Consider the following 55993-nt stretch of genomic DNA (forward strand, 5'->3'; position numbering starts at 1 on the left):
GTCCGGAGGTATGCTGGAGGTTGGGTGAGGGTCGGCGCCTGCGGGCGGGGGTTACGCCCTGCTCCCGGGAGGCTTCGGGGCACCGCCCTGGGGACATTACGATCCCTGTGCGAGGAGCTCGCTGGGAACGGCCGGCGGTTGACGACGGGTGCGGCCACGACGCGACAACCCGATGAGGGGAACTGGCGTCGAAACCCGCCATCCTGAACCGTCCAAGCCCGATAAGCGCGGCCCGGAGTCCGAAATCGCCGAAGGCGGAGCGCCACGGGGCGTGCGACGGGTGGCTCAATCCCGCCGCGCCGCAGCCTGGCTCAACGGTTGCGGATTCCCTTGCGCCTCGCGGCGCTCCGCCAGCCCTGCCTAGCCACCCTTGCGACCCCGCCGCGCATCCGCGCGGGCGGACGATCCCGCCTGCCTCACCCGACCGGAGCCCCGCCATGCCGAAACGCCGGAACACCCCAGCCGCCATCCCGCCGATCACCGATTTCGAGAGCTGCCAGAGGGCGCGGCACGCCCTGTTTCGCCGGCTGACCGACCAGCTCGAAATCTTTCGCGTCTGCCCGAACAGAAACTGCAAGCGGATGCGCGCCTGCCAGGATGCGCGCGGCGCCTGCTTCCACGCCGTCTTGCAGGCCATGCCGGACGATACCCGCAGGTCGTTCGCCTATGCGATGCAGAACCGCGCCAATGGGCTCGACCCCGACGAGGCGATCGCGCAGGCCGAGGCCCGTATCGCGGCGGAGCGCAGGCGCTAAGGCGGGTAGACGCTCGCCGCATGTTCTTGGAAACGCGGGTCGTCCCGGACGGAGCCTTCGGATCCAATCCTCGATCGGCCCAAGGATTTGAAAACTCCGCGGAGATCCGCGATCCGGGCCTGAGCCTTGCTCTGATGGGTTCCGGCATGGATCCCGGGTCAAGCCCGGGATGACCGCGGGGTTCCCGGGCACGCCGTCGATCCGGGGCGCCGCAGCCTCGTCGTTGCGGGATCCTCCGGGCCCGCGCATGACGGCGGCGGCGGGAGGCTTGACCGCCGGGACCGGGCGGTCGGCGTCATGAGCGGGGAATGACGGGCTCTTAACGAGCCTCTGTCATAGGATGGCGCGTGGAGGCCCTTGCGGGCCGCAGGGCACACGGACCGCCGCGACGCCATGAGCCAGACAGGGAGCATCACGCAGGCCGCCGCAGGCCCGGCCGGGAGCGCATCCGGGCGCGCTCAGGAGGCCCTGCGCCTGCGCCGGCTGGCGACCTTCCTCTCCGGTCTCGCGCTGTTCATCCTGATCCTGACGCTGCAGCCCTTCGCGCCGCCGCCGGACCCGTCGCAGATCGGCGCGCCCAGCAGCGGCAATATCGTCAACCAGATCGGCTATCTCGTGCTGGGCGGGCTCTATCTCGCGGCCATGCTCCGGCTGAAGCCACGGCCGGTGCTGGCGCGGCTCGGGCTCGGGACCTGGCTCACGGTCTTCGCCATCGCGGCGCTCTCGACCGTCCAGGCGCTCGACCAGGCGGCGGCGCTGCGCGGCCTGCTCCTCGGCGCGATCGCGATGATCCTGGTCGCGGGCGTGCTGGTGCTGCCGGAGGACGAGCCGGGCTTCGCGCTCGCGGCGGCCAATGCCTGCCTCGCCGTGCTCGCCATCGTCTATGGCGTGCTGCTCGTCGCGCCCCATCTCGCCGTGCACAGCGCCGAGGGCGTCGAGGGCGTCCATGCCGGCGACTGGCGCGGGCATCTCTCGCACAAGAACTTCGCCGCGCCGGTCTTCTCGATGATGGCGATGATCGGGATCTATTGCTGGCGCAGCGGCTTGAGATGGCGCGGCGCGCTGATCGTGACGCTGTGCGTCGTCTTCGTGCTCAACAGCGGCTCGAAGACGACGCTCGGCTTCCTGCCGATGGCGATCGGGCTCGTTGTCCTCGGGCGGTTCAGCGGGCGTCCGGGGTTGGCCGTCGCCCTGCACATCCTGCTCGTCGCCGTGATCGCCTGCCTCACCGTCGGCACGGTGATGTCGCCGCAGCTCTACAGGCTCGGCGCGGCGCTGATCTCGGACCCGACCTATACCGGCCGTGACGAGATCTGGAAATTCGCCCTCGCCCGCATCGCCGAGAAGCCCTGGCTCGGCTACGGCTATGCCAGCTTCTGGCAGACCCCGGTGGTCACCGGGCTGGAGGAGAATTTCGAGGCGAGCTGGGACGTGCGCGGCATCGGCTCGGGCCATAACAGCTATCTCGACGCGATGCTGATGTTCGGCGTCCCCGGCGCCGTCGTCATGATCTGGCTGCTGCTGATCCGCCCGCTGGGAAGCTATCTCGCCGCCGCCCGAACGCCGGACAGGGCCAGGCTGGCCGATCTCTTCGTCATGATCGTCATCTTCATGACCTATATCGGGATGCTCGAAGCCTTCCTGCTCAACCGCTCGGACCCGCTCTGGACCCTGTTCGCCACGGCGGTGATGGGGCTCGAATTGCTGCGGCGGATGCGGGTGAGGACGGGCTGAGGCCGCCCGTCACCCGGCCGGCAGCACGACCGGGCGGGGCTGGCGGCGCCAGGACTTCTGGCCGAGCACATAGGGCTTCACCGCCAGGAAGGGCTTTTCGATCCAGAGCCAGGAGAACAGCGCGAACAGCACCACGAGCGGCGCGGAAACCGCGAACAGCACGAGCCCGCTGCCATGAACGACGTCGAGCTGACTGACCAGCGCCTGCTGGATCGGGAAGCCATAAAGATAGATGCCATAGGAGACATCGAGCTTGCGGATGCGCTGCGGCAGCTTGAGCGGCAAGAGCCCGATATAGACGACGCAATAGGTCAGGAAGGGCGGCACCAGAAAGGAGAGCTCGCGCGGCGCCGACATCAGGGCGATCGAGGCTGCGAGCGCCGCGGCGAACAGGCTCCAATGGATCTTCAGCCGGTCGCGCCATTGGAAATAGAGGCAGCCGACCAGGAAATAGAACACCACGACGGTCCAGTGGTAATTGCCCTCGGTGACGCCGAATCCGCGCAGATAGGCCCAGGCTGTCGCTGCGATGATGATGCCGATCGTGAGCGCCGCGAAGAGGACGCGTCGGCGCAGCAGGCCGGCGGCGATCATCAAGGCCATCACGATGTAGCAGTAGAATTCGGGCTTCAGCGTCCAGAGGTTCTGGTTGACCGTGTTCGCCACGGGATTGCTCTCGAAGACGCCGGGCAGCTCGAAGCGGATGCGGCCGACGACATTGCCGAAATACTCCCAGAACCGGATGTCGCTGACGTAGTCGCGCAGCGCCCATGTCGTCAGCAGCGGCCCGAGCACCAGCGCCGAGAGGGCGATCTCGACGAAGAGCGCCGGGACGATGCGGATGGCGCGCAGGGTGATGAAGGGGCGCACCGCGCCAGTACGCGACGCACTGCCGGTGACGAGGAAGCCGCTCAGGGCGAAGAACGCCGGGACGAGACTGAGCAGGAAGAGGCCATGCCAGCCGGTCCAGTCTTCGCCGGTATCGGCGCCGGCGACCCAGCCGGAATGGACGGCGAGAATGGTCAGCGACAGGGTGAGACGCAAGGCATTGAAACCGGGTCCCTCGCCGCCATTGCGATCGAGAATGTCGGCCGCGCTCGGCCATGACACGAAAAAGCCGCCGGAAGCGCCTGCGCGCATCGGCTCAGTGTTCGATTTCAGAACGTTGCGTGTCATCTTCGGCCATTCCACATCCGGGTCTCGCCGCTCCTGCAAGCGAGGCGCCGAGACGGCCGCAGGATAAAATTACTCCAAATGGATGGTAATAGAGAAAATCACGCTATCTGACGTGAATTGAAGCGTGTCGAAGGCTGCTTTATTTTACGCGTTCGGAAAAACGAACGTATCGGACGCAAGCCTTGGCGAGACTGACCCTCGATCATCGACCGGCTGAAGCCAGCGGCGCGGAGTTCGCCTGATGGCTGCGGCAGCCAAGCGCGTTCCGCTGCCGGCGATCCTGCTGGCCAACGATCTGCTCGACGGCGATGTCGTTTTCGCGACGGCTGGCGCAGCTGGCACCCTCGTCTGGACGCGCGATCCGGCGCAGGCACTGGTCGCGAATGACGATGCCGCGGCCGATGGGCTCGAAGCCTTCGCCGCGGCCGGGCTGCGCGGCAACACCGTCGTCGACGCCTATCTCGTCGATGTCGCGATCGAGGGCGGCCATCCGGTTCCACGCCATTTCCGCGAGCGCTTCAAGACGCTCGGTCCCAGCAATCGTCCCGATCTCGGCAAGCAGGCCGGCGAGGGTATCGCGTCCGCGCCCAAAGGTTGATCGATGTACCGTTACGATGAATTCGACGAGCGCTTCGTCCGCGAGCGGGTCGCGCAATTCGCCGATCAGGTCTCGCGCCGGCTCGACGGTTCGCTGACCGAGGACGAGTTCAAGCCGCTGCGGCTCAAGAACGGCGTCTATCTCCAGCTCCACGCCTATATGCTGCGGATCGCCGTCCCCTATGGCACGCTGAATTCCAGGCAGCTTCGTCAGCTCGCGCTGATCGGCGAGAAGTACGATCGCGGCTACGGCCATTTCACCACGCGCCAGAACCTGCAGTTCAACTGGCCGAAGCTGCGCGATATCCCGGAGATCCTCGGCCTGCTCGCCGATGTCGAGATGCACTGCATCCAGACCTCCGGCAACTGCATCCGCAACGTCACGGCCGATCATTTCGCCGGCGTCGCGCAGGACGAGATCGAGGACCCGCGCCCGACCGCCGAATTGATCCGGCAATGGTCCTCGGCCCATCCCGAATTCAGCTACCTGCCGCGCAAGTTCAAGATCGCGGTGACCGGCGCCGAAGCCGACCGGGCCGTGATCAAGGCGCATGATATCGGCCTGCGCCTGCGCCGGCACCCGGACACGCATGAGGTCTGCTACGAGGTCAGCGTCGGCGGCGGGCTTGGCCGCACGCCGATGATCGGCAAGGTGGTGCGCGACTACCTGCCCAAGAAGGACCTGCTCGCCTATCTCGAGGCGATCATGCGGGTCTATAATCTCGAGGGCCGGCGCGACAACAAGTACAAGGCCCGCGTCAAGATCCTCGTCCACGAGATCGGCGCCGAGGAATTCACCCGCCGGGTCGAGGCCGAGTTCGCGCAGCTCGACGGCCCCTCGATCAATGCCGATCTGGAAGAGGTCGCGCGCATCGCCGCCTATTTCGCGCCGCCGGCCTATGAGACGCTCCCGGCCGTCAGCAACACGCTGGAGGCGGCCAAGGCCAGCAACCCGGCCTTCGCCCGCTGGGTCGAGGTCAACACGGCGCCGCACAAGGTGCCGGGCTATACCGCGCTGACGATCTCGCTGAAGCCGATCGGCCAGGCGCCGGGCGATGCGACGTCCGAGCAGATGCGCGTGGTCGCCGATCTGGCGCAGCGTTATTCATTCGACGAGTTGCGCGTCACCCATGCGCAGAACCTCGTCCTGCCGCATGTGCGCCAGCGCGATCTCTTCGCGATCTGGCAGAAGCTCGGCGAAGCCGGGCTGGCGGAGGCCAATATCGGCCTCGTCACCGACATCATCGCTTGCCCCGGCCTCGATTACTGCGCCTTAGCGACGGCCCGCTCGATCCCGATCGCGCAGGCGATCCAGCAGCGCTTCGCCAATGAGGCGCGCCAGCGCGAGATCGGACCGCTCGGCATCAAGATCTCCGGCTGCATCAATGCCTGCGGCCACCACCATGTCGGCCATATCGGCATTCTCGGGCTGGAGAAGCGCGGCATCGAATCCTACCAGATCACGCTGGGCGGCGACGCCACGGAGAACGCCGCGATCGGCGAGATCCTCGGCCCTGGCCTCGCGGCTGAGGATGTGCCGGATGCGATCGAGCGCATCATCGCGGTCTATCTCGCCGAGCGGGCGGAGGGCGAGAGCTTCATCGACAATGTCCGCCGGATCGGGCTTGCCCCCTTCAAGGCCGCCTTCCAGGAGACGACCCGTGCCGCTGCTTGACCGAAACGGCGCCCGCGCGGATGGCTGGACCCGCAGCGAAGGGGCGGCGATCGACAATATTCCGGCGGCGATCGTGCCATGGGAGTTCCTCGCCGAGGCGCTCGACCGGCAGGTGCCCGGGCAGAGCATTGGCGTCCTGATCCCGAACAACCTCCCGACGGCGGAGCTCGCCCCGTTCCTGCCGCGCCTCGCGCTCGTCGCCATCGCCTTTCCCGCCTATTCCGACGGGCGCGGCTTCAGCCAGGCCCGCCAGATCCGGCGCGCGGGCTTCGGCGGGGAGTTGCGCGCCAGCGGGCCGCTGATCGCGGACCAGTTCGCCTATGCCCTCTCCTGCGGCTTCGACACGGTCGAGCTGCCGGAGGCCAGCGCGGCGCGGCAGCCTGTCGAACAATGGCTGCGCGCCCGGGATTCGTTCAGCCGGACCTATCAGCGCGGCTATGGCACGCCGGAGCGCAACATCCTGGATCAGCGGCGCGCGGCGCGTATCGACGCGGCGGCCAGATCAGCGGCAACGCCATGAGCATCACCACACCGGCCAGCGGGCAAACCGGCGCGAGCCGGCGCATCGCGCCGGTCACGATCGAGGAGGACAGCATGGCTGGTGAGGTCGAAATGCTCCTGCGGCCCGACCAAACGACCCGCAGCCGTTGGCTCGATCTATGCTTTCGTCTTATCATCCTCGCGCTGGCGGCGTTGTGGCTGCTGGTGCCGCCCGCTGGCGGGGCGCCTATGGCGACGGATGGGAAGGCGATAGCGACCACGCGATGAGCGAAAGACGCCCCGAGACGACCGCACGGCGCATCGAGCCGCTGGCGACGCTGCCGCTGTTCCACAAGCTGGCCGGCCGCAAGGCCGTGCTGGCCGGGAGCAGCGAAGGCGCGCTGTGGAAGGCCGAACTGCTCGCGGCCGCGGGAGCGGAGCTGCATATCTTCGCCGGCCGCGATTCGGCATCTTTCGCGGCACTCGCCGAGGATCCCGCCGCGCGCATCCATATCCACGCCCGGCGCTGGTCGCCGGAAGATTTCGATGGGGCCGCGCTTGCCGTCGCCGATCTCGACGATACCGAAGAGATTCGTGCCTTCGTCGCGGCCGCGCGCGCTGCCGGCGCCCCGGTCAACATCGTCGACAAGCCGGAATTCTGCGATTTCGCCTTCGGTGCGCTGGTCAACCGCTCGCCGCTCGTCGTCGCCGTCTCGACCGACGGGGCCGCGCCCGTCTTCGGGCAAGCGATCCGGGCCAAGATCGAGGCGCTGCTGCCGGCCGGGCTGAAGGGCTGGGCGCAGGCCGCGACCGATTGGCGCCCGAGCGTTCAGGCGCGCGAACTGCCCTTCGCCCTGCGCCGTGCCTTCTGGGAGCTCTTCGCCGGCAAGGCGATGGCCGAGCCCGAGCGCGAACCGACGCAACAGGACGCGGCCGAGCTTTTCGCGAAGCTCGCACAGCTCGAATCGTCCTTCGACGGCAAGGGCCGGGTCACGCTGGTCGGCGCCGGGCCGGGCGATCCGGAACTGCTGACGCTCAAGGCGATCCGCGCGCTGCAGAGCGCCGACATCATCCTCTATGACGATCTCGTCTCGCCGGGCGTGCTGGAATTCGCCCGGCGCGAGGCCAAGCGCATGCTGGTCGGCAAGACCGGTTACGGGCCCTCGGTGAAACAGGGCGACATCAACGCACTGATCGTCTCGCTAGCCTCGCAGGGCAAGCATGTCGTGCGGCTCAAGGGCGGCGACCCCGGAATCTTCGGCCGAGCCGGCGAGGAGATCGAGGCCTGCCAGGCCGCCGGCATCCCGGTCGCGATCGTGCCCGGCATCTCGGCGGCACAGGGCGCAGCCGCCTCGCTCGGCCTCTCGCTGACCCATCGCGACCATGCAAGGCGGCTGCAATTCGTCACCGGCCATTCGCGCAAAGGCGAATTGCCCGATGATCTCGACTGGCGCGCCATGGCCGACCCGGCTGCTTCGACCGTGATCTACATGGCGCGCGCCACCCTGCCCGGCTTCCGGGAAAAGGCGCTCGCCGCCGGGCTCGATCCACAGACCCCGGCCATAGCCGTGCTTGCGGCGACACGGCCCGACGAGCTACGGATCGCGGCGACGATCGAAACCCTGCCGGAACGTCTCGCGGAACTTTCCGCGATCGGGCCGGTTCTGGTCCTGCTGGGACGTGCCTTTGGCTCGGCCCTGGCCGAGGCCGAGGCGGATCGCCGCCGCGCCTGAGAGCGGGCGAGGAGAAGCATCCTCGCTTTGGCCCGTAACGATGCGGGGAGATGCGTGTTCTCCCCGGCGTCGAAACTTTGGAACGGGACCGCTGCCCGGCCACATTGTGGCAAGATCGAGATTTCAGTACGTTTCGTTTGTTATTCAGAACGGGCGGAGATTCCTCAATCGGGCTCCGCCCGGATCGCAACGGAGCCCTGACATGACACGACCCGCGTTTCGCCGCCTGCTTCGGGCCGGACTGGTTCTGGGAGCCTTCACGATCTGCTTCGGCGTGGTCGCGGGAGCCCGCGCCCAGTCCATCGAGCTGCTCAACGTCTCCTACGATCCGACCCGCGAGCTCTATCGCGACATCAACGCCGCCTTTCTGGCGGATTGGAACGCCAAGCATCCCGACAGGAAGATCACGACCATCCGCCAGTCGCATGGCGGCTCGGGCGCGCAGGCGCGCACCGTGATCGACGGGCTCAACGCCGATGTGGTGACGCTGGCGCTGGCCGGCGACATCGACGCCGTCGCCGAGCGCTCGAAGAAGCTGCCGCTCGACTGGCAGAAGCGCCTGCCGGACAATTCCTCGCCCTACACCTCGACGATCGTCTTCCTCGTCCGCAAGGGCAATCCCAAGGCGATCAAGGACTGGGGCGACCTCGTGAAGCCCGGCATCCAGGTCATCACGCCGAATCCGAAGACCTCGGGCGGCGCGCGCTGGAACTATCTCGCCGCCTGGGCCTATGCGGAGAAGGCGTTCAACAAGGACGACGCCAAGGTCCGCGACTATATCGCCAAGCTGCTCGGCAATGTCCCGGTGCTCGACACCGGCGCGCGCGGCGCGACCACGACCTTCACCCAGCGCGGCATCGGCGACGTGCTGCTCGCCTGGGAGAACGAGGCCTTCCTCGCCCAGGACGAGTTCGGCAAGGACAAGTTCGACATCGTCGTGCCGAGCCTGTCGATCCTGGCCGAGCCGCCGGTCGCCCTGGTCGACGGCAATGTCGACGCCAAGAAGACCCGCGAGGCCGCGCAGGCCTATCTCGAATTCCTCTATACGCCGAAGGCTCAGGCGATCATCACCAAGAACCACTACCGCCCACGCAACACCGAGGCGGCCGACCCCAAGGACCTCGCCTTGTTCCCGAAGCTCGAACTCGTCACCATCGACAAGGATTTCGGCGGTTGGGCCAAGGCGCAGCCGACGCATTTCGGCGATGGCGGCACGTTCGACCAACTCTACAAGCCGGCACGGTAAGCCTATGACAACGACGGCGTCCTTCCGCTGGCGAGAGCCCAGTATCCTGCCCGGCTTCGGCCTGGCGATGGGCATCACCGTGACGGCGCTGTCGCTGATCGTGCTGATCCCGCTGGCGGGCCTGTTCGTGAAGGCCGCCAGCGCCGGCCCGGCCGATATCTGGGCGGTGGCGACCTCGCCCCGGACGTTGGCCGCGCTCAGGCTCTCCTTTCTCGGCGCGCTGTTTGCGGCGCTGGTGAACACCGTGTTCGGGCTGATCCTCGCCTGGGTTCTGGTGCGCTACGACTTTCCCGGCCGGCGCCTGATCGACGCGGCGGTCGACCTGCCCTTCGCCCTGCCGACCGCGGTCGCCGGCATCTCGCTCGCCGCCATCTATGCGCCGAACGGCTGGGTCGGCTCGTGGCTGGCGCCGCTGGCCTTTCGTTTCACCATCCCCTTCACCGATGTCTCGATCGGCTTCGACGGCAAGGTCGCCTACACGCCGCTCGGCGTCATGGTGGCGCTGATCTTCATCGGCCTGCCCTTCGTGGTCCGCACCGTCCAGCCCGTGCTGGAAGAGTTGCAGAGCGACGTCGAGGAGGCGGCAGCGCTGCTCGGCGCAAACCGTTTGCGCACCGTCTTCCGCGTCATCCTGCCGCCGGTGCTGCCGGCGCTGCTGACCGGCTTCGTGCTGGCCTTCGCGCGGGCCGTCGGCGAATACGGCTCGGTGATCTTCATCGCCGGCAACATCCCGATGGTCTCCGAGATCGCGCCGCTGCTGATCGTGATCCGGCTCGAGCAGTTCGACTATGCGGGCGCCGCCGTGATGGCGACGATGATGCTGCTGATCTCGTTTGCGCTCATCCTGGCGGTCAACCTCGTGCAGGCGCGGGCGCGCCGGAGGTTCGGCGATGTCTGACGCCACCTTGCCTGCCGCGACCGCGCCGGCCCGGCGCGATGGAAGCCGCGCCCGCGGCGAGAGCCGGTTCGTCCAGTTCGTGCTGATCGCGGTTTCGCTCGCCTTCCTGCTGCTCTTCCTGCTGCTGCCGCTGGTCACGGTCTTCGTCGAAGCTGCCGCCAGGGGCTGGGAAGCCTATCGCGCCGCGATCACCGAACCCGACGCGCAAGCGGCGATCCGGCTCACGCTCATCGTCGCGGCCATCGCCGTGCCGTTCAACACCGTCGTCGGGATCGCCGCAGCCTGGGCCATCGCCAAGTTCGAGTTCCGCGGCAAGAACCTGCTGATCAGCCTGCTCGACCTGCCCTTCTCGGTCTCGCCGGTGATCTCCGGCCTGGTCTTCGTGCTGCTCTTCGGCGCGCAGGGCTATTTCGGTCCGTGGCTGCAGGCGCATGGCGTCTCGATCATCTTCGCGCTGCCGGGGCTCATCCTCGCCACGGTCTTCGTCACCTTCCCCTTCGTGGCGCGCGAACTGATTCCGCATATGCAGTCGCTCGGCTCGGCCGACGAGGAAGCGGCGCTGACGCTGGGAGCCTCGCCCTGGCGGGTGTTCTTCACCATCACCCTGCCGAACGTGAAGTGGAGCCTGTTCTACGGCATACTGCTCTGCAATGCCCGGGCGATGGGCGAATTCGGCGCCGTCGCGGTCGTTTCCGGCAAGATCCGGGGCGAGACCAACACCATGCCGCTGCATGTCGAGATCCTCTACAACGAGTACATGGGACCGGCCGCCTTCGCCGTCGCCTCGCTGCTGGCGGGGCTGGCTCTCGTCACCCTCGTGCTCAAGACCCTGCTGGAATGGCATTATGGCGATGCGATCGCCGCCAGCCGCCGGCACTGACCCAAGCCTGGACGAAGGACGCCCCCATGTCGGTCGCCGTCACCATCGAAGCCATCGAGAAGCGTTTCGAGAATTTCCCGGCGCTGCGCGGCGTCTCGCTCGACATCCAGCCGGGCGAGCTCGTCGCGCTGCTCGGCCCTTCCGGCTCGGGCAAGACCACGCTGCTGCGCCTGATCGCGGGGCTGGAGGAGGCCGACCGGGGCCGGGTCCTGTTCGGCGATATCGATACGCGGGCGCTGTCGCTGCGCGACCGGCGCATCGGCTTCGTCTTCCAGCAATATGCGCTGTTCAAGACAATGAACGTCGCCGACAACATCGCCTTCGGCTTGCGGTCCCGCCCGCGCGAGGAGCGCCCCATCGCGAGCGAAATCAGCAAGCGCGTCAAAGGCCTGCTCGAACTGGTTCAACTGCCGGGTCTGGAAAAGCGCTATCCGAGCCAGCTCTCCGGCGGCCAGCGCCAGCGCGTCGCGCTCGCCCGCGCGCTCGCCATCGAACCGCGCGTACTGCTGCTCGACGAGCCTTTCGGTGCGCTCGACGCCAAGGTCCGCAAGGATCTGCGCGCCTGGCTGCGCGAATTGCACGGGCGCGTCGGCCACACCACCGTGTTCGTCACCCATGACCAGGAAGAGGCGCTGGAGCTTGCCGACCGCGTCGCCATCCTCAACGCCGGCAAGATCGAGCAGGTCGGCTCGGCCGACGACGTCTACGACCATCCGGCGACGCCCTTCGTCTGCGAATTCCTCGGCGAGGTGAACAAGCTGCCGGTCAAGGTTGTCGGCAGCCAGGCCTTCTTCGGCGACCGGCCGGTGCTGGGCGGATTGTCGCAGAACCAGGGCGGCCCGGCCTCCCTCTATGTCCGGCCGCAGCATCTGCGCATCGTCGACGAGACGCCGCTCGCCCTGCCCGGCACGGTCGAGCATCTGCGCCGCAACGGGCCGCTGCGCCGGGCCGAGGTCGCTGTCGAGGGGTTGAAAAAGCGGCTCGACGTCGATCTCGCCAGCCAGGTCGCTCCGGCGATCGGCGAGCGGGTGCGGCTGCGCATCACGCATGGCAACCTGTTCGCCGCCGCCTGATCCCTCTCTCCGGGCATCGGGCGGTGCCGAAAACCGGTTTCCACTTTTGGGCCCGATGCCCTAGCCTCCGCCCCCGAATCCCGCCGCGACAAGGGCGGCCGGTCCTCGATCCGGACAGGAGATCGCGATGAAAGCACGCGCGAAATGGGTGGAAGGCATGGCCTTCATGGGCGAGGCCGGCAGCGGCCATGCGGTGATGATGGACGGCGCGCCTGACTATGGCGGTCGCAATATCGGCATCCGGCCGATGGAGATGCTGCTGATCGGGCTCGCCGGCTGCACCGGCTTCGATGTCGTCAGCATCCTCAAGAAGGGACGCGAGGCGGTGACCGGTTGCGAAGTCGAAGTCGAGGCCGAACGCGCGGCCAGCGACCCCAAGGTCTTCACCAGGATCCATCTGCGCTACCGCATCACCGGCAAGGGCCTCGCTTATGCCAAGGCCGAGCGGGCCGTCACATTGTCGAAGGAAAAATACTGTTCGGCTTCGATCATGCTCGGGGCGACCGCCGCGATGAGCTACGAGCTCGATGTGATCGACGAACTGCAGAAGGATGAAGCTGCATGAGCCAGCCCGGATTCGCAGGATTGATCACGCCCGACGCCCTCGCCGCGCGTCTCGGCGACAAGAACCTCGTCATCCTCGACGTGCGCACCGCGGCGGATGGCGGCAAGGAAGCCTTCGAGGCCGGGCATATCCCCGGTGCCGTTCATTCCGACTATGCCGCCGATGGCTGGCGCGCCAAGGTCGGAAACGCGCCCGGCATGCTGCCTGCCGCCGATCACCTTGCCGCGCTGGTCGGCCGCCTCGGCATCAAGCCGCATGACGACGTCGTCATCGTCTCGGCCGGCACGGCCGCGACCGACTTCGCCGCGGCGGCACGAGTCTATTGGACGCTGAAATTCATCGGCCACGGCCAGCAGGCGATCCTGGACGGCGGCTTCAGGGGCTGGACGAGTGACGCCAAGCGGCCGGTCGAGAGCGGCCCGTCGCAGCCGAAGAGCACCGAGCCCTATCCGGTCGTCGCCCAGCAGCAATTGCGCAGCACGACGGACGCAACCCTCATCGCATCGCGCAGCAAGCAGGCGAGCCTCGTCGATGCGCGTGGGCCGAGCTATTTCGAGGGACGCGAGAAGGCGGCCGAGGCGACGCGCGGCGGCCATATCCCCGGCGCGATCGCGCGCGACTATGCGGGCGCCTTCGAGGCCGGCACCGGCAAGCTCAAGCCGCGCTCTGAGCTGGAGAAGATCTTTGCCGTGGTGCCGCAGGGGCCGGCGATCTCCTATTGCAACACCGGCCATTCGGCGGCGGCGAACTGGTTCGTGCTCTCCGAACTGCTCGGTCGCGACGAGATCGCGCTCTATGACGGCTCGATGACCGACTGGACGCAGGATCCCGAGCGGCCGGTCGCGACGGGCGCGGCGGCCTGAGCCGCTTTCGATTGCAAATCAGGCTGAAAAGGTTCAAAGGAAGCGCCGATCGCGTGTCACGCGCGCGGCGCTTCCTGACATTCTGGACATAAGCCATCAGCCGATGAACGCCGTCGCGCCGAAAATCTCCTTCGTTTCCTTGGGCTGCCCGAAAGCCCTCGTCGATTCCGAGCGGATCATCACCTCGCTGCGTTCCGAGGGCTATGAGCTCTCGAAGAGCCATGCCGGGGCCGACCTCGTCATCGTCAATACCTGCGGCTTTCTCGACAGCGCCAAGGCGGAATCGCTCGAGGCGATCGGCTCGGCCATGGCCGAAAACGGCAAGGTCATCGTCACCGGCTGCATGGGCGCCGAGCCCGAGCAGATCCGCGACGCCTTCCCGAACGTGCTCGCGATCACTGGCCCGCAGGCCTATGAGAGCGTGGTCTCGGCGGTGCACCAGGCGGTGCCGCCGAAGCACGACCCGTTCGTCGATCTGGTGCCCGACCAGGGCGTGAAGCTGACGCCGCGGCACTACGCCTATCTCAAGATTTCAGAGGGTTGCAACAATCGCTGCACCTTCTGCATCATCCCGAAGCTGCGCGGCGACCTGGTCTCGCGGCCGATCGGCGACGTGCTGCGCGAGGCCGAGAAGCTGGCCAAGGCCGGAGTTAAGGAATTGCTGGTGATCTCGCAGGACACCAGCGCCTACGGCCTCGACATCAAATACGCGCCGTCGATGTTCAAGGATCGCGAGATCCGCACCCGCTTCTTCGAGCTCGCCCGCGAGCTCGGCCAGATGGGGATGTGGGTGCGGCTGCACTATGTCTACCCCTATCCGCATGTCGACGAGGTCATCCCGCTGATGCAGGAAGGGCTGGTGCTGCCCTATCTCGACATTCCCTTCCAGCACGCCTCCCCCAATGTCCTCAAGGCGATGAAGCGCCCGGCCCATCAGGACCGCACGCTCGACCGCATCCGGAAATGGCGCGAGATCTGCCCGGACCTCGCCATCCGCTCGACCTTCATCGTCGGCTTCCCCGGCGAGACCGAAGAGGATGTGCAGTTCCTGCTCGACTGGCTGAAGGAAGCGAAGCTGGAGCGCGTCGGCTGCTTCAAATACGAGCCGGTCAAGGGCGCGCCCGCCAACGACCTCGGCCTCGCCCTCGTCCCCGAGGAGGAGAAGGAGGCGCGCTGGCACCGCTTCATGAAGGCGCAGGCCGAGATTTCCACCCGCATCGTCAAGGCCAGGGTCGGCAAGCGCATCCAAGTCATCATCGACGAGGCCGGGCCGACCGTCGCCAAGGGCCGCTCGAAATGGGACGCCCCCGAGATCGACGGCAATGTCTATGTCGCAAGCCGGCGCCCCTTGCGCCCGGGCGACATCGTCACCGTGAAGATCGAGCGCGCCGACGCCTACGACCTGCACGGCGTCGCGGTCTGAGCCGCGCCTTTAGAGCTTGCTGATCTTAGGCGGAAACACAGGGGCATCCCGGGCCTGACCCGGGATTCATGCCAGAGCGTTTCCGACGAAGGTTCGGGCATAGATCCCGGCTCTCCGCTTTGCTCCGGCCGGGATGACCCGCGTTTCCTCGGAATGCGCTCCAGCGCGTCCGACTTCCCTCAGTTGAAGGTGCAGAGCCGGCGGATGGTGCGGCCGTTGCGGTCGCGCGCCGTGCCGAGGCTGCTGCAGGCATCGGCGACGGGAGCCGCCTCGGCCTGCTCGCTTCGCTTCGGCGGCTCGGTGCAGACGCCGGCAGCGCAACCCGTTTCGGCGTAACGCAGGCGTGCTGCACCGGGAACGCGGAGGCGGCCCTGCTCGGCGCCGTTCAGGATGGCGGCCGGAACAGTGGCCTGCCGGCCTTGGCCCCGGAGCTGCTGCGCCAGCGCAACGCCGGAAAGGCTCAAAATACCCAGAAGAAAAACAGTTGCCTGAAACCTGGTCGACATGACCGTCGTCCCGAAAAGATCGTCAGCATTGCGCTGGCATCCATTCGTCGCGGCGTCGCGCCGGCGGGTTCACGACGCCAACAAAAATGCGCCCGGCAAGACCGGGCGCAGGATGTGACCGTCGTCTGACGTCATGCTCGGGCTTGACCCGAGCATCTCGGAAACCAGCTTCCTCTGGTCATGAGATTCTCGGGTCAAGCCCGAGCATGACGAGCAGGATCAGGGGAGGAGCACCGTCGAGCCGGTCGTGCCGCGCGATTCGAGCGCGCGATGGGCATCCGCCGCGTCCTTCAATGGGAAGGTGGCGTTGACCGGTACCGTGACCTTGCCGGAGAGCACCGCGTCGAACAGGTTCTTCGCCATCGCCACCATGGTTTCGCGCTTCGCGGTGTGGGTGTTCAGCGTCGGGCGGGTGACATAGAGCGAGCCCTTGGCCGAGAGGATGCCGAGATTGAAGGCGTCGACCGGGCCGGAGGCGTTGCCGAAGGAGACCATCAGGCCGAAAGGCTTCAGCGTGTCGAGCGACTTCATGAAGGTGTCCTTGCCGACGCCGTCATAGACCACGTCGCAGAGCTTGCCGCCGGTGATCTCCTTCACCCGCGCCGCGAAATCCTCCTCGCGATAGTTGATGACGTGGTCGGCCTTGTGCGCCTTCGCCAGCTCCGCCTTTGCCTGCGAGCCGACAGTGCCGATCACGGTCGCGCCCAGAGCCTTGCCCCATTGGCAGAGGATCAGGCCGGTCGCCCCGGCCGCCGCATGGACCAGGATGGTGTCGCCCGGCTTCACCTTGTAGGTCCGGTGCAGCAGGTACTCGGCGGTCAGCCCCTTCAGAAGCATGCTGGCGGCGGCCTCGTAGGAGATGCCCTCCGGCAGCGCGACGACCGAGGCCGCCGGCACGATGCGCTCCTCGGCATAGGCGCCGTGCGCCGCGACGACCGCGACGCGATCCCCGACCTTGAACTCGGTGACGTTCGGTCCGACCGCCAGCACGTCGCCGGCGCTCTCATTGCCCAGGGTGAAAGGCAGTTGCGGCGCAGGATAGAGCCCCGAGCGGAAATAGGTGTCGATGAAATTGAGGCCGATGGCGCGGTTGCGGATGAGAATCTCGCCCGGCCCGGGCTGCGGCAGCGTGACGTCCTCGAACGCCAGAACGTCCGGGCCGCCGGTTTTATGCACGCGAATGGCTTTGACCATGGAAGACATCTCCCTCGAATGAATGCACCGACCATAGTTCATCGCGCGGGAAAGCAGCATCCTCGGCAAATGCAGACGCACCTTGCGACTTTGCGGCCCGTGGCCAAAACGCCGTGCATCGGATAGCGAGGGATCATGAGCATGCATGCCGGGGCCTCGGTCGATATCGCCATCGTGGGAGCGGGCCCGGTCGGGCTCGCCGCGGCGCTCGCATTGGCGAGCGAGGGCCGCAGCGTCGCGCTGCTCGGCCCGCTGGCGACGCCCCGCGATGGGCGCACCGTCGCATTGCTCGACAGTTCGTGGCGGCTGCTCGCCGAACTCGGCCTGCAGGATGCGCTGCTGGAGAAGGCGGCGCCGCTTGCCGTGATGCGGCTGGTCGACGACAGCGGCAGCCTGTTCCGGCAGCCGCCGGTGGAGTTCCGCGCTTCGGAGATCGGGCTCGAGGCCTTCGGCTGGAATATCGAGAACGCCGATCTGACCGAGGTGCTGACCGAGACCGCCGGGCAACGCGCCGGCCTGCGGCTGCTGCCGGGCCTTGTCCGCTCGATCGAGCCCGCCGCCGATTCCGTGCGGCTTTGCGGAGACGGCTTTGCGCCGCTCAGCGCGCGTCTGGTCGTCGGTGCGGATGGGCGCAACTCGCAGGTCCGCGCCGTCGCGGGGATTGCAAGCCGCGACTGGCGCTATCCGCAGGTGGCGCTGACCGGCATTTTCACGCATGCCCGCGACCATCGCGAGATCTCGACCGAATTCCATACGCGCCAGGGGCCGTGCACGCTCGTTCCCCTGCCCGGCCGGCGCTCCTCGCTGGTCTGGCTGCTCGAGCCCGAGGCGGCGGAGGCCGTCGCGGCGCTCGACGATGCCGCTTTCGCCCGGCGGGTCGAGACACAGGTGCAGTCGCTGCTCGGCGCGATGAGCGTCGCGGGGCCGCGCGGACGCATCCCGATGGGTGGGCTCTCGGTGGATCGCTTCGCAGCCGGCCGCATGGCGCTGATCGGCGAAGCCGCGCATGTCTTCCCGCCGATCGGGGCGCAGGGGCTCAATCTCGGCCTGCGCGACGTCGCGGCACTGCGCGATGCGGTCGCGGAGCGTGACGATCCGGGCGCGGAAGGGGCAATGACCGCCTATGACGCGGCGCGGCGCACCGATGTCCGGTTGCGGACGGGCGCCGTCGACGCGCTCAATCGAACCCTCCTGAGCGATCTGCTGCCGGCCGATCTGATGCGTGGCGCGGGCCTGCTGGCGCTGTCGCGGATCGGGCCGTTGCGCCGATTCGTCATGCGGCAAGGGCTGGCGGGCGGCGCGGCGCGGTAAGATCCAGGCGTCATGCCCGGATCTCCGCTTCGCTCCGTCCGGGATGACGCAGCGCTTCCGTGAAAACGCAACAGACTCCAGCCTGAACTTCTCGGGTCTGCGCCTCGCTGCGCCCGAGAATGACGGTCCAGAGTTCCGTCACTGTTCTCCCAGCACGATCCTGGTATCGGCGCCGCTTGCCGCGACGCGCCGCATCTCAGCGGCCTTGTCCCGAAACACCGGCGCCAGCGGCAAAGGCGTCGAGACGAGCCGGCGCCCGCCCGGCTCCTGTGCCTGGGCGTCGAGCAGGCCGCGCGCCGTGACATGCGGGTCGGCGACCGCCTCCTCCAGCGTGCGGACCACGGTGCAGCAGCAGTCGAGCGGCTCCAGATGGGTGCGCCAATGCGCGGCGCTCTCGCCGGCGATGATCGCGGCGATGGCGGCGCGCGTCGCTTGCGGGTTGCGGCGGTCGTCGCGCAGGGTCTCGTCGAGGCCGATGCCCTCGCAGAAGCCCTGCCAGAATTTCGGCTCCAGCGCCCCGACGGCAAGAAACCAGCCATCGGCGGTCGCGTAAAGGCCGTAGCGCGGGCTTTGTCCGGTCAGCAGCGCCTCGCCGCCATCCGGGAAGGAGCCGGTCGCCTGGCCCTGCGCCAGCCCGTACCAGGCGAAGGTCGGCATGGCGTCGGCCATGGCGATGTCGAGGTGGCAGCCCTGCCCGCTGCGCTCGCGCTGGCGCAGCGCCAACAGGATGTTGAGCACGGCCGGCATGGTGCCGCCGGCGATGTCGGCGACCAGCGGCGGCGGCAGCGGCGGGGCGGCGCCACGCTGCAGCGACTGGCCGAGCAGGCCGCCGACCGCCTGGTAGTTGATGTCGTGACCCGCCTCCTGCGCGCGCGGCCCGTCCTGGCCGTAGCCGCTGATCGAACAGTAGATCAGGCGCGGATTGAGCGCGGCCAGCGCTTCGTAGCCGAAGCCGAGGCGCTCCATCACGCCCGGCCGGAACTGCTCGATCAGGATGTCGGCCTGCGCGACCAGCGGCTTCAGCCGCTCCAGCGCATCGGGCGCCTTCAAATCGAGCTCGACGCTCTGCTTGCCGCGATTGAGCACGGCGAAGGGAGCGGAGGTCTCGCCGAAGCGCGGCGGAAAGCCGCGCATGTCCTCGCCGCCCGGCCGCTCGATCTTGATCACCCGCGCCCCGGCTTCCGAGAGAAACAGGCTCGCCAGCGGGCCGGGCAGCAGGGTCGAGAAATCGAGAACCAGCAGATCGTCCAGCGGCAGCATGGGCGGCTTTCTCAGTGGAAGAGATCGGCCGCTATCCTGCCCGTCTTCACTAGCCACAGGAAGCCCGGCAGCGTGATCATCGAGACGATGGTGCCGACGAGGATGCAGGCCGAGGCGCGCTCGACGCCGACCCTGTACTGCGTCGAGATGACGAAGATGTTCAGCGCCGGCGGCAGCGCCGCCATGATGAGCGCGACATAGATCCAGTTCGCCGGAATGCCGCCGACGGCCGAGAGCAGCAGCCAGACCAGCAGCGGATGCAGCAGGAGCTTGATGACGACGAGACCCGGCACCTCGCCCGGCATCGACTTCATCGGCCTCAGCGCCACCGTGACGCCAAGCAGGAAGAGCGCGCAGGGCGCCGCCGCCTGCGAGAGCCAGAGCGTCATCCGGTCGATCGCAGTGGGGAGCTCGAACTTGAGATAGCTCGCCAGCACGCCGGCCAGTGTCGCGACATTGAAGGGATGGGTCAGCACCCGCCAGACCACCTCGCGCAGCGTGGCAGCGAGGCTGCGTTTCTCGACGCCCGCGAAAGCCATCAGGAGCGGCACGAGCGAAAACAGCAGGACGCTGTCGAAGACGAAGATCAGCACGACCGGGGCGCTGGCCTCCGGCCCGAGCGCAGCCAGGATCAGGGGCGGCCCCATATAGCCGATGTTGGAATAGGCGCCGGCGACGCCCTGCATCACGGCCTGGGGCATGTTGCCATGCGCATGCTTGAGCCCGAGCGCGAAGGAGAGACAGAAGGCGCAGAAGGTCGCCGTGGTGGTGCAGGCGATGAACTTCCAATTGGCGAGTTCGCTCAGCGGCTTGTCGGCGATCAGCCGATAGAACAAGGGCGGCAGCGCGACATAGATCAGGAAGAACTGCAGCCAGGCGAGCCCCTCCTCCGGCAATTGCTTCCAGCGGCCGATGACGAAGCCGAGCAGGATCAGCCCGAAGAAGGGCGCGACCAGATTGAAGATGCTGAGAAGGTCGGCCATCGCGAAACGTTCGGATCCTTGTGGGTGCCGACCGAACGGCCGGGTGATCCGTCGATGGCTGGATCAGGTGGCCAAAAAGCTTCCGGGCCGGCGCGTGCACACGCCCCGAAGTGGATGGCAGCGCCTCGAAACAATCCGAAGGATCGGCCCTGAGCCTAAAACCCGGGCGCGATCAGTTGGCAATCCCCGCCCGCGGCCGCGCCCCATTCGCTGGAAGCAAGGCGCCGGCCGCGGCCAGCCCGGTCAGGGTGGACTTCGTCCAGCTCTGAGCCGGGCGTTCCACAAAACGCCAGATCAGGCAGGACAAAACCAGCAGCACCAGCGTCACCGCCGCAACAAGGGCCGCCGGCGAAAGTGCATCGCCCAGCCGATTGAACGCGACATAGCCGATGTGCTGATGCAGCAGGTAGAACGGATAGGTCAGCCCGCCAATGGCCAGCGTCACCCCCGACGGCAGCGGCAGGCGTGGAAACCTGATCGCAGCCGCCACGATCGCGACGATCGCCACGCAGGAAGCGGCGACGGCGAAGTCGTCATAGGCAGCGTGGTAGTTCGCCCTGTACCACTGCGTCAGTTCGAGAGCTTGATAGATGGCCACGGCCGTGGTGAGCGTGAGAAGGGCGAGGTTGCGCCGCGCATGTCCGTCCCGGAAGGCGGCATAGAGCAGGAGCCCAGCGCAGAAGAACGCGCTCTGATCGGTCAGGAGGAGATAGCGCAGGATTTTGCTGGACAGGAAGGCGCGATCGAGAACGGAAACCAGAAGCCAGACGAGAACGATGAGCGGATAGCGATCGCGCCGAAAAGCTCCCAGCGCCATCAGCAGGAGAACCCAGCCGTAGAAGATCACTTCGTAGAAGATCGACCAGTAGGAGCCATCCATGGCCTGATAACCGAGCAGCTCGGGCTTGATGACCAGATTCGCTGCCCATTGCGCAGCGCTGGCCTGCAGGAACGGCGCGCCCAAGGCGAGCACCACCAGAAAGGTAAGCGTCATGCAGAGCAGGAAAGTGGGATAGATCCGGGCGAAGCGGGCAATGGCGAACTGAAGCGGCGTCCGCCCCTCGGCGGAATAGGCGATCACGAAGCCACTGATCACGAAGAAAAGGGGCACGCCAAGATAGCCGTATTTCAGCACGCTCTCGCCGGCTGGCAGCGACATCTGCGTAAAGCCGATCGCCAGACCGCAGAACCCGAAATGGAACAATGCGACCGACAACGCCGCGAGAAGGCGCAGGCCGTCGAGCGTTTCGAGGCGAAGACCGGGCTGGAGGTGGTTCGGCTGACTCATGGCTCACGTCACGTTTCGGCACAGGTTCCGGGCGATGCGGCTCACGCAGCAAGCCGCGCGCCAAACCGTTGGGAGCCTTCATGGTTTCGCCAGACCGCCGCAGATCAAGGATATTGATCCTAGGTATATTTACCTAATTCGCCAATTGAGTTTATTTTCCTAAGGCTTGATCCCTTCGGGACCCCTTCCGGCTCGACAAAGGCATGATGGACGGCCTCGCCAAGGCATGCTCACATTCGCTGCATCGCAGCATGGAGCCCCCGATGACGAGCAAGACGCCACGCCAGTTCTTCCGGCCGCTCGCCATCGGCGCCCCCGAGCCCTACCGGGAACTCCCGCTCAAGCTCGAAAGAATGATCCATTTCGTGCCGCCCCACCTGGAGAAGGTGCGCGCCAAGGTCGGCGAGCTCGCCGGGCAGGTCGATATCGTGCTCGGCAATCTCGAGGATGCGATCCCGGTCGAGGCCAAGCAGGCGGCGCGCGACGGCTTCATCGCCATGGGCAAGGCGGCCGATTTCGGCAAGACCGGGCTGTGGACCCGCGTCAATGCGCTGAACTCGCCCTGGTTCCTCGACGACATCACCGCGATCATGGCCGAGATCGGCGGCAAGTTGGACGTCGTGATGGTGCCGAAGGTCGAAGGTCCCTGGGACATCCATTATGTCGACCAGTTGCTCGCGCAGTTCGAGGCACGCCATGCGCTGCCCAAGCCGATCCTGATCCACGCCATCCTGGAGACGGCCGAGGGCGTGAAGAATGTCGAGGCGATCGCCACCGCCTCGCCGCGCATGCATGGCATGAGCCTCGGCCCCGCCGACCTCGCCGCCTCGCGCGCGATGAAGACCACCCGCGTCGGCGGCGGGCACCCCGAATACAAGGTGATCGCCGACCCCTCCCCCGATGGCGGGCCGCGCGCCGTCGCCCAGCAGGATCTCTGGCACTACACGCTGGCCAAGATGGTCGATGCCTGCGCGGCGGCGGGCATCAAGCCCTTCTACGGTCCCTTCGGCGATTTCGCCGATGCGGCCGCCTGCGAGGCGCAGTTCCGCAACGCTTTCCTGCTCGGCTGCGCCGGCGCCTGGACGCTGCACCCCTCTCAGATCGAGATCGCCAAGCGGGTGTTCAGCCCGGACCCGACCGAGGTGATCTTCGCCAAGCGCATCCTCGAAGCGATGCCGGACGGCTCGGGAGCGGTCATGATCGACGGAAAAATGCAGGACGACGCGACCTGGAAGCAGGCGAAAGTGATCGTCGATCTGGCGCGGCAGGTTGCCGCAAGGGATCCGGCATTAGCAGAACGTTACGGATTGTGATGGGACTGCATCCTTGGCTCGATTGATTTTGACGCATTTACGACGCATTGCTCTCGCAAGGGCGGCGACGACCCCGGCCGGCAAAGGATCGGCGGGGATAGCGTAGGTTTGTCATGGAAGCGCGTTCGGCCAAATTCTGCATCGGGCAAGTGGTCAAACACCGCATCTATCCGTTTCGCGGGGTCATCTTCGACGTCGACCCGGTCTTCTCCAACACCGATGAGTGGTGGGAGGCGATTCCGGAGAACATGCGCCCGTCGAAGGACCAGCCCTTCTACCATCTCTTCGCGGAGAACGAGGAGACGGAATACGTCGCCTATGTCTCCGAGCAGAATCTCGTCGTCGATGATTCCGGCGAGCCGGTCCGCCATCCGCGGGCGCGCGAGTTCTTCCGCCGCGACCGCAAGGGGCGCTACCGGATCGACCGCACCGGATTGAACTGAGGGCGACGCCCCAGCGCCCAAGCCCCTGCGCGCTGACGCTTTTGCTCAAAAGAAAAAGGCCGACCCTTTCGGGCCGGCCTTTTCGATTCTCGACCTGTTGCCCGATCAGGGCTTCGGCGGCGTCGCCGGGGCAGTGCCGGGAGCGGGCGCGGCACCAGGAGCAGCGCCCGGGGCGGCATTGGCACCGCCGGCGCCGAGCCGCTGGCGCAGCTCTTCCTGGCGCTTCGCCACCTCGTCCTGAAGCTTCTTCTGCTGCTCCTCGAGCACCTTCGGGTCGATCGGCGCGCCGTCGAAGCCCTTGGCGAAATCGGCGAGCGGGATCTGGAAGGTCACCTCGCGGGCGCCCTGGTTCTGGACGCTGACGTTGAGGTTGGTGCCCTTCTTCATCGAATTGATGAAGTCATCCTTGATCTGCGCCTCGGCGAAGCAGCCGTTCGGGAAGCAGATCGCATAGCGGCCGCCGACCGGCTGGGCGCTGTCGACACCGAAGCGGATGCCCGGCTGGAGCAGGAGGCCGAGCGGCATCAGGAAGCGCACGATCTTGTTCGGATCGCCCTTCACGTCATAGATCGCGACGGCCAGCACCGGCTGGTCCTGATCCGAGACGAAGTCGCGGGTCGTGTAGCAGATTTCCTTGTTGGCGGCCTGGTCCTTGCCGCAGACCTTGGTCCAGCTGGTCTGCTCCGGATTGGACTTGACCTGCACGACGGTGGGGCCGGCAGGCGCGGCAGCGCCGGGCTGCTGGGCGGGAGCGGCCGGCTGCTGGGCCGGGGCCGCCGGACGCGCGGGCGCCGGCCGCTGGGCCGGGGCCTGAGCGAAGGCCGCGATGGGCGAAAAGCCCACGGCCGCGCTGAGCACGAGCGCCAGGGCAGACGATGACAAGCGAAACGGAGCGGGCATTCCTTGCTTTTCCTCACAGGCGAATTCGGGATCACGACTTCGCAAGCCGCGTGCGTCACCGCCGGCGGCCCAATCGCATGGTTGCGCCGGCCACCGCAAGCCGTGCACATCAAGGGCGATTGAGGCGTTTGAATGACACCCGCCCTCGCCTTTAGCGAGTTCGTCCGCCCAATTCCAGCCCGAATAACTGCCTGACGAGCCCATCCCCATGCTATTCTTCGGCAGGGAATCAGGTCGTGCGATGGATTTGCCTCGATTAATCGTGACGCCGTCGCGTCGCGAATTCAGTTTGCTGCTTGCCTTGGGCTCCTTCGCCACCGCGTCGGGCAGGCCCGCTCACGCCGATTCGGTTCCCGCAGGCCAAGCCATCGCCAGCCATGCGATCGCGATGCATGGCACGCCGGCCCTGCAGCCAGGATTCGGCCACCTGCCCTATGCCGACCCGAAGGCGCCGAAGGGCGGGCGCATCGTTTTGGGCATCCAGGGCACCTTCGACAGCCTCAACCCGCTGATCGTGCTCGGCGTCGCGCCCGACGCGGTCCCGAAATACGTCCAGCAGAGCCTGCTCTACCGCTCGGCCGACGAGCCCTTCACCGCCTATGGCCTTCTCGCCTCGCAGGTCGAGCTCGATCCCGACAGGACGATGCTTGCCTTCGAGATCGATCCGCGCGCGACCTTTTCCGACGGCAAGCCGGTCACGGCCGAGGACGTGCTCTTCACCTTCGAGATGCTGAAGACGAAGGGCAAGCCGTATCACCGCGCCAGCCTGTCCGGCGTCACCGGGGCGTCGGCGCCCTCGCCCCGGCGCGTCGTCTTCGCGCTCGGCGACGGCGCCAACCGCGAATTGCCGCTGATGATCGGCGCCATGCCGATCTTCGCGAAGCACGCCACCGACGCCGAGACCTTCGGCGACACCAGCTTCAAGCCGGCGCTCGGCTCGGGTCCCTATATCGTTAGCGAGGTCAGGCCTGGCGAATCGCTGACGCTGAAGCGGCGCAAGGATTTCTGGGGCGAAGAGCTGCCCGTGATGCGCGGCCTCTTCAACGCGGACGAGATCCGCTATGATTTCTATCGCGATTCCAACGCGCTGTTCGAGGCGTTCAAGGCGGGTCTCTACGATCTCCGGCTCGAAGGCGACCCGACCCGCTGGATGACCGGCTACGACATCCCGGCCGTCCATGACGGGCGCATCCGCCGCGAGACCCTGCATTTCGATACGCCCAAGGGCATGACCGGCCTGGTCTTCAACACGCGCCGGCCGATCTTCGCCGATATCCGGGTGCGCGAGGCGCTCGGGCTCCTGTTCGACTTCGAATGGGTCAACCGCAACCTGTTCCACGGCGCCTATCGCCGGGCGGGCAGCTTCTTCTCCGATTCGGACCTGTCGGCGCTGGGCGTGCCGGCCGATGCGCGCGAGACCGCGCTGCTCGCGGCCTTCCCCGGCGCCGTGCGCGAGGACATCCTCGCCGGAACCTGGCGGCCCTCCGAGACGGACGGTTCCGGCCGTGACCGAGAGCAGGCGCGCCGGGCGCTCGACCTGCTCAAGGATGCCGGCTTCACGCTGCAGGACGGAGCCCTGCGCAACGGCAAGGGCGAGCCCTTCAGCTTCGAGATCATGGTGACGAGCCGGTCGCAGGAGCGGCTGGCGCTGAACTTCGCGCAGTCGCTCGGCCGGCTCGGCATCGCCGCGCAGGTGCGGCTGATCGACGACGTGCAGTATTGGCGGCGGCTATCCGCCTTCGATTTCGACATGATCCAGTGGACCTGGCCCGCTTCGGCCTCGCCCGGCAACGAGCAGATCGGGCGCTGGGGCTCCGCCAATGCCGCGCGCCGGGGCTCGCTCAACTATGCCGGCGTCAAGTCGCCCGCCATCGACGCCGCGCTGCAAGGCCTGCTGAAGGCACGCGAGCGGGAGGATTTCGTCGCGGCGGCGCGCGTGCTCGACCGGCTGCTGATCTCGGGCTTCTACGTGGTGCCGCTCTATTACCTCCCGGACACATGGCTCGCCCTTGCACGCGACGTCGTGCTGAGCGGCCGGCAGCCGGCCTATTTCCTGTCCACCGAAACGCTGGCGCGGCTTCCGGCCGCTCCGCCCGCGGCGAACTGAAGGACCGTCGATGCGGGCTGAACAGGACGAAGCCACCGCCCTGCTCGACGGGCTCGACCTCGACGCGTTGCTTTCGGCGCTGACCCGTGGGCGCGGCTATGAGGCAGCCCTGCGCGATCCGCCCGGCCGGCGCGGCTGGAGCGACGTCAACCCGGCCTCGATCAACTTCCTGCAGCTCGACCAGCGCATCGACCGGCTGGCGAGGCTGCTCTCGATCAACAAGGGGCAGCCCGGCGCGAGTGTCGCGATCCTGGCTCCGCTTGGCCCCGAGGCGATCGTTTCCATTCTGGCCTGCCTGCGGGCGGGCTTGTCGCCCCTGATGCTGCCGCTCCACGGCAACGAACTCGAATTGCTCCGGCTGATCGAGGCATCGGACGCGGTGATGGCGCTCGGGGTCAGCCGGGTCGGCCCGCTGCGCCCGCTGCTGACGCTGCGCAATCTGGCGATGCGTGCCTTCAGCACCCGCTTCGTCGGCGGCTTCGGCCCCGATATCCCCGACGGCGTCGCACCGCTCGACATGCTGATGGCGAATGCCTCGCTGCATCCGCTGCCGACCATCACCGAGCGGCCGTCGCTCCAGGTCGTGGATGCGGCGACGATGGCCGGGCCGCTCGTCGTGCCCGAGCGCGACGTGCTCGGCAAGGCGCTGGAGCTGTCGCGGCTCTTGAAGCCGGTCACCTCCTCGCGCATCGTCACGACCATGGTCGGGGGCGACCTCGCGGCGCTGGCGAGCGGGCCGGGCATGGCGATGCTGACGGGGGTCGAGCTTTTACCGCTCGGCCTGTTCAACCTCGGCGATCTGCAGGCCTGCATCGAGGGCGGCCGCCATGTCCATCTCGTCCTGCCCGGCGAGATGGAGCCGGCGCTGGCGCATTCGCGGCTGGCGAGCCACACTGCGCTGGCGAGCGTCGTCTTCGTGCAACGGACCGGCCAAAGCGCCTATCCGGCGCTCGACCGGCCCGATCTCGCCATCGTCGACATCGATGCCCGCTCGGCGGCGGACATCACGGTTGCGAGACGTTAGAATCAGAGGCGGAACAGCGCCCGTATCTACGCGTTGATCAGGCCGGGCGCGCCAATGGAGAGTTCGCCATGCTCATCGTCAGCCTCGTTTCGCTTTCGCTCTCCTCCGGCCTGATGGTTCCCGTCGCCGATGGGCCGCCGAAGTTCAACATCGAGGCGACCTGTCGCGATGTCGGCAAGTCGAGCAACAGCGTCGGCGGCACGGTCAGCGCCTGCCGCACGGATGAGGAAAAGGCCCGCGACGACCTCACCGCGAAATGGTCGCAATACCCCGTTGCCAAGCGCAACACCTGCGTCGAGGGGGCGAAGCTCGGCGGGCCGCCGAGCTATGTCCAGGTGATCACCTGCCTGGAGATGTAGGCCCGGCCTCCGCGCCCCTGACTGCTTCACGGCCCGGAAGCGCCGCGCGCAGCAGGCAATAGAGCACCAGCGCGTTCAGCAGGTGCCAGAGCCAATGCGTGCCGATCGGCAGCGCCCCGCAGAGCGCGCCATCCGTGCTGCGCCATGTCAGCGAGACGGCGAAGGCGAGGCCGGCCAACGAGACGAGCCGCCGCACCCGGCCCAGTTCCGGCCGGCGCGGCAATGCAGCGGCGATGCCGAACAGCCCGAGCAGGAAGGCGGCATAGCCGGCGGAGCCGGCCATGATCGGCGGCAGCACGGCACGCCCGGCCCAGGACAGGGCCAGCGCAACGCCGAAGAAGGCGAGCGTTCCGGCCGCGGTCACGGCCGGGGAAGCGCCGAGGAAGCGGCGCAGGGCAAAAGCGAAATAGCCGAAGGCGAAGAGCTGGATCGGCACGACATCGGCCGCCAGCGTCCAGCCATCGGGCATGGTGTGGAACAGGAAGGAGCCGATGCCGATGGTCAGGACGAGCAGGATCAGCGCGAGCGTGACGGCCTCGCCCCTGCCATGGCGCCGCCAGAGCCACAGAGCGGCGAAACCGGCGATGAGAAACGCCGCATTCGTCACGGCATTGAGCGGCTCGGCCCAGAAGCCAGCATCCAGCCTCTCGCAATAGCCGAATCGCATCCGCAGGGTTCCCGGTTCGAGCCTGTGTCAGTGGAAGCCTGTCGTCATGACACGGTCATGTCGCGGTTTCCCGCTTGTTTCGGGCGCCGGGCTTCTTCACAACGTCGCGAGAACCGGCTGAGGAGGATATCGCCATGCGCCGCTGCATTTCTTCGGGCCTGCCGCTCGGCGGCGCGCTGGCCGGATCGGGCTTGGTTGGATCGGTTTTGGCGATCCTGCTGGCGGCCGGCCCGGCCCAGGCCCAGTCGGAACGCTGCGCCGATCTGTGGACATCGCGCAACGAGATCTACAAAGCGCGAGGCTACTGCTTCCGAACCCAGCGCGCGATCGACGCCTTCGGCAATGCCGGCTGCCAGTACGACGCCATCGAGGACGTGCCGCTCTCGGCCAATGACCGGCGCGCGGTCGCCGACATCGTCCGGCAGGAACGGGAGCTGCGCTGCCCGCGCTGAGCTGACCTCACTCCAACGGCGATTGCCTGTGGAATGCAGCTCTGCCCTGCGTCCGGCGGGGACGAGGCCATGCTAGAAGCGCCGGCCGCGCTTCTGCGCACCATCATTCAAGGCGATTCACGACCGGCATGACGACGGCAATCGAGATGGGAACGACACGGACCGGCGAGCCCGGTCTCATCGATCTCGCCGAATTGCTGGCGACGCGCCTGCTCGTCCAGGGCAATTCCGGCTCGGGCAAGTCGCATCTGCTGCGACGCCTGCTGGAGCAGAGCGCCCCGCTCGTGCAGCAAGCCATCATCGATCCGGAGGGAGACTTCGTCTCGCTCGCCGACCAGTTCGGCCATGTCGTGGTCGATGCCGAATGCGGCGAGGCGGAATTGCAGCGCGTCGCGCTGCGCGTGCGCCAGCACCGCGTCTCGGTGGTGCTGAACCTTGAGAACCTCGAAGCCGACGATCAGTTGCGCGCCACCGCCGCCTTCCTCGGCGGGCTTTTCGACGTCGACCGCTCGCTCTGGTTCCCGATGCTGATCGTGGTCGACGAGGCCCAGCTCTTCGCGCCGGTGATGGCGGGCGAGGCCTCCGACGAGGCGCGCCGGCTCTCACTGGGCGCCATGACCAACCTGATGTGCCGGGGCCGCAAGCGCGGGCTCGCCGGCGTCATCGCGACCCAGCGCCTCGCCAAGCTCGCCAAGAACGTCGCGGCGGAAGCCTCGAACTTCCTGATGGGCCGCACCTTCCTCGACATCGACATGCAGCGCGCCGCCGACCTGCTCGGCATGGACCGACGCCAGGCCGAGATGTTCCGCGACCTCGAGCGCGGCCAGTTCGTCGCGCTCGGCCCCGCTTTGTCGAAGCGCCCGCTGCCGATCCGGATCGGCGCGGTGAGTTCCGTAGACCGTGGCAGCGCGCCGGGGCTGATGCCCCTGCCCGAGCAGGCGCCGGAGGATGCCGGCAAGCTGATCTTCACGCCGGGCGAGGACGAGCCGCCGCCGATGGCCCGGCCGGTCCGCCCGGCTCCACGCCCACGCCCGAATCCGAGCGAGGTGCTGCGCCAGATCGAGACCTATCGCCCTGCCCCGCTGCCGGAGCCCGAGCCGGAGATCGAGCTCGAGCCAGCGGAGCGCGAGGCGATCATGGCCGAGATCCTGCGCGAGCTGATGGCCGACCCCGAGGCGCGCTCGCGCCAGGTCGCGGTGCTGTATCAGGATTTCACCGTGCGCTGCCGGATGCGGCGACTCGGCCGGACCCATCTCAGCCTCGAGGAATTTCGCCGCAAGCTCGCCGTGGCGCGCGCCGGCGTGAACGACAGCATCGCAGCGAGCGAGGGCTGGCAAGCGGCGGTGGAAGCGTCCGGCACCTTGCCGGAGGACCTGCAAGGGTTGTTCCTGTTCATTGCCCGCACGGCGATCGAAGGCGGAACCTGCCCGAGCGACGCGGAGCTGGCGCGGGTCTATGGCAGCCATTCGCCGAGCCGGGCGCGGCGGCTGCTCGGCTATATCGAGGAACGCGGGCTGATCGTCTGCCATGTCGATTTCCGCGGCCAGCGCACGCTGGCCCTGCCGACGCTCGGCGTCGAGACCGCGCCGGGACTGGCCCAGCCGCGCACCGCCGGCATGCCGCGCAGCGCGCGCGGCTGAACCGCCCTTTTCTACAAAACCTCCAGGTCATCCCGGGCTTGACCCGGGATCCATCGTAAGGCGTCCAGCTCGGCGATGGATCCCGGATCTCCGCTTCGCTGCGTCCGGGATGCCCCGCGCTCCGATGTCCGCCGCGTGGTGCGGGATCGATGACTTCAACTCACGAATGATGTTCCCCTGGACGGGCTAATCGCGCCGGCACGGCGCCTCCATGTTTGCGGCCTCACAGGAGATTCTGACCATGGACTATCGGCGTTTGGGCCATTCGGGACTGAAGGTTCCCGCCCTCAGCTTCGGTGCGGGCACCTTCGGCGGACAGGGGCCGCTCTTCAGCGCCTGGGGCAATACCGATGCCCAGGAGGCCCGCCGCCTCGTCGACATCTGCCTCGAAGCCGGGCTCAACCTCTTCGACACGGCGGATGTCTACTCGAACGGTGCCTCCGAGGAGGTGCTCGGCGAAGCGATCAAGGGCCGGCGCGACAAGGTGCTGATCTCGACCAAGACCACGCTGCCGATGGGTGACGGCCCGAACGATTCCGGCTCCTCGCGCAGCCGGCTGATCAAGGCGACCGAGGATGCGCTGCGCCGCCTCGGCACCGATTACATCGACCTGCTGCAATTGCATGCCTTCGATGCCGGCACCCCGGTCGAGGAGGTTCTCTCGACGCTCGACGAGCTCGTCCGGGCTGGCAAGCTGCGCTATGTCGGCGTCTCCAATTTCTCCGGCTGGCACGTGATGAAATCGCTCGCTGCCGCCGAGCGTCATGGCTGGCCGCGCTATGTCGCGCATCAGGTCTACTACTCGCTCGTCGGGCGCGATTATGAATGGGAATTGATGCCGCTCGGCCTCGACCAGGGCGTCGGCGCCCTGGTCTGGAGCCCGCTCGGCTGGGGCCGACTCACCGGCAAGATCCGCCGCGGCCAGCCCCTGCCCGCTTCGAGCCGCCTGCATGAGACCGCCGCATTCGGGCCGCAAGTCGAGGACGAGCAACTCTATGCCATCGTCCACGTGCTCGACGCGATCGCGCAGGAAACCGGCAAGAGCGTGCCGCAGATCGCGCTCAACTGGCTGCTGCAACGGCCGACCGTGTCCTCGGTCATCATCGGCGCCCGCAACGAGCAGCAATTGCGCGACAATCTCGGCGCCGTGGGCTGGAACCTGACGCCGGAGCAGGTCGCGAGGCTGGACGCCGTGAGCGAGCGCCCTGCGCCCTATCCCTATTCCCCCTATCGTCGACAGGAAGGTTTCGCGCGCCTCAACCCGCCTGCGGTCTGAGTTGCCTCTCAAAAAACCGAGCCCTCATCCTGAGGAGCGCCGCGAGGCGCCATTCCCAAGGGAATGCCTCCTCAGGATGAGGACTCGGAATCTTGCCCGCCGACTTGGAACCTCGTCCGCGCCCCGCGCAAAACTTGACCACCCCGCCCCCGAACGTGCATGACCTCAAGCCGCATTCACAGGTCCGGCCATGCGCGTTCTGTTGATCGACAACTACGACAGCTTCACCTGGAACCTGGTCCACCTGATCGGTGGGCTGGGCGCCGAGGTCGATGTCTGGCGTAACGACGCGCTCACGGTCGAAGAGGCGCTCAACGGCGAGCACGACGCGATCGTGCTCTCGCCCGGCCCCTGCACGCCCAACGAAGCCGGCATCTGCCTCGATCTCGTGCGCGAGGGCGCCGGCGTGAAGCCGATCTTCGGCGTCTGCCTGGGCCTGCAGGCGATGGGACAGGCCTTCGGCGGCGATGTCGTGCGGGCAGCCCTGCCCATGCACGGCAAGGTCTCACCGATCAAGCACCGGTCGCGCGGCCTGTTCCGTGGCATCAACGGCCCGCTGCAGGCGACGCGCTATCATTCGCTGGTCGTCGACCGGGCAACCTGCCCCGCGGTCTTCGACATCGAGGCGGAGACCGATGACGGGCTGATCATGGCGCTGTCGCATCGCGAATTGCCGATCCACGGCGTCCAGTTCCATCCGGAGAGCATCGCCTCCGAGCATGGCGCCACGATCCTGCGGAACTTCCTCGACCTCGCCCAGCGATGGCTCAGCGAGCACGAAGCTGCCGCCCTGTCCCCATCCGCCTGATTTCCGCAGAGTTTCCATGGACGATTTCAAACCCTTCATCGCCAAGGTCGCCACCGGTGCGAGCCTCTCGCGAGAGGAGGCGCGCGACGCCTTCGACACGATTCTTTCAGGCGAAGTCACGAACGCGCAATCCGCCGCCTTCCTGATGGCGCTGCGCGTGCGCGGCGAAACGATCGACGAGATCGCCGGCGCCGTCGGCGCCATGCGCGGCAAGATGATGTCGGTGAAGGCCCCGGCCGATGCCATCGACATTGTCGGCACCGGCGGCGATTCGTCGGGTTCCTACAATGTCTCGACGCTGGCCTCGATCATCACCGCCGCTTGCGGCGTGCCTGTCGCCAAGCACGGCAACCGCGCGGCGTCGTCACGTTCGGGCGCGGCGGACGTGCTGACCGCGCTCGGCGTCAAGGTCGGGCTCGACCCGGCCGGCACGGAACGCTGCATCCGCGAGGCCGGCGTCGGCTTCATGTTCGCGCCGACGCATCACGCCTCGATGCGCCATGTCGCGCCGGTGCGCACCGAGCTCGGCACGCGCACCATCTTCAACCTGCTCGGCCCGCTCTCCAATCCGGCCGGCGTCAAGCGCCAGCTCGTCGGGGCCTTCTCCGAGACCTGGCTGGAACCGATGGTCAAGGTGCTGGCCACGCTCGGCTCGACCCGCGTCTGGGCCGTGCACGGCTCGGATGGACTCGACGAGATCACCACCACCGGTCCGACCCGCGTCGTTTCGCTGGAGAACGGCAAGATCGAGAGCTTCTCGATCAGCCCGGCCGATATCGGCCTCGCCCTCGCCAAGCCCGAGGATCTGCGCGGCGGCACGCCCGAGCAGAACGCCGCAGCCCTCAATGCCGTGCTTGGCGGCGAGAAGACCGCCTTCCGCGACATCGCGGCCTTCAATGCGGCGGCGGGACTGCTCATCGCCGGCAAGGCGGGGGATCTGAAGGACGGCTTCGCCCAGGCCACGGCCGCGCTCGATTCCGGCAAGGCCAAGGCGACGCTCGCGAAGCTCATCGCCGTCTCGAACGGCTGAGGAGGCTGGCCATGACCGACATCCTCGCGAAGATCGAAGCCTATAAGCGCCAGGAGATCGCCGCCGCCAAGGCTGCGATCCCACAGGCCGAGATCGAGCGCCGCGCGCACGCCGCCGGCAAGCCGCGTGGCTTCGCCGACGCTCTCGCCGCCAAGGTTGCAGCCGGGACGCCGGCGCTCATCGCCGAGATCAAGAAGGCGAGCCCGTCCAAGGGGCTGATCCGCGCCGATTTCGACCCGCCGGCGCTGGCACGCGCCTATGCGGCGGGCGGCGCGGCCTGCATCTCGGTGCTGACCGACGCGCCCTCCTTCCAGGGCCAGCCGGAATTCCTGACGCAAGCGCGCGAGGCTTGCGGCCTGCCGGGGCTGCGCAAGGATTTCCTCTACGACCCCTATCAGGTCTTCGAGGCCCGCGCCTGGGGCGCCGATTGCATCCTGATCATCATGGCCGGCGTCGACGACGCCACCGCCCGGGTGCTCAACGACACGGCGCGCGAACTCGGCATGGATGTCCTCGTCGAGATCCATGACGATGCCGAGCTCGACCGGGCGCTCAAGCTCGAAAGCCGGCTGCTCGGCATCAACAACCGCGACCTGCGCAGCTTCAACGTCGATCTCGCCGTGACCGAGCGGCTGGCGCCGCGCGTGCCGTCCGACCGCATCGTCATCAGCGAGAGCGGCATCTTCACCCACGCCGACATTCAGCGTCTCGGCAAGGTCGGCGTCGAAACATTCCTCGTCGGTGAAAGCCTGATGCGACAGGCCGATGTCGCGGCCGCGACCGCGCTGCTGCTCACCGGCAAGGCGCGCGAGAACGCGGCGTGAGCCGGCTCAGCCATCTCGACGCGCAAGGCGCCGCGCATATGGTCGATGTCGGCGACAAGGCCGAGACCGGCCGCATCGCCGTCGCCGAAGGCTGCGTCGTGATGGCGCCTGAAACCATCGCGATCGTGCGCGACGGCAACGCCAAGAAAGGCGATGTGCTCGGCACAGCCCGGCTCGCCGGCATCATGGCGGCCAAGCGCACCCATGAACTGATCCCGCTCTGCCACCCGCTGCTGCTGAGCAAGATCGCTGTCGATCTCGAACTGGACGAGGCCCTGCCCGGCGTGCGCGTCCGCGCCGAGGTCAAGATGAAGGGGCAGACCGGCGTCGAGATGGAGGCGCTGACCGCCGTCTCCGTCGCCTGCCTGACCGTCTACGACATGGTCAAGGCCGTCGACCGGGCGATGCGGATCGAAGGCATCCGCCTGCTGCACAAATCCGGCGGACAATCCGGCGATTACGACGCCAAGGCGCTCTGACATGGCTCTCACCCCGGTTCCCGTCGCGCTCAAGGCCCTGCTCGACAGCGTTCCGGGGCCGACGGGCAGCGAGATGCTGCCCCTGGCGCGCTGCGCCTGGCGCGTGCTCGCGGCCGATGTGAAGGCGCTGCGCACCCAACCGCCTTTCGCCAACTCCGCCATGGACGGCTATGCCGTCCGCGCCGCCGACATGGAAGCCGGCAAGCAACTCCGCGTGATCGGCGAATCCGCGGCGGGGCGGCGTTTCGACGGCAGCGTCCGCCCGGGCGAGGCTGTGCGGATCTTCACCGGCGCGCCGATGCCGGAGGGCGCAGACAGCGTCCTCATGCAGGAGAATGCCGATGGCGTCGGCAGCGAAACCATCACGGTGCGCGTGCCGGCCCATAAGGGCCAGTTCGTCAGGGCGGCCGGGCTCGATTTCCGTCACGGCGACGTGCCATTGACGGCTGGGCGCGTGCTCGACAGCGCCGCGCTTGGCCTCGCCGCCGCGATGGGGCATCCGCAATTGCCGGTACGCTGCAAGCCGCGCGTCGCCATCCTCGCCACCGGCGACGAATTGGTGGCGCCGGGCGAGCCGACCGGGCCGGACCAGATCGTCGCCTCGAACTCCTTCTCGCTGATGGCACTGGTGGAAAAGGCCGGCGGCGAGGCGCTCGACCTCGGCATCGCCCGCGACGATCACGACGACCTCGCGGCGCGGATCGCCGCCGCCCAGGCCGCGGAAGCCGACGTCCTGATCACCCTCGGCGGCGCCTCCGTCGGCGATCACGACCTCGTGCAGGAGGCGCTGAAGCGGGCCGGCATGAGCCTCGGTTTCTGGAAGATCGCGATGCGGCCGGGCAAGCCGATGATGACCGGCCGGCTTGGCCGCATGGTGGTGCTCGGGCTGCCCGGCAATCCGGTCTCGTCGATCGTCTGCGGCCATCTCTTCCTGCTGCCGCTGATCGAGGCGCTGCTGGGCATGGCCGATCCGGATCGTGACCGCAGCATTCCGGCGATTCTCGGAAAAGATATGCCGGCTAATGATGAGCGCGAGGACTATCTTCGCTCGGATCTTGCCCTGACGCCGGCCGGCTGGATGGTGACGCCCTTCGACAGGCAGGATTCCTCGATGCTGGGCACCTTGGCGCGCGCCAAGGCCCTGACGATCCGGCCGGCGCATGCAGAGCCGGCTCACAAAGGCGATATCTGCCGCATTCTGCCGCTGCGGTAGCAGTCGCTTGCGGAACACAAGGCGAACAGTTATAGTGTTCTGGCTTTGTTTCGAATCTGTATCGCGGGCACCGGCGGGGACCATGCTGACACGCAAGCAACACGAACTCCTGCGCTTCATCCAGGAACGCTTGCGCGAAAGCGGCGTGCCCCCTTCCTTCGACGAGATGAAGGATGCGCTCGACCTGCGCTCGAAATCCGGCATCCACCGGCTGATCATGGCGCTGGAAGAGCGCGGTTTCATCCGCCGCCTGCCCAATCGGGCGCGGGCCCTCGAAGTCATCAAGATGCCGGACGGGCTCGCTGGCCCGCAGCCGCGACGCTTCAACCCGGCCGTCGTACAGGGCGGCCTCGGCTCGCAGCCCTCCCTCGCCAAGCCGCGCCCTGCCCCGGCCGATGACGACGCCCGTTCCCCGGTCGCGATTCCCGTCATGGGCCGCATCGCCGCCGGCACGCCGATCTCGGCGATCCAGAGCCGCAGCCATACGGTTTCGCTGCCGCCCGACATGCTCGGTTCGGGCGAGCATTATGCGCTCGAGGTGCGCGGCGATTCGATGGTCGAGGCCGGCATCCTCGACGGCGACACCGTGATCATCCGCAAGCAGGACACGGCAAACACCGGCGACATCATCGTTGCGCTGATCGACGAGGAGGAGGCGACGCTGAAGCGTCTGCGCCGGCGTGGCTCCTCGATCGCGCTCGAAGCCGCCAATCCGGCCTATGAGACACGCGTGCTGGGCCCCGACCGCGTCAAGATCCAGGGCCGGCTGGTCAACCTGCTGCGCCGCTACTGAGCGAACTCGGCCTCGTCCGACGCGACCTCCGGAGCAGCAGAGGCCCGTGTCGCAGCGGGGGCCGGCGCGCTGGGCCGAGCTGCGGCTTCGGAAGGCTTGCGGCGGCTCCAGGGCCGGTCTGCGACGGCGTTTTCCGAGGAATGGCTGCGCCAGCCGAAGGCGGCGCGGTAGAGCGAGGTTGCACCGTCCCGCGACAGCGCCATCCGATCGACGAGCCTGGCCTCGCAAGGCGCGCTCCAGGGAATGTTGGTGACGACGAGATCGGCGCGGCGGCAATCCTCGATGATGGCGATCCGATCCCGGGCATAGGAGATGCTGCGCCCGTCGGCGGTTCGGACGATGCAGGCATTGGCGTCGCAGGCGATGCCGGCACGCAGGGTCGCGTCGTCCGGCGCGCGGCTGTCGCCATCGGAAGCGAGCCATTGCTGCAGGACGAAGCGGCTCGGCCGGCCGGCGATGGCGAGGCGGCCGTCGCTGCCGCGCACGGCGATGCCGGAGCCGTCACGCTCGATCAGGATCTCGGGCCGCTCCGGCTTCGCGGCGAAGGCGACGCCGAAGATGAGCGGCAGCGCCGCCAGCCAGCGCAGCCCCGTGGTCCAGAGCGTGATCCAGAGCAGCGAAGCGGCAAAGGAGAGCAGCACGGCCTGGCCGAATGCCACCACCGTCACGGTCGAATGGTCGATGGTGGCGACCCAATGCGCGACTTTCAACACGATGTCGGAAGCGAGCCCCATCAGCGCCCAGGCCGGCCAGTCCAGACCGAAGGGGTAGGCCAGCACGCCGAACACCGCCGCCGGCATCACGAAGAGCGAGACGAAGGGCAGCGCCATGGCATTGCCGAGCAGGCCGAAGGGATTGAAAGTCTGGAAATGATAGGCGCCGAAGGGCGCCGTCGCGGCCGTGGCGAGGAGCGTCGTCACCACGATGCCGAGCGAGGCCGTCCAGAGCGTGCCCAAGGGCCAGGGCAAGGCCGTCGGCGGCTTCGACCGGTCGCGCTTCTCCCAGCGCTCGGCGAAAGCGACCAGCGCCGCGACCGCACCGAAGGACATCTGGAAGCTCGGGCCGAGCAGGGCCTCGGGCTCGCGCAGCAGCACGATGATCGCGGCGAGCGCGAGATTGCGCATGCTGAGCGCCGCCCGGTCGACGAGGATCGCGCCGAGCATGACCAGCGTCATGATGAGCGAACGTTCCGTCGCGACGTCGCTGCCGGAGAAGATGCAATAGGCGGTGGCGCCGATCATCGCCGCGATCGCCGCGATCTTCTTCACCGGCCAGCCGAGCGCCAGCGTCTGCGACAGCGCCAGCAGAGCCCGCACGAGCCAGAAGATCGTCCCGGCTGCAAGCACCATGTGCAGGCCGGAGATCGAGACGATATGATAGATACCGGCGGCGCGCAGATCGTTGTTCGACGCCTCGGTGATGAGGCCGCGCTTGCCGGTGACGAGCGCGGCCGCGACCGCCCCGCCCTGCCCGCCGCCGACGCTGGCGATGCGCTGCGTGAGGATGTTGCGCGCCTTGTCGATCTCCACGTCGAGCGCGAGGCGCCATGGCAGGGGATGCGGCGCCGGGACGAGTGCGATCTTGCCGGCGATGCTGCCGACGGCGCCGATGCCGCGGAAGAAGGCGTCGCGCCCGAAATCATAGCCTCCGGCGCGGGCCGGCCCCGGTGGCGGCAGGAGCCGCGCGGTGCCGGCGATATGGTCGCCGGGCGCGACCGTGCCGCTGCGAATGTTGACGCGCACGCGCTTCGGCCGGCTCTCGGGCGGCACGCCGGCGATGTCCGTCACCACCAGGACGAGGCGGGCGCCGGCATCGCGCGCCTCGACGCTCTCGACGAAGCCGGTGATCTTGCCGATGCGCGGCCGCTCCAGCATCGGCGCGGCGATATCGGCCGTGCGCCAGACGCCTGCTGCGAAGCCGGCGAAGGCCGCGGCGAAGGCGATGCAGACTGCGGCAGCGGCGGGTCGCAGACGCAGTGCGACAGCGAGGCCGCCGGACAGGACGAAGCCCGCGAGCGGCGCCCAGAGTGCGGGTTCCCGATCGGCGGCGAAATAGAGCAGGATGCCGAAGCCCATCGCCACGGGCAGCCACAGGAACGGGCGGCGGCGCTCGGCCTCCTGCGCCAACGACGCGCCAAGCCAGTCCCGCAGCGCCTGGAGGCGCTCGGCCAGCGGCAGGCTTCCCAGCGCGACTGGCGGCAGGCGCGCCGGCAGGATGCCGGCGACGGCCCTCAGCGCGCTCCGGCGCTCCGGCGATGCAGGTTGCCGCGCCATCCCCCTTCCCAGCCCCTGCCTGTCGGTTGCGCATTGAACGCTTAACCGCCCGGCGAAGCCATGTTACAGGGCGCGCGCTGGTTGTCATGCACGCTTTGGCGTGAAGGCCGGCGCCACATCCTCAAGTCTTGCCCCGGGCGGTTTCATCGCCCGGTCGGAGCTGCCTTCCATGAGCAACGCCGTCGTCACGCGCTTTGCGCCGTCCCCCACCGGATTCCTGCATATCGGCGGCGCCCGCACCGCGCTGTTCAACTGGCTCTATGCCCGCCGGCACGGCGGCAAGATGCTGCTGCGAATCGAGGACACCGACCGCGAACGCTCGACCGACGCCGCCATCGCCGCGATCCTCGACGGGCTGGAATGGCTCGGCCTCGATTGGGACGGACAGACGGTCTACCAGTTCCAGCGCGCGGCACGGCACCGCGAGGTGGCCGAGCAGATGCTCGCCGCCGGCAAGGCCTATTATTGCTACGCCAGCCAGGCCGAGCTCGAGGAGATGCGCGAGAAGGCGCGCGCCGAAGGCAAGCCGCTGCGCTATGACGGGCGCTGGCGTGACCGCGATCCGGCGACCGCCCCGGAAGGCGTGAAGCCGGTGATCCGGCTCAAGGCGCCGCAGACCGGCGAGACGGTGGTGAATGACGAGGTGCAGGGCCGCGTCGTCTGGCAGAACGAGAATCTCGACGACCTCGTGCTGCTGCGCTCGGACGGGACGCCGACCTATATGCTCGCGGTCGTCGTCGACGATCACGACATGGGCGTCACCCACATCATCCGCGGCGACGACCACCTGACCAACGCAGCTCGCCAGACCCAGATCTACGATGCGCTGGGCTGGGACGTGCCGAGCATGTCGCATATCCCTCTGATCCACGGGCCTGACGGAGCCAAGCTGTCCAAGCGCCACGGCGCGCTCGGCATCGATGCCTATCGCTCGATGGGTTATCTGCCGGCGGCGCTGCGCAACTATCTCGTGCGGCTGGGCTGGAGCCATGGCGATCAGGAGATCTTCTCGACGCAGGAGATGATCGACGCCTTCAACCTCTCCTCGATCGGCCGCTCGCCGGCTCGCTTCGACTACGCCAAGCTGGAGAACCTCAACGGGCTCTATATGCGCCAGTCGAGCGATCGTGATCTGCTCGAGGCCCTCAAGGTCATCCTGCCCGAGATCGGTCCGGCACGGGAGCTCGGCCCCACGCTCTCGCCCGAGCTGGAGGCGAAGTTCCTGGCCGCCATGCCGGGGCTGAAGGAGCGCGCCAAGACCCTGATCGAACTGCTCGACAGCGCCTTCTATCTCTATGCGCAGCGCCCGCTGCAGCTCGACGACAAGGCCAAGAGCCTGCTCGACGAGGCCGCGCGCGGCCGCCTGCCCGCGATCGCCGGGAAGCTCGCCGCCGTCGGCGACTGGGCGGCGGCGTCGCTGGAAGCCGCCGTGCGCGCCTTTGCCGAGGAGAACGGGCTCAAGCTCGGCCAGGCCGCTCAGCCGCTGCGGGCCGCCCTGACGGGCCGGGCGATGTCGCCGGGATTGTTCGACGTCATGGCGGTTCTGGGCCGCGAGGAGACGCTGGCGCGGCTGGCCGACCAGGGTTGAGGCGGCGCCTGCGCGTGCCTGGCGCGACAGCCGGATCGCTATGCTTGGGAGGCGGCACAAACCGCCTTTCGGCTCGGTTGAATGCATGGGGCAAATGGTCTAGTGACGCGCAAGTGCATTGCGCCGCACAACGGCACAGGGCACGAAAATTGCTTGTAAATCAGTCGCATGGATTGCCTTTGCCCCTTCCGTTGACATGCTCTCGTCACGTCAGGCTATTCGGATGAAGGACCTTCCGCGGAGAACCGCGGACGGGGCGCGCAAAACACGGCCGAACAGCAGCGAGCCTTGAAAGGATCGGTATCGATGAGCGGAAACACCAGCCAGCTGAAGGTCGGCGACAAGACCGTCGACATGGCGATCAAGGAGGGGTCGGTCGGCCCCGCCGTCATCGACATCGCCAAGCTCTACGCCCAGACGGGCATGTTCACCTATGACCCCGGCTTCACCTCCACGGCGAGCTGCGAGTCGCAGATCACCTATATCGACGGCGATGCGGGCGTGCTGCTCTATCGCGGCTATCCGATCGAGCAGCTCGCCGAGCATGGCGACTTCCTCGAGACCTGCTATCTGCTGCTCTACGGGGAGCTGCCGACGGCCGCGCAGAAGGCCGATTTCGACTATCGCATCACGCGCCACACCATGGTGCACGAGCAGATGGCCCGCTTTTTCCAGGGCTTCCGCCGCGACGCGCACCCGATGGCCGTCATGGTCGGCTCGATCGGCGCGATGTCGGCCTTCTATCACGACTCGACCGATATTTCGGACCCGCAGCAGCGCATGATCGCCTCGATGCGGATGATCGCGAAGGTGCCGACGCTCGCGGCGATGGCCTATAAGTACACGGTCGGCCAGCCCTTCGTGTATCCGCTGAACTCGCTGGACTACACCTCGAACTTCCTGCGCATGTGCTTCGCCGTCCCGGCCGAGGAGTACAAGGTCAATCCGGTGCTGTCGCGCGCGCTCGACCGCATCTTCATCCTGCACGCCGACCACGAGCAGAACGCCTCGACCTCGACGGTGCGTCTGGCGGGCTCGTCGGGCGCCAACCCCTTCGCCTGCATCGCGGCCGGCACGGCCTGCCTCTGGGGCCCGGCCCATGGCGGCGCCAACGAGGCGGCGCTGAAGATGCTGGAGGAGATCGGGACGGTCGACAACATCCCGAAATTCATCGCCAAGGCGAAGGACAAGAACGATCCGTTCCGCCTGATGGGCTTCGGCCACCGGGTCTATAAGAACTACGATCCGCGCGCCAAGATCATGCAGAAGACCACGCATGAGGTGCTGAACGAGCTCGGCATCAAGGACGATCCGCTGCTCGACGTCGCGATCGAGCTGGAGCGCATCGCGCTCTCGGACGAGTACTTCATCGAGAAGAAGCTCTATCCGAACATCGACTTCTATTCGGGCATCACGCTGAAGGCGATGGGCTTCCCGACCTCGATGTTCACCGTGCTCTTCGCCGTCGCCCGCACGGTCGGCTGGATCGCGCAGTGGAAGGAGATGATCGAGGATCCGTCCCAGAAGATCGGCCGTCCGCGCCAGCTCTACACCGGCTCGCCGAAGCGCGACTACACGCCGATCGGCCGCCGCTGAGAGCAATGCCAGCGTAAGAACGACAGGGCGCGGCCAGATGGCCGCGCCCTTATTGTTTCGGATAATTGATATCGCCGGCGGCGATGACGCTCAGGACGAGGCCGCTACAGTCGTCTCTCTTTTCGGGAGACGCTTCATGACCAGCCATAGCTTTATCGACCGCCGCTCGTTCCTGGTCGGCGCCGGCGCCGCCGGACTCGCGGCAACCTCGGCCAGCGCGCAGGACAAGTATCCGACCCGCCCGATCACGCTGATCGTGCCCTTCGCCGCAGGCGGCTCGACCGACATCGTCGCCCGGCTGGTCGGGCAGAAGATGAGCGAACTGCTCGGCCAGAACGTCGTGATCGAGAACCGCAGCGGAGCCGGCGGCAATGTTGGCTCCACCGCCGTCGCCCGCGCGGCGCCCGATGGCTATACGCTGCTGCTCGGCACGATCTCGACGCACGCCCTCAACCCGGCGATCCTGAAGACCGTCACCTTCGACGCCGTGAAGGACTTCACCCCGATCTCGCTCCTGGCGATCGTCCCTAATGTGATGGTGGTGAACCCGAGCTTCCCGGCCAAGACGGTCAAGGAGGTGCTGCAGGTGCTGAAGGACAATCCGGGCAAGTATTCATACGCCTCCTCCGGCGTCGGCACGCCGCTGCATCTCTCCGGCGAATTATTCAAGTCGATCGGCAACGTCCAGATGAACCATGTGCCCTATCGCGGCGCCGGCCCGGCGCTGAACGACGTCGTCGCCGGCGCGGTGCCGATCATGTTCGACAACCTGCCCTCCTCCGCCGGATTCATCCGGAACGGGCAATTGCGGGCGATCGGCGTCACCACCCGGGAACGGGTCGCCTCCTTCCCGGATGTTCCGACCATCGCCGAGGGCGGCCTCACCGGCTATGAGACCTATACCTGGAACGCTCTCTTCGGGCCGGCGAACCTGCCGCGCCCCATCGTCGAGAGGATCAATCAGGCCGCGAACCAGGCGCTCAAGGACGAGACCGTGAAGAAGCGGCTCAACGATGTCAGCGCCGATATCGTCGGCTCGACGCCGGAGCAGCTTGGCGAGCACGTCAAGACCGAGCTCGCCAAATGGGGGCCGATCGCCAAGGCGTCCGGCGCGGTCGTCGAGTAAGCCGGCTTACAGGCTCAAGCTTCGCGGCGCGGCCGCGAGGCGACGAGTGCCAGCGCCGCTTCGACGGCGTTGGCGGCTGGGCTCGGGCCGGCCGAGCGCATGATGTTCTCGACCTCGGCGAAACCGTCGAGCTGCACTTGCCGGTCGGGTCCCTCGATGAGCGCCGCCAGCATATGCCGGCTCAAGGCCTCCGCCGTCGCATCGTCCTGAATGAACTCCGGGACGACATTCCGCCCGAGGATCAGGTTGGGCAGGATCACGCTTGGCAGTTTGACGAGCCGTCGGGCCAGTACGGCCTCCCAACCTGCCCCGCGATAGGCCGCAACAGTCGGGACGCCGGACAGGGCCAGTTCGAGCGTGACCGTACCGGAAGCGGCCAGGGCCGCGCGAGCATTGCGGAACGCTGCGAGCTTGCCCGCCTCGCCGGTGACGATCTCCGGCGCGACCGGCCAGCGCGCCGCCGCCTCCGCAATCATGGGCTGGAGCCGGGCGACGGCCGGCAGGATAAAGCGCGCGCCGGGAACAGACGCCGCGATCCGGGCAACCGCCTCGCCAAAAACCGGCATCAAATGATGGATTTCGGAGCGCCGGCTGCCGGGCAGGACCAGCACCTGCGGCCGCAATGCATCATCCCGCACGGCCTGCTCGACCGGGCCCGGCCGAAATTCGGCGAGACGCTCCATCAAGGGATGGCCGACATAGATCGTTTCAGGGCCGTGCAGCCGCGCGAGAGCCGCCGGCTCGAAAGGCAGCAGCGCCAGGATGCGGTCGACATGCGGCGCCATGCGGCGCGCCCGGCCGGAGCGCCAAGCCCAGACGCTGGGGCAAACCCAGTGCGCAATCGGGATATGAGGAGCGCGCGCGCGAACTTTCTTCGCCACCCGCAAGCAGAAATCAGGACTGTCGATGGTCAGCAGCAGATCCGGCTGAAAATCGGCGATTCCGCGCGCGGCATCCTCCATCCGCCGCAGCAGCAGCGGCAGGCGCGCGATCACCGGGCCAAAGCCCATCACCGCGATATCGGCCTGCGGAAAGAACGGCTGCAGCCCCGCTTGCGGCAGGCCGTGATCGCCGACCCCGCGCAATTCGACGGGGCGATCCCCCAACCGCCCTCGAAGCGCCGCAAGAAAACGCAGGGCGAGCGCGTCGCCGGAGGCCTCGCCCGCGATGATGGCGAGCTTGAAGGGCCGCATCAGGCGCTGCCCTCGATGAACAGGCCGAGCTGATCGGCCTGCCGCCCAAGCGCCGCACGGTCACCGACCAGCACCTCGCCCGCCCTGAGACCGATGCCCGACAGGCCCGCTTCGGCAATGTTGCGCAGGGTATCCGGGCCGATGGCCGGCATGTCGACGCGAAGATCCTGCCCCTTCTTCGGAGCCTTCACGAGAACACCGTCGCCCTTGCCGATCTTGAGACGTCCCCGCGCGACGAGATCCGCCACGCGCTTGATCATCGCGTCGGTCCCTTCGGCGGCCTCGACCGCGATGATGCGATGGTCGGCGAGGATTGCCGCCTGGCCGATATCGAATGGCGACAGCGCCGCCAGCAACGAGAATCCGTGTTCGAGCAGAGCCTGCTGCTTTGCCGTGGCCGGCTTGCGGCCGAGCGGCCCCCGCGGCGCCGTCAGCTCCGGTGCGATCTCCGCAGGACCGTGGACGCGGAAGCCCTGCTCCTCGAAGAAACGTACGACGCCGCGCAGAAGGTGGTCGTCACCACCGCGGAAGGCGCGGGCGAAATAGGGCAGATATTGCAAGGTCGAGGCTTCGGGCCGCAGCGACCCAAAGCTGGGGCGCGGCAGGCTCCCGAGCATGACGATGTCGCTGACGCCGCGTCGGCGCAATTCGCCCAGCAAGCTGCCGAGCTGGCCAAGACGGTAGCTCCGCACATCGGCATCGCCGAAAGCAGCCGGATCGGCCGCGCCCTCCAGCGCCGCAATAAAGGGAGCCTCGCCCTGATCGGAAAGGATTCGCGCCAGCCGAAGCGGGTACTCGCCTGCACCGGCGATCAGGACGAGAGGGCCGCGTGCGGTTCCCGCGGCGCTCACCTGTCCGCGGCGGTGACGTCGCGCGGCACGCACAGCGCCTTGTCGCCGCCCTCCCTGATGAAATCGAGAATCTCGTGGATCAGCGGGTGCGCGGCGAATTCGCTTGCGACATCCTCGACGCGCTCCGCGAGCGTGCCTTCATCCGCAAACAGCAGACGATAGGCGCGGCGCAGCTCATGGATCTGCTCCCGTGTGAAGCCGCGGCGCTTCAGGCCGATCAGGTTCAGGCCTGCCAGATGCGCGGGGTTGTCGCGGATGGTGCCGAAGGGAATGACATCGCTCAGCACCCCGGCGCCGCCGCCGATGAAAGCATGGTCGCCAACGCGGATGAACTGCTGCAAGCCCGCGCCGCCACCGACGACGACGAAGTTGCCGATGGTCACGTGCCCCGCGCACATGACATTGTTCGAGAAGATGATGTTGTTGCCGAGCCGGCAATCATGACCGACATGGGAATTGGCCAGGAAGAAGCAGCGGTCGCCGACGGAGGTGACCATGCCGCCGCCCTCGGTGCCGGGGTTCATCGTGACGCCTTCGCGGATCTGACAATCCGCGCCGATGGTCAGCGTCGATGGCTCGCCGCGATACTTCACATCCTGCGGCGGGTGGCCGATCGATGCGAAGGGGTAGATGCGCGTGCGCGGGCCGATCGTGGTCCGGCCGGCGACGACGACATGGCTGACCAGCTCGACACCCTCGCCGAGCACGACGTCCGGGCCGACCATGCAGAAGGGGCCGATGCTAACCCCGTCCCCAAGCTGTGCCTTGGGGTCGACGATCGACATGGGGTGGATGGTAACGCTCATCGAAAGCTGCCCGACCTTAGTGGCACGACAATGGGTTCAGGACACCATGGCCGAGATCTCGGCCTCGGCGACGAGCGCGCCGTCGACCTTGGCCTCGCCGCGATAGAACCAGATGTTGCGCTTGCGTGCGATCTTGGTGAGGTGGAAGCGAATCTGATCGCCCGGGATGACCGGCTTGCGGAACTTCGCCTTGTCGATGGTGGTGAAGAGCACCGTGTTGACGTGCTGCTCGCCGTCGGGGCGGGCATTCACGACCAGAACGCCGGCCGTCTGCGCCATGCCTTCGATCATCAGCACGCCCGGGAAGACCGGCCGTCCGGGAAAATGGCCGGTGAACTGGGGCTCATTGGCGGTGACGTTCTTGATGCCGACGCCGGAATCGTCGCCGTTGATCTCGACGACGCGGTCGACCAGCAGGAACGGATAGCGATGCGGGATGCTGGTCATGATCTTCTGGATGTCGATCACATCCAGCGTCGTCTTCGGCTCGCTCATCGCCCTTGTTCTCCACAACTGCGGCGCGCCGCCGAAGCGCTCGCGCCGTTTGATCTATCGTCCTGCTGATGCGGGCTTTTCACGCCGTGCAGGTTTTCGGAAATTCATGCCCCTTTGCCGGAAACCTGACGCCTTCGGCAACAGAAATCTCCCGCCAGCACGCCGGAGATGCAGGTTTCCAGCCACTCATTCCTGGTTATCGCCCGCCTTGCGGCCGCGTCGCGCCACGGCCGCCTTGAGCCAGGCGCTTTCGCGGGCCCAGCTCAGCGCCGGCTGGGCGGGGTAGCCGCCGTAACGAGCGCCGCGCGGAACATCGCCGGCAACGCCGCTCTGTGCGGCAATCTGGGCGCCGGCGCCGATGGTCAGGTGACCGGCGAGGCCGACCTGGCCGCCAAGGACCGCGAAATCCTCCAGCGTCGAGGACCCGGCCAGGCCCGATTGGGCACAGATCACGCAATGGCGCCCGATGACGCAATTATGGCCGATCTGGACGAGATTATCGATCTTGGTGCCCTCGCCGATCACCGTGTCGCGGCTGGCGCCACGGTCGATCGTGGTGTTGGCGCCGATCTCGACATCGTCCTGGATGATGACGCGGCCGATCTGCGGCACCTTCATGTGGCCCTTCGGGCTCATGGCGAAGCCGAAGCCGTCCTGGCCGATGCGGACACCGGGATGAACGATGACGCGGTTGCCGAGGAGCGCCGCCTGGATCGTGCTGCCGGCGCCGATCGAGCAATTGCGGCCGATCCGGACCTGCGGGCCGATGACGGCATGCGAAGCCACGACCGTTCCCGCGCCGATCTCGGCGCCCGGCCCGATCACGGCGCCCGGATCGACCGTGACGCCCGCCTCGAGCACCGCCGTGGCATGGACGATGGCGCCGGGGGCCACGCCTTGCGAGGCGAAGACCGATTCAGGCCGCAATGCCGTCGGGAAGAAGCGTGCGAGGATGCGCGCGAAGGCGTGATAAGGCGTCGGGGAAATCAGGGCGACGGTGCCGGCCGGCACCCGATCGGCGAAGCGGGCCGAGACGAGGCACAGCCCGGCCTTGGTGGCCGCCAGCGCCTCGACATATTTCGGGTTGTCCATATAGGCGAGATCGGCCGGGCCGGCCGTCTCGAGCGCCGCGGCGCCTTCGACGCGGCGGCCCGCCTCGACGCCCTCCGGCAAGGAGGCGCCGCAAATGCTTGCGACCTCGCCGAAGTCGAGCGAGGTCGCGAACGGAAAGAAAACGGGATCTGCCATCGGATTGATCCGAAGCGGGGCCGAAGCCCCGCCCCGTCAGAAGCGCGTGCCGCCCGAGAAGCGGAAGGCCTGGAGGCGGTCGCCGCCATACTTGGCGAAGCCGAGCGGGCCGAGGCCGTACTGGCCGTCATCCTTGCTGAGCGCATAGGCGTAGTCGAAGCGGATCGGTCCCAGCGGCGACTGCCAGAGGATCGAGGCGCCGATCGACGAGCGGAGCACGTTCTTGTCGCGCACGCAGGCGATGCTCGACTGCGCACCACCGGTGACGACGTTGAAGGCTCGCGCCTCGGAGCCGGCGGGGCAGCCACCGAGCGCCGTCTTGGTGCCGCCGTCATAATTGAACAGCGTACCGGCGTCGGCGAAGATCGCGCCGCGCAGGCCGATGTCGCGCGGCAGGCCCCAGATCGGGAACTGCACTTCGAGCGTGCCACCGAAATAGGTCGTGCCGCCGAGAGCGTTGGCCGTCGGATCGTTCAGCACGTCGCGCGGACCGATGCCCGAGGGCGCGAAACCGCGGACCAGTGTCGGTCCGAGGAAGTAGTGATCGGCCATGCGGAGATTGCCGCTGGTCGCCTGGACGTGGCCACCCTGAAGCCGGACGAAGCCGACGACGTCGTCGAAGATCTCGCGGTAGTAGCGCGCATCCGCCGCGACGCGAAGGAACTTCGAGTCGCCGCCCACACCGGCGAATTCCGGCTTCAGCTCGGCGATGAAGCCGTTGCGCGGGTTCTGAACGCTGTCGAGCGAGTTGTAGTTGAAGTTCAGGCCGACGAGCGAGGTCAGGGTGTCGCCCTGCGCTTCCTTGACCGCGACCGAGGCCTCGCCGTTGGTGACGCAGTTGTAGAGCTGGTCCGAAGCGACAGCGCCAGCCGTACCGGGAGTAATGCCCGGGATCGGGTTGGTACAGTCGTTATACGGCCGGCTGACGTCGTTCGGGATCTTGATGTTCGTCACGTAGAGCGAATAGCGCGGCGTGATCGAGAATTCTTCCGTGATCGGGAAGGTGAAACGCACCTGACCGCCGGTCACACGGCTCTGGAAGCGGCCGACATTGTAGTTGTCGTTGTACTTCGAGAACAGGTCGAAGCCGGCCGCAACGCGGTAGCCGAGGAAATACGGCTCGGTGAACGAGAAGTCGATGCCCTGGGTACGCTGGCCGAGTGTGCCGGCGATGCGGACGAACTGGCCGCGACCGAGGAAGTTCGACTCCGAGAGCGAGACCTCGCCGATCATGCCGTCCGAGGTCGAGTAGCCGCCGGCGATCGAGAAGGAGCCCGTCGCCTTGTCCTCGACGTCGATGTTGACGACGACGCGGTCCGGAGCCGAGCCCGGCTCGTTCGTGACGCGGACCTTGTTGAAGAAGCCGAGATTGTTCAGGCGCCGCTCGGCGCGGTCGATCATGACCTTGTTGTAGGCGTCGCCTTCGCCGAGATCGAGTTCGCGACGGATGACGTAGTCGCGGGTGCGGGTGTTGCCGCGCACATTGATGCGCTCGACATAGACCCGCGGGCCCTCATCGACGACATAGGTGATGCCGATCAGGTGGCCGGAGGCGTCGCGATCGCCACGCGGACGAACCTGCGCGAAGGCGTGCCCCTCGCGGTTGACCTCGGTGGTCAGCGCGACGAGCGACTTCTCGACCGCCTCGGCATTGTAGGTGTCACCCGTCGAGGTCGCCAGATAGCGCTGCAGGCGCGCCGCATCGACGCCCGGCACCGAGGAATCGACGGAGACGTTGCCGACCTTGTACTGCGGGCCTTCCTCGACCTGGACATCGACGACCCAGCCGCCGGCAGACTCGTCGAAGCGCGCGGTGTTGTTGACGATCTGGAAGTCGGCATAGCCGTTCTTCAGATAGAAACGGCGGATCAGCTCGAGATCGGAATTGATGCGATCCGGATCGTAGACGTCGGACGTCTTGATCCAGCTCAGGAAGTTCGATTCGGTCGACGTCATCAAGCCGCGCAGGCGACCCGCCGAATAGACGTTGTTGCCCGAGAAGTTGATCGACTTGATGCCGGTCTTGCCGCTCTCGTTGATGGTGAAGACCACGTCCTGCCGGCCATTCGGCAGCGGCGCGATGCGGCCGCTGACCGAGGACAGGCCGTAGCCGGCGCGGCGATAGGCCTCGCGCAGGCGCTCGACGTCGGAATCGATCAGGGCCTGGCTCAGCGGGCCGCCGGCCTTGGACTGCACCAGCGGCGTGAGCTGGTCGCTCTTGAGGCGGCGATTGCCCTCGAAGGCGACGCGGTTGACGGTGCCGTTCTGCTCCTGGACGGAGATCACGGTCTGCGCGCCGCGGCGGCTGACCTGAACGTTGGAGAACAGCCCCGTCGCCAGCAGGCTCTCGCGAATCTCCTGCGGGTTGTCGCGGCCGACCGCGTAGGAGCGGATCGTCTCGGCATCGACTCGCCGGTTGCCGTGGACAACCACGGCCTGAGCGAACGCAACGCCACCACTCACGGCCAAGATCAAGGCCGAAAGTCCGATCGATCGAGAGAGCCGCGTCTTGGTCGTCCGGCTCTTTTGGGTCGACGTCATCGGGTCGCCTATTCCATTTCTCTGGTCACCACCCCAACAGGGGTCCGCCATCCGGGAGATGGCGGCAGGGCAAGATTTGCAGTGCAATCGCTTCTACAAAGTTTCCCGCGGGGTGCAAACCGCCATCGTCGTTAATAAAGTATTTTTAGATGGCTCGTTGCCAGGACGCCACGCGCGCTGCCGTGATTCCGCCGCAAAGCGGCCACGCAGCGAGGCGGTAACCGTCAGAGCAGGCCCTTGACGTGGACGAGGTCGTTCCAGGTCACGAACAGCATCAGCATCAGAACGAGCGCCAATCCGAACCGGAAGCCGATCTCCTGCGCGCGCGGGCTCAAGGGGCGCCCGCGAACCGCCTCATAGAGATAGAAGAGCAGATGCCCGCCATCGAGCATCGGCACGGGCAGCAGATTCATCAACCCGATCGAGACCGAGAGGATGGCCGCGAGGTTGATGAGCCCGAACAGGCCGCCATTCTGGGCGACCGCTCCGGACACCTGCGCGATCCGAATCGGACCCGAGAGCTGGTCGGTCGAGGCGCGCCCCTGCACCAGCTTGGCGACGTAGTCATAAGTCTGCGCGACGATGAACCAGCTTTCGGAGACGCCCTGCTTGACGGAATCGACCAGGCCGAAATGCTGCGTCGTCCAGTCTTCCGGCCGGGGCGAAGCCTTGACGCCGATCACGCCGATGCGCTGCTTGCCGAGCGGGGAATCCATCTCGAGCAGCGCCGGCGTCACCGGCAAAGTGACCGTATCCGCTCCGCGCTCGACGGTGACCGACAGGCGCTCGTCGGGCCGTGTCGAGACGATACGCTGCATATCGGAGAAGCTGACGATCCGCTGCCCGTCGATGGCGATCACGAGATCGCCCGGCCGCAGGCCCGCGCGCTCGGCCGCGCTGCCGGCCACGATCTCGTCGACTCGCGGCGTCAGCACCTGCTTGCCGAAGATGAAGGCCGAGCCGGCGAAGATCAGGATTGCCAGCACGAAATTGGCGATCGGTCCGGCTGCGACGATGGCGGCCCGCTCTCCGATCGACTGCGCCGGGAAGGAGCGGGCGCGCTCCTGCGCGGTCATCCGGCTCACGGCCTCATCGTCCGGCGCACTGGAGGCATCCGCGTCACCCGAGAACTTGACGTAGCCGCCGAGCGGAATCAGCGCGAAGCGCCAGCGCGTGCCGTGCCGGTCGTTGAACCCGAAGATCTCGCGCCCGAAGCCGATGGAGAAGGTCTTCACATCGACGCCGCACCAGCGGCCCACCAGGAAATGCCCGAGTTCGTGGACGAAGACCACCAGGGTGAGAACGAAAAGGAAAGGCACGAGATAGCCGAGCACGAAATGGCCCGCGCTGCCGATCGACCCCAAGATTTCCATCGAACTCTCCTGCTACGTTCCCCTAGGTGGCAGCGAATGGCGCTCGCGACAAGAGCAAGGCAGCCCGCTGGCGTGCGTCATGGTCAACAGCCAGCGCCTCGGCGACGTCCTGCGGCGCGCGCGCGGCGCCGAAATCCTGCGCGCAGACCGCCTCGACGAGCGCGGCGATCCCCGGGAACCGGATCCGGCCGGCGAGAAAGGCCGCGACCGCCATCTCGTTTACGGCATTGAGAATGGCAGGCTTGGCCCCGCCTTCGGCCAGGGCCGCCAGCGCAAGGCCCAGCGCCGGGAAGCGCTGCAAATCAGGCCGTTCGAAGGTCAGCGGCTCGCCGGAGGCGAGATCGAGGAAGCGAGCCGGCGGCGCGTCGAGCCGGCCATCGATCCCCAGGCAATGAGCGGCCGCGACCCGCATGTCGGGCACCGCCATGCCGGCGCTCACCGAACCGTCCCGGAACGTCACGAGGCCGTGGACGACCTGCTGGGGATGCACGAGGACATCGAGCTGCGCCGGCTCCAGGCCGAAGAGGAAGCGGGCCTCGATCACCTCCAGCCCCTTGTTCATCAGGCTGGCGGAATCGACCGTGATCTTGGCGCCCATGGCATAGTTCGGATGCCGCAGCGCCTGCTCGGGGCCTGCATTCGCGATCGCCTCCGCACTCCAGGTGCGGAACGGGCCGCCCGAGGCGGTGAGCGTCATGCTCCGGATCGAATCCAGCGGCTCGTGCCCGAGCACCTGGAACAGGGCGTTGTGCTCGGAGTCGAGCGGGAGCATCCGGGCTCCGGCGGCGGCGGCGCGCGCCATCACCGCCTCGCCGGCGCAGACGAGGCTTTCCTTGTTGGCGAGGGCGATCGTCCGGCCCGGCAGGAGGGCGGCGAAGGTCGCCTCCAGGCCCGCCGCCCCGGAGATCGCGCTGACGACGATATCGGCCGGGCGGGCGACAGCCTCGAGCACGGCCGAACGCCCTGCCCCGCTTTCGATGCCGCTTCCGGCGAGTGCGCGCTTCAGCGCGTCGCCGGCGGTCGCGTCGGCAAGCGCCGCGAAACGTGCTCCCGTCTCGACCGCGACACGGGCCAGCGCCTCGGCATCGCGGCCGCCGACGACCGTTCCGATGGCCAGGCGCTGCGGATTCTCGGCGACGACATCGCGGACGGAACGGCCAACGGAGCCAGTGGCGCCCAGGAGCGTGATGGTGCGAAGCGGCATCGGATCAAATGTCGATCTGGAACGCGAAGAGCGCGAGCCCGGCCAGGACCAGCACGGCCCAGTAGCCGTCGAGCCTGTCGAGGAAGCCGCCATGGCCCGGAATGAGATGGCTGGAATCCTTGGTGTCGAAACGGCGCTTGAGTGCGGATTCGAACAGGTCTCCGGCCTGGCTCGCGACCGAGGCGGCGAGCGAGGCGGCGATCACCCAGCCATTCGCGCCCGGCGCGCCGAGGGTCGCGAGGCTCCAGATCAGCGTGCCCGCGACCGTTCCCGCCAGGGTGCCGCCGATGGCACCGGACCAGGTCTTCTTGGGGCTGACACGCGGCATCAGTTTCGGGCCGCCGAGGCTGCGGCCGGTGAAATAGGCGGCGATGTCGGTCAGCCAGACGACGGCAAAGCTCCACAGGATGAGCGCGAGCCCGACCACGGGCCAATCGCGCAGGGCCGGCGTGATCAGGGCGAAGGCGAGCGCATAGGCGACGCCGCATAATTCGAGCGCCAGGCGCGCCCGCACGAAAGGCGCCGCCAGCGCGCCGATGAGAGCGGCGGCGGCCGTCGCGCCCGCGAGGGCGGCGGGAGCGATCGGCAGGAAGGACAGGGCGAGCCCGGCCACGACGACGCCGGCTCCGGCCGCGACCGCGTTGCCCCGGCTGACGATCGAGAACCATTCATAGGCGACGATACCGGCGACCAGCACCCAGACCAGCCGGAACGGCCAGCCGCCCCACAGCGTCAGGGCCAGGACGACGGCTGCGAGGACGAGCGCCGAGACGACGCGCCGCTTCAGTTCGCCCGAGCCCGATCCGGGCGAGGCGGGAGCAGGTTCATTCACGCGACGTCCACGCTGCGGTCTGGCGGCGCCGCGACGCCGCCGAAGCGGCGCTCGCGCTGCCGGTATTGTGCCAGCGCGTCCTCGAAGGCGGCGCGGTCGAAATCCGGCCACATCACCGGCGTGAAGACGAATTCGGCATAGGCCGCCTGCCAGAGCAGGAAATTGGAGATGCGCGTCTCACCCGAGGTGCGGATCACCAGTTCGGGATCGGGCAGGTCATGGGTATCGAGCCGGGCGGTGAGCGCCGCGTCGTCGATGGCGGCCGGATCGATCCGCCCGGCCGCGGCATCGGCCGCGAGTTGGCGCGCTGCGCGGACGATCTCGTCGCGCGAGCCGTAATTGAAGGCGATCGCCAGGATGAGCCCGGTATTGCCGCGCGTGCGCGTCTCGGCATGCTCGACCAGGCGGCGCAAATCCGGCGCCAGATCCAACCGGCTGCCGATGATGCGCACCTGCACATTGGCGGCGGAGAGCTCGGCCAGATCCTTCTCGACGAAGTGCTTGAGCAACCCCATCAGGAAGCTGACCTCGGCATGGGGCCGCCGCCAGTTCTCGGTCGAGAAGCTGTAGAGCGTCAGCACCGCGATGCCGAGATCGCTGGCGTTGCGCACCGTGCGGCGCAGGGCCTCGAGGCCACGCCGGTGCCCTTCCTGGCGCGGCAGGCCGCGCATCTGCGCCCAGCGGCCGTTTCCATCCATGATGATGGCGACATGGGCCGGGTTGGAAACGCCTGCGTCGCGCTGGCCAGATGACATGCGATTGAGCCTCGTTGGGCCTTGGCAGAAACCGATGCGCGCAGCCCCGAAGGGCTGCGGATCAGACGTGCAGGATTTCCTTTTCCTTCGCCGCCAGCGCCTGATCAATCTCGGCGATATGCTGGTCGGTCGCCTTCTGGACCTGGTCGGTGTGGCGGGTCACGTCATCCTTGGTGATGTGACCGTCCTTCTCCAGCTTCTTGATCACATCGATGCCGTCGCGGCGGACATGGCGGACCGAAACCTTGGAATCCTCGGCATATTTATGCGCGACCTTGACCATCTCCTTGCGGCGCTGCTCGTTCAGCTCGGGGATGCGGATGCGCAGCACCTGACCCTCGGTCTGGGGGTTGAGGCCAAGATCGGATTCGCGGATCGCCTTGTCGACGGCCTGGACCATCGAACGGTCCCAGACCTGGACGGAAAGCAGGCGCGGCTCCGGCACGCTCACCGTCGCGAGCTGGCTGAGCGGCGTGCGCGCGCCGTAGGCCTCGACCTGGATCGGATCGAGCATGTTCGAAGAAGCGCGACCACTACGCAGCGAAGCCAGATCACTCTTGAAGGACTGCACGGCACCCGCCATGCGGCGCTTTATGTCATCGAGGTCGAACGTCGTCTGGGCCATTTCAATCAAGACCTTACGGAACATCAAAAATCGGCGCGACCATGGCGGGACGGCCGCGCAGGGTCAAGAACTACCTGCCGGAACAGCATTTTCCCCGCCGAGGGGCAAGGATAAAGCTGTCGGTGCAGGCAAATCATAGCCGGGCGGCGGGACAGGCCGTTGGCGGACCGCTCGCGGAAACCCATCTGCACCCTACCGCCTCGCCTTGCGGCGAGCCAGTTCCGGCTTGCAGAAACCTTGGGAGAAACAGAGTGCCCCGCCTGAACCGCATCATCGAGACCGCGCTCTATGTCGATGATCTCGAACGCGCCCGCGACTTCTACGAGACGAAGCTCGGCCTCGCGCCGCTGCTCAAGACCGCGACGCTGTTCGCCTATGATGTCGGAGGGCAGAGCGTGCTGCTGCTGTTCCAGCGCGGGGCGTCGCTGCAGACGCAGCGCTCCGACAACGGCAGTATCCCGCCGCATGACGGCAGCGGGCCGCTGCACATCGCCTTCGCCGTCGAGGAGGCGGAGCTGG

Annotated in this window: 53 protein-coding genes (1 of these 53 cut by a window edge); 33 read left to right on the forward strand and 20 right to left on the reverse strand. The window is 67.5% G+C overall.

The genetic code is table 11. From position 1 onward, the window contains the following. Positions 1-437: 437 nt before the first annotated feature. Positions 438-755 carry a hypothetical protein gene (locus tag IED13_RS24040; protein ID WP_191125694.1) on the forward strand — a complete coding sequence of 106 codons (318 nt, stop codon included), beginning with the start codon at positions 438-440 and terminating at the stop codon, positions 753-755. Between the two features lie 393 nt (positions 756-1148). Next, positions 1149-2489 (forward strand): O-antigen ligase family protein, encoded by a 1341-nt coding sequence (locus IED13_RS24045; RefSeq protein WP_191125695.1) that lies wholly within the window; start codon positions 1149-1151, stop codon positions 2487-2489. A gap of 9 nt (positions 2490-2498) precedes the next feature. Here the strand turns inward: IED13_RS24045 and IED13_RS24050 are convergent, their stop codons facing one another. Continuing rightward, positions 2499-3665 carry an acyltransferase family protein gene (locus IED13_RS24050; protein ID WP_191125696.1) on the reverse strand — a complete coding sequence of 389 codons (1167 nt, stop codon included), beginning with the start codon at positions 3663-3665 and terminating at the stop codon, positions 2499-2501. Between the two features lie 241 nt (positions 3666-3906). Here IED13_RS24050 and IED13_RS24055 point away from each other — a divergent pair, with 241 nt between their 5' ends. The 12 genes from IED13_RS24055 (at position 3907) to rimO (ending at position 15098) form a co-directional block, all read left to right on the forward strand. Next, positions 3907-4263, forward strand: coding sequence for a DUF2849 domain-containing protein (locus tag IED13_RS24055; RefSeq protein ID WP_038367490.1), 357 nt, complete (start codon positions 3907-3909; stop codon positions 4261-4263). 3 nt (positions 4264-4266) lie between these two features. Beyond that, on the forward strand, positions 4267-5937 hold the full coding sequence (locus tag IED13_RS24060) for a nitrite/sulfite reductase (protein ID WP_191125697.1): 1671 nt from the start codon (positions 4267-4269) through the stop codon (positions 5935-5937). After that, positions 5924-6457, forward strand: coding sequence for a DUF934 domain-containing protein (locus IED13_RS24065; protein ID WP_260368335.1), 534 nt, complete (start codon positions 5924-5926; stop codon positions 6455-6457). The genes IED13_RS24060 and IED13_RS24065 overlap by 14 nt, the downstream gene beginning before the upstream one ends. Continuing rightward, on the forward strand, positions 6454-6705 hold the full coding sequence (locus tag IED13_RS24070) for a hypothetical protein (protein ID WP_191125699.1): 252 nt from the start codon (positions 6454-6456) through the stop codon (positions 6703-6705). The genes IED13_RS24065 and IED13_RS24070 overlap by 4 nt, the downstream gene beginning before the upstream one ends. After that, positions 6702-8150 carry a siroheme synthase CysG gene (cysG, locus tag IED13_RS24075; protein WP_191125700.1) on the forward strand — a complete coding sequence of 483 codons (1449 nt, stop codon included), beginning with the start codon at positions 6702-6704 and terminating at the stop codon, positions 8148-8150. Before IED13_RS24070 ends, cysG begins: the two co-directional genes overlap by 4 nt. 202 nt (positions 8151-8352) lie before the next feature. Then, positions 8353-9396 (forward strand): sulfate ABC transporter substrate-binding protein, encoded by a 1044-nt coding sequence (locus IED13_RS24080; RefSeq protein ID WP_191125701.1) that lies wholly within the window; start codon positions 8353-8355, stop codon positions 9394-9396. Positions 9397-9400: 4 nt separating this feature from the next. Further along, complete coding sequence (cysT, locus tag IED13_RS24085; RefSeq protein WP_038367502.1) at positions 9401-10294, forward strand: sulfate ABC transporter permease subunit CysT; 894 nt, start codon at positions 9401-9403, stop codon at positions 10292-10294. Next, the gene (gene cysW / locus IED13_RS24090; protein ID WP_038367504.1) at positions 10287-11174 is read left to right on the forward strand and encodes a sulfate ABC transporter permease subunit CysW; all 888 of its coding nucleotides are present in this window, start codon (positions 10287-10289) and stop codon (positions 11172-11174) included. Before cysT ends, cysW begins: the two co-directional genes overlap by 8 nt. 26 nt (positions 11175-11200) lie before the next feature. Then, positions 11201-12247 carry a sulfate/molybdate ABC transporter ATP-binding protein gene (locus IED13_RS24095; protein ID WP_038367506.1) on the forward strand — a complete coding sequence of 349 codons (1047 nt, stop codon included), beginning with the start codon at positions 11201-11203 and terminating at the stop codon, positions 12245-12247. A gap of 127 nt (positions 12248-12374) precedes the next feature. Beyond that, positions 12375-12812 carry an OsmC family protein gene (locus IED13_RS24100; protein WP_191125702.1) on the forward strand — a complete coding sequence of 146 codons (438 nt, stop codon included), beginning with the start codon at positions 12375-12377 and terminating at the stop codon, positions 12810-12812. Then, positions 12809-13675, forward strand: a complete 867-nt coding sequence (locus IED13_RS24105; protein ID WP_191125703.1) for a sulfurtransferase — start codon at positions 12809-12811, stop codon at positions 13673-13675. The genes IED13_RS24100 and IED13_RS24105 overlap by 4 nt, the downstream gene beginning before the upstream one ends. Before the next feature lie 103 nt (positions 13676-13778). Beyond that, entirely contained in the window at positions 13779-15098 is a 1320-nt protein-coding gene (gene rimO, locus IED13_RS24110) for a 30S ribosomal protein S12 methylthiotransferase RimO (protein ID WP_112762158.1), read from the forward strand. Between the two features lie 179 nt (positions 15099-15277). On the opposite strand, the gene IED13_RS24115 is transcribed toward rimO, so the two are convergent. Continuing rightward, positions 15278-15604: a hypothetical protein gene (locus tag IED13_RS24115; RefSeq protein ID WP_191125704.1), complete on the reverse strand. Its 327-nt coding sequence runs from the start codon at positions 15602-15604 to the stop codon at positions 15278-15280. A gap of 219 nt (positions 15605-15823) precedes the next feature. Further along, complete coding sequence (locus IED13_RS24120) at positions 15824-16798, reverse strand: quinone oxidoreductase family protein (protein WP_191125705.1); 975 nt, start codon at positions 16796-16798, stop codon at positions 15824-15826. A gap of 135 nt (positions 16799-16933) precedes the next feature. Here IED13_RS24120 and IED13_RS24125 point away from each other — a divergent pair, with 135 nt between their 5' ends. After that, positions 16934-18109 carry a UbiH/UbiF family hydroxylase gene (locus IED13_RS24125; RefSeq protein WP_191125706.1) on the forward strand — a complete coding sequence of 392 codons (1176 nt, stop codon included), beginning with the start codon at positions 16934-16936 and terminating at the stop codon, positions 18107-18109. Positions 18110-18247: 138 nt separating this feature from the next. On the opposite strand, the gene IED13_RS24130 is transcribed toward IED13_RS24125, so the two are convergent. The 3 genes from IED13_RS24130 to IED13_RS24140 form a co-directional block, all read right to left on the reverse strand. Then, a complete protein-coding gene (locus IED13_RS24130) occupies positions 18248-19369 on the reverse strand; it encodes a CaiB/BaiF CoA transferase family protein (RefSeq protein ID WP_191125707.1) in 1122 nt (373 codons plus the stop codon). Between the two features lie 11 nt (positions 19370-19380). Then, positions 19381-20352: an AEC family transporter gene (locus IED13_RS24135; protein ID WP_051988442.1), complete on the reverse strand. Its 972-nt coding sequence runs from the start codon at positions 20350-20352 to the stop codon at positions 19381-19383. Between the two features lie 172 nt (positions 20353-20524). After that, a complete protein-coding gene (locus IED13_RS24140; protein ID WP_191125708.1) occupies positions 20525-21640 on the reverse strand; it encodes an acyltransferase family protein in 1116 nt (371 codons plus the stop codon). 263 nt (positions 21641-21903) lie between these two features. Between IED13_RS24140 and IED13_RS24145 the strand changes: the two genes are divergently transcribed. Beyond that, on the forward strand, positions 21904-22953 hold the full coding sequence (locus IED13_RS24145; RefSeq protein ID WP_191125709.1) for an HpcH/HpaI aldolase/citrate lyase family protein: 1050 nt from the start codon (positions 21904-21906) through the stop codon (positions 22951-22953). 113 nt (positions 22954-23066) lie between these two features. Next, positions 23067-23396, forward strand: coding sequence for a heat shock protein HspQ (gene hspQ, locus IED13_RS24150; protein WP_038367525.1), 330 nt, complete (start codon positions 23067-23069; stop codon positions 23394-23396). Between the two features lie 105 nt (positions 23397-23501). On the opposite strand, the gene IED13_RS24155 is transcribed toward hspQ, so the two are convergent. Beyond that, entirely contained in the window at positions 23502-24296 is a 795-nt protein-coding gene (locus IED13_RS24155) for an invasion associated locus B family protein (RefSeq protein ID WP_038367528.1), read from the reverse strand. A gap of 289 nt (positions 24297-24585) precedes the next feature. On the opposite strand from IED13_RS24155, the gene IED13_RS24160 reads away from it, so the two are divergent. From IED13_RS24160 to IED13_RS24170, 3 genes are all read left to right on the forward strand, one after another. Then, entirely contained in the window at positions 24586-26403 is a 1818-nt protein-coding gene (locus IED13_RS24160) for an extracellular solute-binding protein (RefSeq protein ID WP_248312750.1), read from the forward strand. A 10-nt stretch (positions 26404-26413) separates the two neighbouring features. Next, positions 26414-27427 (forward strand): AMP-binding protein, encoded by a 1014-nt coding sequence (locus tag IED13_RS24165; RefSeq protein ID WP_191125711.1) that lies wholly within the window; start codon positions 26414-26416, stop codon positions 27425-27427. A gap of 68 nt (positions 27428-27495) precedes the next feature. Then, a complete protein-coding gene (locus tag IED13_RS24170; RefSeq protein WP_133564163.1) occupies positions 27496-27786 on the forward strand; it encodes a hypothetical protein in 291 nt (96 codons plus the stop codon). Here the strand turns inward: IED13_RS24170 and IED13_RS24175 are convergent. Continuing rightward, positions 27767-28453 (reverse strand): ceramidase domain-containing protein, encoded by a 687-nt coding sequence (locus IED13_RS24175; protein WP_191125712.1) that lies wholly within the window; start codon positions 28451-28453, stop codon positions 27767-27769. The genes IED13_RS24170 and IED13_RS24175 overlap by 20 nt on opposite strands. Positions 28454-28587: 134 nt before the next feature. Between IED13_RS24175 and IED13_RS24180 the strand changes: the two genes are divergently transcribed. The 9 genes from IED13_RS24180 to lexA all read left to right on the forward strand — a co-directional run bounded on the left by IED13_RS24180 (position 28588) and on the right by lexA (position 36968). Beyond that, positions 28588-28905, forward strand: coding sequence for a YARHG domain-containing protein (locus tag IED13_RS24180; RefSeq protein ID WP_191125713.1), 318 nt, complete (start codon positions 28588-28590; stop codon positions 28903-28905). A 128-nt stretch (positions 28906-29033) separates the two neighbouring features. After that, entirely contained in the window at positions 29034-30545 is a 1512-nt protein-coding gene (locus tag IED13_RS24185; protein WP_038367534.1) for a helicase HerA domain-containing protein, read from the forward strand. A gap of 241 nt (positions 30546-30786) precedes the next feature. Next, complete coding sequence (locus tag IED13_RS24190; RefSeq protein WP_191125714.1) at positions 30787-31821, forward strand: aldo/keto reductase; 1035 nt, start codon at positions 30787-30789, stop codon at positions 31819-31821. A gap of 190 nt (positions 31822-32011) precedes the next feature. Then, complete coding sequence (locus IED13_RS24195) at positions 32012-32629, forward strand: anthranilate synthase component II (protein WP_191125715.1); 618 nt, start codon at positions 32012-32014, stop codon at positions 32627-32629. A gap of 16 nt (positions 32630-32645) precedes the next feature. Further along, entirely contained in the window at positions 32646-33659 is a 1014-nt protein-coding gene (trpD, locus tag IED13_RS24200) for an anthranilate phosphoribosyltransferase (protein WP_191125716.1), read from the forward strand. A gap of 11 nt (positions 33660-33670) precedes the next feature. Further along, positions 33671-34483: an indole-3-glycerol phosphate synthase TrpC gene (trpC, locus tag IED13_RS24205; RefSeq protein ID WP_191125717.1), complete on the forward strand. Its 813-nt coding sequence runs from the start codon at positions 33671-33673 to the stop codon at positions 34481-34483. Next, complete coding sequence (moaC, locus tag IED13_RS24210; protein ID WP_191125718.1) at positions 34480-34962, forward strand: cyclic pyranopterin monophosphate synthase MoaC; 483 nt, start codon at positions 34480-34482, stop codon at positions 34960-34962. The genes trpC and moaC overlap by 4 nt, the downstream gene beginning before the upstream one ends. 1 nt (position 34963) lies before the next feature. Continuing rightward, positions 34964-36175 carry a molybdopterin molybdotransferase MoeA gene (locus tag IED13_RS24215; protein WP_191125719.1) on the forward strand — a complete coding sequence of 404 codons (1212 nt, stop codon included), beginning with the start codon at positions 34964-34966 and terminating at the stop codon, positions 36173-36175. Between the two features lie 82 nt (positions 36176-36257). Beyond that, entirely contained in the window at positions 36258-36968 is a 711-nt protein-coding gene (gene lexA / locus IED13_RS24220; RefSeq protein WP_038367545.1) for a transcriptional repressor LexA, read from the forward strand. On the opposite strand, the gene IED13_RS24225 is transcribed toward lexA, so the two are convergent. After that, the gene (locus tag IED13_RS24225) at positions 36962-39241 is read right to left on the reverse strand and encodes a ComEC/Rec2 family competence protein (RefSeq protein WP_191125720.1); all 2280 of its coding nucleotides are present in this window, start codon (positions 39239-39241) and stop codon (positions 36962-36964) included. The two genes, lexA and IED13_RS24225, sit on opposite strands and share 7 nt — an antisense overlap. Positions 39242-39410: 169 nt before the next feature. Here IED13_RS24225 and gltX point away from each other — a divergent pair, with 169 nt between their 5' ends. The 3 genes from gltX (at position 39411) to IED13_RS24240 (ending at position 43551) form a co-directional block, all read left to right on the forward strand. Continuing rightward, positions 39411-40829: a glutamate--tRNA ligase gene (gene gltX, locus IED13_RS24230; RefSeq protein ID WP_191125721.1), complete on the forward strand. Its 1419-nt coding sequence runs from the start codon at positions 39411-39413 to the stop codon at positions 40827-40829. A gap of 306 nt (positions 40830-41135) precedes the next feature. After that, entirely contained in the window at positions 41136-42425 is a 1290-nt protein-coding gene (gltA, locus tag IED13_RS24235) for a citrate synthase (protein WP_038367551.1), read from the forward strand. 136 nt (positions 42426-42561) lie between these two features. Then, on the forward strand, positions 42562-43551 hold the full coding sequence (locus IED13_RS24240) for a Bug family tripartite tricarboxylate transporter substrate binding protein (RefSeq protein WP_191125722.1): 990 nt from the start codon (positions 42562-42564) through the stop codon (positions 43549-43551). Positions 43552-43565: 14 nt separating this feature from the next. Here the strand turns inward: IED13_RS24240 and lpxB are convergent, their stop codons facing one another. From lpxB to frr, 11 genes are all read right to left on the reverse strand, one after another. Continuing rightward, on the reverse strand, positions 43566-44744 hold the full coding sequence (gene lpxB / locus IED13_RS24245) for a lipid-A-disaccharide synthase (RefSeq protein ID WP_191125723.1): 1179 nt from the start codon (positions 44742-44744) through the stop codon (positions 43566-43568). After that, positions 44744-45595: an LpxI family protein gene (locus tag IED13_RS24250; protein ID WP_112762139.1), complete on the reverse strand. Its 852-nt coding sequence runs from the start codon at positions 45593-45595 to the stop codon at positions 44744-44746. Before IED13_RS24250 ends, lpxB begins: the two co-directional genes overlap by 1 nt. Beyond that, entirely contained in the window at positions 45592-46401 is an 810-nt protein-coding gene (gene lpxA, locus IED13_RS24255; protein ID WP_038367559.1) for an acyl-ACP--UDP-N-acetylglucosamine O-acyltransferase, read from the reverse strand. Before lpxA ends, IED13_RS24250 begins: the two co-directional genes overlap by 4 nt. Positions 46402-46437: 36 nt before the next feature. Continuing rightward, complete coding sequence (gene fabZ / locus IED13_RS24260; RefSeq protein ID WP_038367560.1) at positions 46438-46896, reverse strand: 3-hydroxyacyl-ACP dehydratase FabZ; 459 nt, start codon at positions 46894-46896, stop codon at positions 46438-46440. Positions 46897-47082: 186 nt separating this feature from the next. After that, positions 47083-48144: a UDP-3-O-(3-hydroxymyristoyl)glucosamine N-acyltransferase gene (lpxD, locus tag IED13_RS24265; RefSeq protein ID WP_112762138.1), complete on the reverse strand. Its 1062-nt coding sequence runs from the start codon at positions 48142-48144 to the stop codon at positions 47083-47085. A 36-nt stretch (positions 48145-48180) separates the two neighbouring features. After that, on the reverse strand, positions 48181-50685 hold the full coding sequence (gene bamA, locus IED13_RS24270) for an outer membrane protein assembly factor BamA (RefSeq protein WP_038367565.1): 2505 nt from the start codon (positions 50683-50685) through the stop codon (positions 48181-48183). A 224-nt stretch (positions 50686-50909) separates the two neighbouring features. Then, complete coding sequence (gene rseP, locus IED13_RS24275; RefSeq protein WP_191125724.1) at positions 50910-52058, reverse strand: RIP metalloprotease RseP; 1149 nt, start codon at positions 52056-52058, stop codon at positions 50910-50912. 22 nt (positions 52059-52080) lie between these two features. Further along, entirely contained in the window at positions 52081-53262 is a 1182-nt protein-coding gene (gene dxr, locus IED13_RS24280) for a 1-deoxy-D-xylulose-5-phosphate reductoisomerase (protein ID WP_112762137.1), read from the reverse strand. A 4-nt stretch (positions 53263-53266) separates the two neighbouring features. Beyond that, positions 53267-54094 carry a phosphatidate cytidylyltransferase gene (locus IED13_RS24285; RefSeq protein WP_191125725.1) on the reverse strand — a complete coding sequence of 276 codons (828 nt, stop codon included), beginning with the start codon at positions 54092-54094 and terminating at the stop codon, positions 53267-53269. Next, positions 54091-54849: an isoprenyl transferase gene (locus IED13_RS24290; RefSeq protein WP_051988445.1), complete on the reverse strand. Its 759-nt coding sequence runs from the start codon at positions 54847-54849 to the stop codon at positions 54091-54093. The genes IED13_RS24285 and IED13_RS24290 overlap by 4 nt, the downstream gene beginning before the upstream one ends. Before the next feature lie 61 nt (positions 54850-54910). Then, positions 54911-55474, reverse strand: a complete 564-nt coding sequence (gene frr, locus IED13_RS24295; protein ID WP_038367572.1) for a ribosome recycling factor — start codon at positions 55472-55474, stop codon at positions 54911-54913. A gap of 251 nt (positions 55475-55725) precedes the next feature. Between frr and IED13_RS28975 the strand changes: the two genes are divergently transcribed. Beyond that, a protein-coding gene (locus IED13_RS28975; protein ID WP_260368333.1) for a VOC family protein crosses the window boundary here: on the forward strand, positions 55726-55993 show its 5' portion. The gene runs 146 nt beyond the window's last position; only the first 268 of its 414 coding nucleotides appear in the window; the start codon lies at positions 55726-55728; the stop codon falls past the right edge of the window.

The organism is Allobosea spartocytisi (assembly GCF_014764685.1).
GTDB classification, from domain to species: Bacteria; Pseudomonadota; Alphaproteobacteria; order Rhizobiales; family Beijerinckiaceae; genus Allobosea; species Allobosea spartocytisi.

Coding starts and splice junctions, on each gene's coding strand:
- dxr (WP_112762137.1), bottom strand. CDS start 53,262: ATGCCGCTTCGCACCATCACGCTCCTGGGCGCCACTGGCTCCGTTGGC.
- lpxD (WP_112762138.1), bottom strand. CDS start 48,144: ATGGCAGATCCCGTTTTCTTTCCGTTCGCGACCTCGCTCGACTTCGGC.
- IED13_RS24155 (WP_038367528.1), bottom strand. CDS start 24,296: ATGCCCGCTCCGTTTCGCTTGTCATCGTCTGCCCTGGCGCTCGTGCTC.
- IED13_RS24060 (WP_191125697.1), top strand. CDS start 4,267: ATGTACCGTTACGATGAATTCGACGAGCGCTTCGTCCGCGAGCGGGTC.
- IED13_RS24080 (WP_191125701.1), top strand. CDS start 8,353: ATGACACGACCCGCGTTTCGCCGCCTGCTTCGGGCCGGACTGGTTCTG.
- IED13_RS24175 (WP_191125712.1), bottom strand. CDS start 28,453: ATGCGATTCGGCTATTGCGAGAGGCTGGATGCTGGCTTCTGGGCCGAG.
- cysT (WP_038367502.1), top strand. CDS start 9,401: ATGACAACGACGGCGTCCTTCCGCTGGCGAGAGCCCAGTATCCTGCCC.
- IED13_RS24180 (WP_191125713.1), top strand. CDS start 28,588: ATGCGCCGCTGCATTTCTTCGGGCCTGCCGCTCGGCGGCGCGCTGGCC.
- IED13_RS24070 (WP_191125699.1), top strand. CDS start 6,454: ATGAGCATCACCACACCGGCCAGCGGGCAAACCGGCGCGAGCCGGCGC.
- IED13_RS24095 (WP_038367506.1), top strand. CDS start 11,201: ATGTCGGTCGCCGTCACCATCGAAGCCATCGAGAAGCGTTTCGAGAAT.
- IED13_RS24125 (WP_191125706.1), top strand. CDS start 16,934: ATGAGCATGCATGCCGGGGCCTCGGTCGATATCGCCATCGTGGGAGCG.
- IED13_RS24120 (WP_191125705.1), bottom strand. CDS start 16,798: ATGGTCAAAGCCATTCGCGTGCATAAAACCGGCGGCCCGGACGTTCTG.
- cysW (WP_038367504.1), top strand. CDS start 10,287: ATGTCTGACGCCACCTTGCCTGCCGCGACCGCGCCGGCCCGGCGCGAT.
- IED13_RS24240 (WP_191125722.1), top strand. CDS start 42,562: ATGACCAGCCATAGCTTTATCGACCGCCGCTCGTTCCTGGTCGGCGCC.
- rimO (WP_112762158.1), top strand. CDS start 13,779: ATGAACGCCGTCGCGCCGAAAATCTCCTTCGTTTCCTTGGGCTGCCCG.
- IED13_RS24195 (WP_191125715.1), top strand. CDS start 32,012: ATGCGCGTTCTGTTGATCGACAACTACGACAGCTTCACCTGGAACCTG.
- IED13_RS24140 (WP_191125708.1), bottom strand. CDS start 21,640: ATGAGTCAGCCGAACCACCTCCAGCCCGGTCTTCGCCTCGAAACGCTC.
- gltX (WP_191125721.1), top strand. CDS start 39,411: ATGAGCAACGCCGTCGTCACGCGCTTTGCGCCGTCCCCCACCGGATTC.
- trpD (WP_191125716.1), top strand. CDS start 32,646: ATGGACGATTTCAAACCCTTCATCGCCAAGGTCGCCACCGGTGCGAGC.
- IED13_RS24105 (WP_191125703.1), top strand. CDS start 12,809: ATGAGCCAGCCCGGATTCGCAGGATTGATCACGCCCGACGCCCTCGCC.
- IED13_RS24165 (WP_191125711.1), top strand. CDS start 26,414: ATGCGGGCTGAACAGGACGAAGCCACCGCCCTGCTCGACGGGCTCGAC.
- gltA (WP_038367551.1), top strand. CDS start 41,136: ATGAGCGGAAACACCAGCCAGCTGAAGGTCGGCGACAAGACCGTCGAC.
- IED13_RS24185 (WP_038367534.1), top strand. CDS start 29,034: ATGACGACGGCAATCGAGATGGGAACGACACGGACCGGCGAGCCCGGT.
- IED13_RS24225 (WP_191125720.1), bottom strand. CDS start 39,241: ATGGCGCGGCAACCTGCATCGCCGGAGCGCCGGAGCGCGCTGAGGGCC.
- bamA (WP_038367565.1), bottom strand. CDS start 50,685: ATGACGTCGACCCAAAAGAGCCGGACGACCAAGACGCGGCTCTCTCGA.
- IED13_RS24130 (WP_191125707.1), bottom strand. CDS start 19,369: ATGCTGCCGCTGGACGATCTGCTGGTTCTCGATTTCTCGACCCTGCTG.
- IED13_RS24045 (WP_191125695.1), top strand. CDS start 1,149: ATGAGCCAGACAGGGAGCATCACGCAGGCCGCCGCAGGCCCGGCCGGG.
- hspQ (WP_038367525.1), top strand. CDS start 23,067: ATGGAAGCGCGTTCGGCCAAATTCTGCATCGGGCAAGTGGTCAAACAC.
- IED13_RS24215 (WP_191125719.1), top strand. CDS start 34,964: ATGGCTCTCACCCCGGTTCCCGTCGCGCTCAAGGCCCTGCTCGACAGC.
- IED13_RS24100 (WP_191125702.1), top strand. CDS start 12,375: ATGAAAGCACGCGCGAAATGGGTGGAAGGCATGGCCTTCATGGGCGAG.
- lpxA (WP_038367559.1), bottom strand. CDS start 46,401: ATGAGCGTTACCATCCACCCCATGTCGATCGTCGACCCCAAGGCACAG.
- IED13_RS24290 (WP_051988445.1), bottom strand. CDS start 54,849: ATGTCATCTGGCCAGCGCGACGCAGGCGTTTCCAACCCGGCCCATGTC.
- rseP (WP_191125724.1), bottom strand. CDS start 52,058: ATGGAAATCTTGGGGTCGATCGGCAGCGCGGGCCATTTCGTGCTCGGC.
- lexA (WP_038367545.1), top strand. CDS start 36,258: ATGCTGACACGCAAGCAACACGAACTCCTGCGCTTCATCCAGGAACGC.
- IED13_RS24190 (WP_191125714.1), top strand. CDS start 30,787: ATGGACTATCGGCGTTTGGGCCATTCGGGACTGAAGGTTCCCGCCCTC.
- IED13_RS24115 (WP_191125704.1), bottom strand. CDS start 15,604: ATGTCGACCAGGTTTCAGGCAACTGTTTTTCTTCTGGGTATTTTGAGC.
- frr (WP_038367572.1), bottom strand. CDS start 55,474: ATGGCCCAGACGACGTTCGACCTCGATGACATAAAGCGCCGCATGGCG.
- IED13_RS24145 (WP_191125709.1), top strand. CDS start 21,904: ATGACGAGCAAGACGCCACGCCAGTTCTTCCGGCCGCTCGCCATCGGC.
- IED13_RS24135 (WP_051988442.1), bottom strand. CDS start 20,352: ATGGCCGACCTTCTCAGCATCTTCAATCTGGTCGCGCCCTTCTTCGGG.
- cysG (WP_191125700.1), top strand. CDS start 6,702: ATGAGCGAAAGACGCCCCGAGACGACCGCACGGCGCATCGAGCCGCTG.
- IED13_RS24170 (WP_133564163.1), top strand. CDS start 27,496: ATGCTCATCGTCAGCCTCGTTTCGCTTTCGCTCTCCTCCGGCCTGATG.
- trpC (WP_191125717.1), top strand. CDS start 33,671: ATGACCGACATCCTCGCGAAGATCGAAGCCTATAAGCGCCAGGAGATC.
- lpxB (WP_191125723.1), bottom strand. CDS start 44,744: ATGCGGCCCTTCAAGCTCGCCATCATCGCGGGCGAGGCCTCCGGCGAC.
- fabZ (WP_038367560.1), bottom strand. CDS start 46,896: ATGAGCGAGCCGAAGACGACGCTGGATGTGATCGACATCCAGAAGATC.
- IED13_RS24040 (WP_191125694.1), top strand. CDS start 438: ATGCCGAAACGCCGGAACACCCCAGCCGCCATCCCGCCGATCACCGAT.
- IED13_RS24055 (WP_038367490.1), top strand. CDS start 3,907: ATGGCTGCGGCAGCCAAGCGCGTTCCGCTGCCGGCGATCCTGCTGGCC.
- IED13_RS24050 (WP_191125696.1), bottom strand. CDS start 3,665: ATGACACGCAACGTTCTGAAATCGAACACTGAGCCGATGCGCGCAGGC.